Below are 55,437 nucleotides of genomic sequence, written 5' to 3'. Positions count from 1 at the left end.
GTGACATGGGCTCCCAAAGTGAAGTCATGCACTGCTACGAGCAGATTGCACCGCTGACCGAGCGCATGCTGATCCTGGCCCGCACCAAGCAGTGGGCCGAGTTGCCCGCGCTGGAGACGCAGTACAGCGGCATGGTGGATCGCCTCAGGGAAATCGAACCCTTGCATGTGTTGGACGAAGCGCAGCTGGCACGGAAGTACCAGTTGCTGAGCCGGATCACTGCCAATTCCAGCGAGATTTTCGGCATGGTCATGCCCCAACTCACCAAGCTGGTGACAGTGATGCAGAGCCTGGAGCAGCAGCAGAGCCTTCAGCGTGCCTATGGTCAGGGTAATGTATTGTCATGAGCGGTGTGACGCCTTTGGTCGATACCCTTTTGGCCACGCGGCTGGGGCAGCGCGTGGACCTGGTACCGCTGAAGGCGCAGGTTGAAATTGCCGGTCCTGGCGCTGTGACAAATGTCGAAAAAATCAGCAATGACGTCCGCTTGCCATCGCGCGAAGCCCTGCAGCGCCAGCTGGCCGGTGTGTTCCCCGACAGGGGTGACGGCCGGCATGGCAGCGCCTCGGGTCGGGCAAGCGGTGCCGTGACCCTGAGTGCCGCCGCCCGTGTGGTCAGCACCATCCTGAATCTGCCGGCGGATTCAGTGCCTGCCGTTCGCGGAGTGGTACCCCTCTCGCCGCAGGCTCCAACGCTGGCGGTTCCCGCCCTGGCCGCGACGCTGGCCCGGACGGTGGCCGGCTCAGGCCTGTTTTACGAATCTCATTTGCAGCAGTATGTCGCCGGTACGCGCACGCTGGCCCAGATGGTGCAGGAGCCGCAGGCGGGGCTGTCGTCTGCCGGCAGACGTGTCATGACCGTTCCGGCTGCGTCCCTCGCAGAGCCGGATCTGGCTCCCCGTCGTGCCGGAGGCCTTCCGGTGCCAGCCGTCCCGGCCTCTGCCGTGGCGGTCACGGGTGTTGTTTCTGTATTGCCCGGCCTCGGTACGCAAGCGCTTGTGGCAGCGCAGCAGGACGCTGCCCCTGATTCACCAGACAGCAGTGCCGAAGCCGGTGCTGCTCCGGACCGCGGGCAGCAGCCATCGGTCAGGGCTGCTCACCCGGAAACAGCCGAACTTGCCGCGGCCTACAGCCGTGTGGGGATGCCGGAAAGCGCGCTGACCACCCTGCATGGTGCTGGCGGACAGGAATTCACCGATTGGAGCTCCGGCACAGGCTCCGTACCCGTTCCAAAGCGTGGCGAACCGGTCGCAGCCATTCATCCGGAGGCTGTTGCGCTGGTGCGCCAGCAGCTCGAGATGCTGGCACTGCCGGTCTTTCGCTGGAGCGGCGAAGGCTGGCCGGGCATGCCCATGGACTGGGAAATACGCGAGCAGCGCGGCGAGCAGCAGGAACAGGAGGGGGAGAAGGGTCGCGGTGACGAGGGGGATATCCCGGCAGTGTCCACCTGGACCACCCGGATCACCATGCAATTGCCCAGGCTGGGCACCGTGGACCTCCGTTTGAGCCTTGCAGACACCGCACTGCGGCTGCATCTCGTGGCGTCGGAAAAGGCCACCGTTGCGCTGCTCGACGCGGGCCGCGATGTGTTGCCAGATCGCTTCGATGCGTTGGGACTGCAGTTGACCGAGTTGCAGATCGGCGCCGTGGCGGAAGACACCGCGGCATTGGATACGCCGGGACAAGACGATGCCGCTTAATCCCCCCCAGAGCCCCGTGGCCGAAAGCCAGATGTCCGCCAGGCCAAGCGCGGTTGCGCTCTCTGCTGCAGTCGGAAATGCTGCGCCGAAGGTCGTCGCCAAGGGCTACGGCGCGGCGGCTGAGGCCATCGTCCGGCGCGCGCAGGAAAGCGGCTTGTATGTCCACACCTCATCTGATCTGGTGAAACTGCTGATGCATGTGGACCTCGATTCCCAGATCCCGCCCAAGTTGTACCTGGCCGTCGCGCAAATGCTGGCTTGGGTGCACCAACTTGAGAGGCAGCAGAGGTAGGCACTAATGGCTGTTAAGTCGCTAGAAAGACTTTTTAAATAACCATAAGTTATGTTGTGTCTGTCCGTGTGAGCTCATTTATCTGATAATTGACGTAAAAATGATACTCAAGTGATAAATTTGGTTCTTATGTGTAAGTTTTAAAGTTGATGTGTTAAAAATTGCAAAGCAGATTTTTACTGACATAAATGATAAAAAATCTGTGATAACGCGGAAATGTGATGAAGCCAGCGTTTTTGATTTTTTGGCCTCTCCGCAAACATGACGAGATATATATGAGGAGCTCAGACGTGGTTGAAACCGGTACCCCCAACGAGATTGGTGATTTGAATTTGGCTTACCTGCTGCTTGCCCAGCGACTGGTCAGGGAAGACGTTGCCTCTGCCATGTTCCGGCTGGGCATGAGCCGGGAATTGGCCGACCTGCTCGGCAACCTGTCGCTTTCGCAGATTGTGAAGCTGGCCGGCTCCAGCTTGCTGCTGTGCCGCTTCAGGTTTGACGACCAGCCCATCCTGTCGGCCCTGACGCTGGACGGAAAAAACATGGCCCTGCAGCAGGCGCACACCGCCATTTTGCTGTCCGGCCAGCAGGTTGAGGCGGCCCGGTGATGTCGGGCCCTGTCTGCACCGCCGCTGCGCTTCCATTTTTCGGGAGCCGTCCGCATGGCCGCTAAAAGCGTCATCCTGGAGGCACGTGAAATCCACCTGGCCATTGACCTGATCAAGCTGGGTGCCCGCCTGCAGTTCCTGGAAGCCGAAACCAGCCTGAGCCGGGACCGCCTGATCAAGCTGTACAAGGAGATCAAGGGCGCTTCGCCCCCAAAAGGCTTGCTGCCTTTCTCCACCGACTGGTTCATGACCTGGATGTCGAACATCCACTCGTCGATGTTTTACAACATCTACCGCTTCATGATTACGCATGGGGGGTGCACCCGGATTCCGGCCATCATCAAGAGCTACCGGCTCTATCTCGAGCAGGTGCAGCAGCAGGGCGGCGAGCCGGTTCTTGACTTCACCAGGGCCTGGACACTGGTGCGTTTCTTTGACAGTGACATGTTGCAATTGAGCACTTGCACCCGCTGCACGGGCCTCTTTGTCGCCCATGCCCACGACTCCCAGTCCGGTTACGTCTGCGTGTTGTGCCGCCCGCCCTCGCGCGCAGGCAAGACACGCAAGATCAGCCTCCAGCACGACCATGCCGACCTGCCGGTCGCCGTTACCGGCAACCAGCGCGCGGCGTCGGCGTCCTCCTCGCAATGGCTGGCGGACGTGATGAACGGCGCGCGCGGGTCACAGACGGCTGGCCTGCCTGCCGCCTGATTTGAATGATTAGCGGGAGAACACTGTGCTGGTAATTGTTGGCTATATGGTTGTGCTGGGGTCCGTGTTCGGCGGGTATGCGCTGATGGGCGGGCATTTCGGCGTGCTGTTTCAGCCCCTGGAGGTGCTGATTATCGGCGGGGCCGCCGTGGGAGCATTCATCGCGGGCAACGACGGCAAGACCATACGCGCCACGATGAAGCAGCTTCCCAAGCTGCTGGGCAACTCCAAGAAGCACGACAAGGCGCTTTACATGGAGCTGCTGGCACTGTTGTATGTGTTGCTGTCCAAAGGCCGCAAGGAAGGAATGATGGCGCTGGAGTCGGACATTGACGACCCCCAGAACAGCCCCATTTTCGCCCCCTACCAGGTCATCCTGAAAGACGAGCGGGTGCTGGAGTTCATGACCGACTACCTGCGCCTGATCGTGAGCGGCAACACCGATGCGCACGAGATCGGGGAGTTGATGGAGCACGAGCTCGAGACCTACAAGCACGAGGCCGAGGTTCCCGCGCACAGCCTGATGCGGGTCGGCGACGCGCTTCCGGCGCTGGGCATTGTGGCTGCGGTTCTCGGCGTGGTGCATGCGCTGGCATCTGCCGACCTGCCACCTGCGGAGATGGGGCAGTTGATTGCGCATGCGATGGTCGGCACCTTCCTCGGCATCCTGATGGCCTATGGCTTCGTGTCACCGCTGGCCACACTGATCGAGCACAAGGTGGTCGAGTCCCTGAAGGTCTACCAATGCATCAAGGTCACACTGATGGCCAGCCTGAACGGCTATGCGCCGCAGCTGGCCGTGGAATTTGGCCGGAAGATTCTGTGTTCGACCGAACGCCCGTCGTTTACCGAGCTTGACGAGCACGTCCGTGACGTCAAGAGCCGCTAAGGCGGGCGGGAGGAGTCTGCCATGAGCGACGCCGGTGGCAAACGTCCCATCATCATCATCAAGCGGCCGGTGCGGGCCGCCGCCCACCACGGCGGCGCGTGGAAGATTGCGTTTGCCGACTTCATGACGGCCATGTTCGCGTTTTTCCTGGTCATGTGGCTGCTGAGCACCTCGTCGCCCAAGCAGTTGGCAGGCATTGCGGAGCAGTTCAAGATGCCCCTGAAGGTGGCCATCAACGGGGGCCAGAAAAGCAGCAACAGCACCAGTGTGATTCCGGGCGGCGGCTCCGATCCGACTTCCCGTGTGGATGGGGAAGTCAAGAAGTCCGAAGAGGAGAGCAGCAACGATCCGAATGATGCCAAGCGCCTGGAGGACCTGAAGCAGCGGCTCGACGACATGATCGAGTCCAGCCCGGTGCTCAAGCAGTTCCGGCCACAGCTGCTGATCGACATCACGCCCGAAGGCCTGCGGATCCAGATCGTCGACAGCAGCAACAGGCCGATGTTCGACCGCTCCAGCGCCGTGGTGGCGTCCTACATGCGCGCCATTTTGCGCGAACTCGGCCCGGTGCTCAACGAACAACCCAGCAAACTCACACTCTCCGGGCACACCGACGCAACGGTGTACACGCAGGGGGACAAGTCCTACAGCAATTGGGAATTGTCGGCGGACCGGGCCAACGCCTCGCGGCGGGAACTGCTTGCCGGCGGCATGCAGGATACGAAGGTGCTGCGGGTCGTCGGGGTGTCGTCGAGCGTGCACCTGAACAAGGAGGACCCGTATGCGCCGGTCAATCGCCGCATCAGCATCGTGGTGCTGAACCGACGTGCGCAAGCCGACATAGAAAACAGCAACATCGCCACTTCCGCGCTCAAGCAGATCGGCGTCAAGCCGGGGGCTGGCAAACAAGCCGCGCTCGATGCCACAACCACAAAGCCGGGAGGCCGTATCTAAATGAACATGAAAACCATACTGGTCGTTGACGATTCGGCCGTCATGCGCCATCTCAACTCCGCTGTGCTTCAGCAGGCAGGTTACACCGTGTTGCTGGCCGAAGACGGAAGTGCTGCGCTGGAACAGGTCAACAAGGTCGCGGTTGACCTGGTGCTGACCGACTGGACCATGATTCCCATGGATGGTGGCGAGCTGACGCGCCAGCTGCGACAGCGGTCCGACTGCGCGCAGGTGCCCATCCTGATTCTGAGCACGGTCAGCAATGACGCCTGCAAATCAGAGGCGAGAAAGGCCGGCGCGACCGGCTGGTTGTGCAAGCCCATCGAATCCGACACCTTGCTGGCCGTGGTGGGCAGCCTGATGGCCTGAGACCGCCCCTCCCCCGACGGGTGGCACCTGTCGCCCACCGGGGGCGACAGTACCCAAATACGAGAGACCTAGCGCGATGGATATCACACAGTTTTACCAGGCATTTTTTGAGGAGGCCGACGAGTTGCTGGCCGAGATGGAGCTGCTGCTTCTCGGGCTCGACCTCGAGGCGCCGGACAGCGAACACCTCAATGCGATCTTTCGTGCCGCGCATTCGATCAAGGGCGGCGCAGCGACATTTGGTTTTCTGGCGCTGACGGACACCACGCACCTGCTTGAAAACCTGTTCGACCGTGCGCGCCACGGCGAACTCAAACTGAACACCAGGCTGATGGATGCCTTTCTGGAGACCAAAGACGTGTTGCAAAAACAAATGAGTGCCTACCGGGACGGCGGCGAACCTGACCGCGACACGGTCGCGCGAATCTGCGAGGTGTTGCGGCAGCTGGCCCAGGAGGAAGTGGGCGGATCGGCTGCCGGACCTGCTGCAGCCCCGGCGCAGGCGGTAGTCGCCGTACCGGCACCGGCTCCGCCTCCGCCTGCAGCCGAGACGGCAGACGCCACGGACGGGCAGACCCTGAAAGTGCGTTTTCTGAAAGTCTCGGAGGACGATTGCCGGGTGCTGAGCGGTGAGCTGGCCAATCTGGGAAAAGTGATCGCGCAAACCCAGACAGAGGACAGCCTGAGCATCTGGCTCAAGACCACCTGTGACGCCGACGACATCATTGCGGTTTGCTGCTTCATCATCGAGGCTGATCAGATGGAAATCAGCACGGAGCCCCTGGCCGCTCCCGGTGCCGCAACGGTGATCCCGGACACCGGTATCCCGGAGGGCCAGGCGGTTTCCACGGAGACTTCTGCGCCTGCACCGGTCGCGGCCAAGCCCACCGCGGGTGCTGCCGTGGGCGCCGTGGCAGGGAGTGCCAAGGAGTCAAGTTCCATCCGGGTGGATGTCGAAAAGGTCGATCAGATCATCAACCTGGTCGGTGAACTTGTGATCACCCAGTCGATGCTGACGCAGACCGCTTCGACGCTGGACCCGGTGCTGCACGAACGCCTGCTCAGCGGCATGGGTCATCTGGAGCGCAACGCCCGAGATCTGCAGGAATCGGTGATGTCGATCCGGATGATGCCCATGGACTATGTCTTCAGCCGTTTTCCGCGCCTGATCCGCGACCTGTCGGCCAAGCTCGGCAAGCAGGTCCAGTTGATCACGGTCGGCAAGGAAACGGAGCTCGACAAGAGCCTGATCGAGCGGATCATCGACCCGATCACCCATCTGGTCCGCAACAGCCTGGACCACGGCATCGAAAGTCCCGAGCACCGGGTGTTCGCCGGCAAGGACCCGGTCGGGCGTTTGACCATGTCGGCGCAGCACCAGGGCGGCAGCATCGTGATCGAGGTCAAGGACGACGGCGGCGGGCTGGTCCGGGAGAGGATTCTCGCCAAGGCGATACAGCAGGGCATGGCCATCAGCGAGACGATTTCCGATGACGAAGTCTGGCAGCTGATTTTTGCTCCCGGCTTTTCCACGGCAGAGGCCGTGACGGACGTGTCCGGACGCGGGGTGGGCATGGACGTGGTGAAACGCAATATCCACGAAATGGGTGGCCACGTGGAAATCGCGTCCGCGCAAGGCAAGGGCACGACCATCAGGATCGTGCTGCCGCTGACGCTGGCCATCCTCAACGGCATGTCGGTCAAGGTTGGCCAGGAGATCTACATCCTTCCGCTGAACTACGTCATCGAATCCCTGCAGCCGCTGGAAAAAGATGTCCATTCGATCACCAGCGAAGAACATGTCATGCATGTACGCGGTGAATACCTGGCGCTGATCGAGCTGCACAAGCTGTTCGGGGTCGCCGATGCGGTGAGCCATCCGATGCAGGGCATTGCGGTCATTGTCCAGGCGGATGGCACACGTTTTGCATTGCTGGTGGATCAACTGGTCGGCCAACACCAGGTGGTGGTCAAGAATCTGGAAACCAATTACCGCAAGGTGCCGGGCATTTCCGCTGCAACGATTCTCGGCGACGGCAACGTGGCGTTGATCATCGATGTTGTTGCAGTCCAGCGGATCAACCGCGAGAAGGCCGGCCAGCGAGGCTCGAGCCGTCAGGCGACCGGGCAGGAACCGGGCTGATCCAACCCTGGTGCCCGGTCCGCAGGCGGACGTCCGGCCTGGACGGAAACGGCTCCACCCGTCCCGCCGCCTGCCTGGACGTCAGAGCGCACGACCGGCAGTTGGCCATTGCGGGTTGGTCGATAAACCACGGTACCATGACGGGTGACTTCAGCCGGCAAGTATCAAATTTGCTGGAACAGTGAAATTCATGAACCCATCCATCAAAATGCGCAATTCGCCGGATTCCAACCTTTTTGGACTTTCACGTGACGCTTGACCCTTCATCCTTGGAAAACGCCATTCCGGCGAAAGAGTTCTCCGGTGACGACTACTGCGGCACCACCTATGCCGCCAAGTTGCTGGGCTTGTCGGTGGCCACGGTGCAGTCGCTGGTTGAAAGGGGGGAGATCCCGGCCTGGAAAACGCTGGGCGGCCACCGCCGGCTGTCCCTGCGGGCGCTCGACAACTACCTGAAAAGACACAACCCGCAACTCGCCAGGGCCGCCCCGGATACCCGGCACCGCCTGAGTGTTCTGGTGGTGGAAGATGAAGAGCTGACCCGCGAGTTGTACCTCGCCCATTTCGACGAATGGGACCTGGCGATGGATTGCACCTTCATGCCGTCGGCGATGGAGGCGTTGATGGACATTGCCAGCATGCGTCCGGACTTGCTGATCACCGACCTGAACATGCCCGGCATCGATGGCATCGAGATGCTGCGCAGCATCAAGCGCAACCAGCAGCTGGCTGCCATGCAGATCCTGGTGATCAGCGGTTTGTCCCAGGAAGCCATCAAGGCCAGGGGCGGCCTTCCCCTGGATGCGCATTTTCATGGAAAACCAATCAACTTTGACTGGTTGCAGGGTTACGTTACCGCCCTTGTCGGGGCCAACAGCAAATGGCGTTGATGCGGCGCTGAGACGCTGAGACGATAGTCTGGCTGCGGCCTGGCGACCGATTTGATGGGCAGCCGGCGTTCGCAGATCCCGACACTCCCCCGGACGCATCGTTTCAGGCTGGCGCAAACCGGTAAATACCGTCGTCACCCAGCCGGCGCTGCAGCCGGCCTTCAAACCACAAGGTGTGCAGATGCGCCACCGCCTCCCCCATGGCGAAGGTGGTCTGGTGCAGATCCAGGGCGCGCTTGAACATCACCGGCAGGATATCTGCGCCGCTGCAGGGGCTGGCCTGGCAGGCGTGTATGACCTCGGCCAGACGGTCCCGGTGATGTTCATGCAGCTGTGCAATCCTGGTGTGCAGGCCCCGGAAGGGCTTGCCGTGCGAGGGCAGGGTCAGCGTATCGGCGTGCAGGGGCGCGAATTTGTCGATGGACTGCAAAAACAGGGTCAGCGGGTTGGATTCAGGCTCGGTGTCGTACACGCTGACATTGGTTGAAATGCGCGGCAACACCATGTCCCCGCTGATCAGCGTGTGGGTCTCAGCGCAGTGCAGCGCGATGTGTTCGGGTGCATGGCCATAACCGCTGATGCAGGTCCAGCGGCGCCCGCCGATGGTGATCACCTGGCCGTCAAGCATGCGGTGGAAGTGGGCGGGCACTTCGGGAACCAACCCGGGGTAGTAGTTGGCGCGTGCCCGGATCATGGCCAGGGAATCGGGATCGGTCAGCCCATGCGAGGCAAAAAAGCCGGCGGCACTTTCACCGCCGAAACCAGTGCTGCTCTGGGTGGCGATGCGGGCGGTGTGGTAATCGGTGGCGCTGATCCACAGCGGCGCGTTCCAGCGCCGGCACAACCAGTGCGCCAGCCCGATGTGGTCCGGGTGCATGTGCGTCACGATGACGCGCAGAATCGGCAAACCTTCCAGCTCAGCGGCAAAAATCTGTTCCCACTGCGCCTTGGCCTCGTCGCGACTGACGCAGCAGTCGACCACGGTCCAGCCGGGCACGGTGGCGCCTGTGGGGCCGGGCAACTCGTCACGCAGCAGCCACAGGTTGATATGGTCCAGCGCAAAGGGCAGGCGCATGCGCAGCCACCTGACGCCCGGGGCGACCTCCAGGGCGCCGCCGGACGGCGGCAGGGCATCGCCGAAAGGGTAGTGCAGCTGGGCTTCCTGTGGATTCATCTTGTAAGATCGCCGGGTTGAATTGACGTTTACGTTAACGTAAGCTTGATCTCTGCATTACACCCGAATTAGCGAGCGGCTTCACCAGCAACCTGTCCCCAGGGTTTCACCACATGGCAACCACGACCACGCACTCCATCAGCGATCTGGCCAAAGAGTTCGACCTGACCACACGCGCCATCCGTTTTTACGAAGACATGGGCCTGTTGCAGCCGCAACGCGAGGGGCCCGGCGGGCGCAACCGTGTGTACAGCGCCCGCGACCGCACCCGGCTCAAGCTCACCCTGCGCGCCAAGCGCCTGGGGTTGAGCCTGTCCGAGGCCAAGGAAATCATCGACACCTATGACAGCCCGCGCGACACCGGGCCGCAGTTGAAGAAATTCCTGGCCGTGCTGGCCCAGCACCGCAAGCAGCTGGAGGAGCAGATGGCCGACCTGCAGGCCAATCTCGAAGAGGTCCGGCTCCATGAGAAGGAAGCCCGCGCGCTGCTGGGCAAGACGGCCAAAACCGCAAAATAGGCCATAATTGACGTTTACGTAAACGTCAATCAGGAACCGGCCATGGAATTGCCCCATTTCGAGCCCAAAGACCCAGGCTATGCGGCCCGCGTGCAGGACAGTTTTGCACGCCAGGGGGCCATGGCCACCCTGGGCGCCTCGCTGGCCGGTATCACGCCCGGCCGGGTCGTCATCGAGCTCGACTGGGCGGCCGGCCTGAGCCAGCAGCACGGTTTTCTGCATGCCGGCATGGTGGCCACGGCGCTCGACTCGGCTTGCGGTTACGCCGGCTTCACGCTCATGCCGCTGGACGCTGGCGTGCTGACCATCGAATACAAGATCAACCTGCTGGCCCCCGCTAAAGGCCAGCGTTTTCGCATGGTGGGCCAGGTCATCAAGCCCGGGCGCACCGTCACCGTGACCGAGGGGCGGGCCTATGCCATCGACGACGGCCGCGAAAAACTCATTGCCACCATGGGCGCCACGCTGATGACCATCACCGGCCGTGACGACGTGAAAAACTGAATCCCACGACAAAATCAATCCAAGGAGATCCCATGAACAACCTGCCCGGACTCAACTTCCAGCTTGGCGAAGATATTGACGCACTGCGCGACGCCGTGCGCGAATTCGCCCAGGCCGAGATTGCGCCGCGCGCCGCCGCCATCGACGCCAACGACCAGTTCCCGATGGACCTGTGGCAGAAAATGGGCAGCCTCGGCGTGCTCGGCATCACCGTCAGCGAGGAGTACGGCGGCGCCAACATGGGTTATCTGGCGCACATGATCGCGATGGAAGAAATCAGCCGGGCCAGCGCTTCCGTCGGCCTGTCCTACGGCGCCCACAGCAATCTGTGTGTGAACCAGATCAAGCGCAACGGCACCGAGGATCAGCGCAAAAAATACCTGCCCAAACTGATCAGCGGCGAACATGTCGGCGCGCTGGCGATGAGCGAGCCCGGCGCCGGCAGCGACGTGATCAGCATGAAACTGAAAGCCGAGGACAAGGGCGGCTACTACCTGCTCAACGGCAGCAAGATGTGGATCACCAACGGCCCCGACGCCGACACGCTGGTGGTCTACGCCAAGACCGAACCTGAGCTCGGCGCGCGTGGCGTCACCGCCTTCCTGATTGAAAAAGACATGAAGGGCTTTTCGGTTGCGCAAAAACTTGACAAGCTGGGCATGCGCGGCAGCCACACCGGCGAGCTGGTGTTCAACAACGTCGAGGTGCCGGCGCAGAACATCCTGGGCGGTCTCAACAGCGGCGCCAAGGTGCTCATGAGCGGACTGGACTACGAGCGCGCGGTGCTCACCGGCGGGCCGCTGGGCATCATGCAGTCCGTCATGGACAGCGTGATTCCCTATATCCATGACCGCAAGCAGTTCGGCACCAGCATCGGCGAGTTCCAGCTGATCCAGGGCAAGGTCGCCGACATGTACACCGTGCTGCAGGCCGGTCGCTCCTTTGCCTACACCGTCGCCAAAAACCTCGACCTGCTGGGTACCGAGCATGTGCGCCAGGTGCGCAAGGACTGCGCGTCGGTCATTCTCTGGTGCGCCGAAAAAGCCACCTGGATGGCCGGCGAGGGCGTGCAGATTTTCGGCGGCAACGGCTACATCAACGACTACCCGCTGGGCCGGCTCTGGCGCGACGCCAAGCTGTATGAAATCGGCGCCGGCACCAGCGAGATCCGCCGCATGCTGATCGGGCGCGAGCTGTTTGCTGAAACCATGTGAGTCGTCCGTGCAGGCCGTGTCCGACCCAGCAGGTGAAAATACCCGCATGACTTCCTCCATCCAAGACCTTTTTTCCCACAACCGCGCCTGGGCCGAGCAGGTCGAGCGGGATCGCCCCGGCTTCTTCACCAAGCTGGTCAAGCAGCAAAAGCCCAAGTACATGTGGATCGGCTGCTCCGACAGCCGCGTGCCGGCCAACCAGATCACCGGCCTGGAGCCGGGCGAGGTGTTTGTGCACCGCAACGTCGCCAACATCGTGGTGCACTCCGACCTCAACGCGCTGTCAGCCATCCAGTTCGCGGTGGACATGCTCAAGGTCGAGCACATCATGGTGGTCGGCCACTACGGCTGCGGCGGCGTGCAGGCGGCGCTGGACGGCGCGCGTATCGGCCTGGCCGACAACTGGATACGCCACATCCAGGACGTGCGCCATCGCCATCGCCAGCTGCTCGACAGCCTGCCCGAGGCCGTGCGCGCCGACGCGTTGTGCGACCTCAATGTGATCGAGCAGGTGGTCAACGTCTGCGTCAGCACCGTCATGGTCGATGCCTGGGCCATGGGCCAGAAGGTCAGCATTCACGGCTGGGCCTTCGGCGTGCACGACGGCCTGCTGCAGGACCTGAAGATGACCATTTCCGACCCCGCCGATCTTGATGCGCTGTACCGCCTGGCGGTCGATCGTGTCTGGGATTCCCGGCGCCCTGCCTGACGGCCATGTTTCCCCAGCGCCTCGACTCGCCGCTTGCCTACGACATCGCCAAGGCGATGATGGACGGCTTCAACCGCCATTACCAGCTGTTCCGCACCGAGTCGGCGCGCGCCAAACACCGCTTTGAAACCGCCGACTGGCATGGCCAGCAGCGGGCGCAGCGCGAACGTATCGAGTTCTACGACCTGCGGGTGCGCGAGGCCTCCAACCGGCTGGAGCGCGAGTTCAAGGCGGGCGAGCAGTCCATGGACGTCTGGCACCAGGTCAAGCTGCATTACATCGGGCTGCTGGTCGATCACCACCAGCCGGAACTGGCCGAGACCTTTTTCAACTCGGTCACCACCAAGATCCTGCACCGCAGCTATTTCCAGAACAACTTCATTTTTGTCCGGCCGGCGATCAGCACCGAATACATCGAAAACGACGAGCCCGCCGCGCAGCCCACTTACCGGGCCTACTACCCCCAGCGCGACACCCTGCACGACCACCTGGTGCGGCTGGTCAATGATTTCGAGCTGCACATCGAGTTTGAAGACCTGGCGCGCGACGCCGGCTACGTGGTCGGGGAACTGGGCGCCCGCCTGGGCGACGTCAAACTGCGCGCCAACTTCCAGATCCAGGTGCTCTCCGGCCTGTTCTTTCGCAACAAGGGCGCCTATATCGTCGGCAAGCTGATCAACGGTTTCAACGAGTTGCCCTTTGCGCTGCCGCTGCTGCACGCCAGGTCGGGCAAGCTGGCGATTGATTCCGTGCTGATCAGCGAGGACGACCTGCTGATCCTGTTCAGTTTTGCCCGGGCCTATTTCATGGTGGACATGGGCATTCCTTCGGCCTATGTGCAGTTCCTGCGCAGCATGATGCCGCGCATGCCGCGCGCCGAAATCTACAACGCGCTGGGCCTGGCCAAGCAGGGCAAGACGCTGTTCTACCGCGACTTCCTCTATCACCTGCGCCACTCGACCGACAAGTTCCGCAGCGCCCCCGGCATCAAGGGCATGGTCATGCTGGTGTTCGACCTGCCTTCCTTCCCCTATGTGTTCAAGGTGATCAAGGACTACTACCCGCCGCAGAAGGACACCACGCGCGAACAGATCAAGGCCAAGTACCTGCTGGTCAAGCAGCACGACCGCGTCGGCCGCATGGCCGACACGCAGGAGTACAGCGAGGTGGCCTTCCCGCGCGAACGTTTCGACGACGCACTGATAGCCGAGCTTGAGAAATTTGCGCCCAGCCAGCTCGAGGTCAGCGACCGCGACGCCGACGGCAACATCGAGGTCATCATCAAGCATGTGTACATCGAGCGCCGCATGATCCCGCTCAACATCTACCTCCAGGAAGCCTTCGACACCGGTGTGGACGAGCCGGCGGCCAAGGCCCAGATCGAGCGCGCCATCATCGAATACGGCAACGCCATCAAGGACATGGTGGCCGCCAACATCTTCCCGGGCGACATGCTGTTCAAGAACTTCGGCATCACGCGCCACGGCAAGGTCGTGTTCTACGACTACGACGAGATCGAATACCTCACCGACTGCAACTTCCGCAAGGTGCCCACGCCGCGCAACGAGGAAGAAGAGATGAGTGGCGAGGTCTGGTACTCGGTTGGTCCCCGGGACGTGTTTCCCGAGACCTTCGAGCCCTTCCTGCTCGGCAACGCCGCCGTGCGCGAGGTCTTCATGAAGCACCACGCCGACCTGCTCGACGCCGCCTTCTGGCAAGGCCACAAGGAGCGCATTGCCGCCGGCCATGTGCACGATGTGTTTCCCTACGAGCGCGAGCGGCGTTTTCTGCGCCGGCACGCGGCGCAGAAAGCCTGAGCATGGCCATGTGAAGAGCGTGGCGCAGTCATCCAGCTTGCCTAATTTGTTTAACTTGTTCAACTCAGGAGAAAACCACCATGTCCAATCCCATCACTGATTCCGTCGTCATCCTCGGCGCTGCCCGCACCCCCATGGGCGGCTTCCAGGGCGACTTTTCCAGCCTTGCCGCGCACGACCTCGGCGGCGCCGCCATCAAGGCCGCCATCGAGCGCTCGGGCATTGCACCCGAAAAAGTCGACGAAGTGCTGTTCGGCAACTGCCTGATGGCCGGCCAGGGCCAGGCACCGGCGCGCCAGGCTGGTTTCAAGGGCGGCCTGCCTGCCAGCGCGGGTGCGGTCACCTTGTCCAAGATGTGCGGCTCCGGTATGGAAGCCACGATGCTCGCGCACGACCAGTTGCTGGTCGGCAGCCGCGACGTGATGGTGTCCGGCGGCATGGAAAGCATGACCAACGCACCGCACCTGCTGCTCAAGGGCCGCGGCGGCATCCGCATCGGCCATGACCGCATTTACGACCACATGATGCTCGACGGCCTGGAAGACGCCTACGAACCCGGCCGCGCCATGGGCACCTTCGGCGAGCAGTGCGCCGAGAAGTACCAGTTCACGCGTGAAGCGCAGGACGCGTTTACCACCACCAGCGTGAACCGCGCCAAGGCAGCCACCGAGTCCGGCGCATTCAAGGACGAAATCACCCCCGTCACCGTCAAGGGCCGCAGCGGCGACACGGTGATTTCCATCGACGAGGGTCCGGGCAAGGTCAAGCTCGACAAGATTCCCACGCTGCGCCCCGCCTTCAAGAAAGACGGCACCATCACCGCCGCCTCCAGCTCGTCGATCAACGACGGCGCTGCCGCCCTGGTGCTCACCCGCGAGTCGACGGCCAGGGAGCTGGGTGCCAAGCCGCTGGCCCGCATCGTCGGTCACGCCACCTTTGCCCAGGCGCCCGAGTGGTTCACCACCGCGCCGGTCGGCGCCGTGAACAAGCTGCTCAAGAAAATCGGCTGGAGCGTCAAAGACGTGGACCTGTGGGAAATCAACGAGGCTTTTGCCGTGGTGCCCATGGCCGCCATGAAAGAGCTGGGCATCAGCCACGACATCGTCAACGTCAACGGCGGCGCCTGCGCACTGGGCCACCCGATCGGTTGCAGCGGCGCGCGCATCATCGTCACGCTGATGTACGCGCTCAAGGCCCGCGGCCTGAAAAAAGGTGTTGCCACGCTGTGTATAGGCGGCGGTGAAGGCACTGCGATTGCCATTGAATTGCTATAAATTGCATAGCTGGTGGCGCTCGTCGTATAAGGGCTGGAGGCCGATTTTATGCATGAAAACCTGACATGAGCACGGTGCTCGTCATCGGCGCCTCGCGCGGCATTGGCCTGGAGTTTGTGCGCCAGTACCGTGAGGCCGGCGCACGCGTCATCGCCACCGCGCGCGACGACGCCGGCCTGGCGCGCCTGAACGCTCTGGGCGCGCAGGCGCTCCGGCTCGATGTGGCCGAGCCCGCCAGCGTGAGCGGCCTGGCCTGGCAGCTCGACGGCGAGAAGATCGAGGTGGCGCTGTATGTTGCCGGTGTTCTGGCGGGCGGCAATGTGGGCGACCCTCCGTCGGCTGAGGTTTTCGATCAGGTGATGCGCATCAATGTGCTGGCGCCCATGCGCGTGCTGCCGCAACTGGCGCAAGTGCTGGCACCTGACGCCCGGCTGGTGGTCTTGTCATCCCGCATGGGGTCCATGGGGTTGCGCACCAATGGCAACAGCTGGCTGTACCGCGCCTCCAAGGCCGCCGTCAACTCTGTCGTCAAGGACATCTCGTTTGGCTTGCAAGGCAAAGCCGTTTGCGTCGCGATGCACCCGGGTTGGGTGAAGACGGAGATGGGCGGCCCTGGCGCCGATCTGGATGTCACGCAAAGCGTTGCCGACATGCGCGCCACCGTGGCCAACCTGCGTCCGGAACACAATGGGACTTTCATCAATCACGACGGCCAGGCATTGGCCTGGTAGGACCTCTCATGCTGCTGACGCAAGACCAGGAAATGATCCGCGACGCCGTGCGCGACTTTGCCCAGACCGAACTCTGGCCCCATGCCGCGGCCTGGGACAAGGCGCACCACTTTCCAGTCGAGGCGCATAGAGGCCTGGCCGCACTCGGCGCTTACGGCATCTGCGTGCCCGAAGAGCTGGGCGGCGCCAACCTCGACTACCTGACGCTCGCGCTGGTGATCGAGGAAATCGCCGCCGGCGACGGCGGCACCAGCACGGCGATTTCCGTGACCAACTGCCCGGTCAACGCCATCCTGCTGCGCTACGGCAATGCGGCGCAGAAAAAGCAGTGGCTCACACCGCTGGCGCAGGGGCAGATGCTGGGTGTGTTCTGCCTGACCGAGCCGCATGTAGGCAGCGATGCGTCCTCATTGCGCACCACGGCGGTGAAAGAGGGCGATGAATATGTGATCAACGGCGTCAAGCAGTTCATCACCAGCGGCAAGAACGGCCACGCGGCCGTGGTGATTGCCGTCACCGACAAGGGAGCCGGCAAAAAAGGCATGAGCGCCTTCATGGTGCCGACTGATGCGCCTGGCTACGTCGTGGCGCGGCTTGAAGACAAGCTGGGCCAGAACTCCAGCGACACGGCGCAGATCAACTTCGACAACTGCCGCATCCCGGCCGAGAACCTGATCGGTGCCGAGGGCGAGGGCTACAAGATCGCGCTGGGTGCGCTCGAAGGCGGGCGCATCGGCATTGCCGCGCAAAGCGTGGGCATGGCGCGCAGTGCGTTTGAGTTTGCCGTGCAGTACGCCAAGGAGCGCCAGAGTTTCGGCACCGCCATCGTCAACCACCAGGCGGTCGGTTTCCGCCTGGCCGACTGCGCCACCCAGGTCGAAGCCGCACGCCAGCTGATCTGGCACGCGGCGAGTTTGCGCGACGCAGGGCTCCCTTGCCTGAAGGAAGCGGCCATGGCCAAACTCTTCGCCAGTGAAATGGCCGAAAAAGTCTGCAGCGCCGCCATCCAGACCCTGGGCGGCTACGGTTATGTCAGCGACTTCCCGGTGGAGCGCATCTACCGCGACGTGCGTGTCTGCCAGATCTACGAAGGCACGTCTGACGTGCAGAAAATCATCATTCAACGCAATTTGTAGGCACACCCCCGTTGAGGCTCACTGCGTGTAGCCTCCTCCCCCCTTGCAGGGGGCGGCGCCTGCGGTCCGGCAAAGCCGGTCCCGCGGCCCCCGCTTGAATCGAGCCCCGGGCGCCGTAAACTTGACCGCCCGTCCGCCATCCACAACCAGAGACAAATCCCATGCCCATCACCAAAGGATTCCGCGCCCTCGTCGATGAGGCCATGGCGCAGGTCACCACTTATTCGGTGGCCGAGGCCCAGGCCAGACTTGCCGACCCGCAGGTGCAGATCGTCGACATCCGCGACGTGCGCGAGCTCGAACGCGAAGGCACGGTACCCGGTGCCCTGCTGGCGCCGCGCGGCATGCTGGAGTTCTGGGTGGACCCGGCCTCGCCGTATTTCAAGCCGGTGTTCGGCGACGAGGGCAAGCAGTTCATCCTGTTCTGCGGCGCCGGCTGGCGCAGCGCGCTGGCCACCAAAACCCTGCAGGACATGGGCATGCGCAATGTGGCTCACATCGACGGCGGTTTTGCCGAGTGGAAAAAGCAGGGTGCCCCGGTGGAAACCCTGGAAGCGCACAAGCAGGCCCACGCGGCGCGAGCCAAAGGCTGACGGTGGCCGCCTGCCCCTGCGGCCGGGCCGATGCGCGCGGCCGGCCGCTGGCTTACGCCGCCTGCTGCGCCCGCTACCTGGCGCACGACACGCCGGCGCCCGACGCCGAGGCGCTGATGCGCTCGCGCTACTCCGCCTTTGTGCTCGAACGCGCCGACCACCTGCTCGCCACCTGGCACAGCAGCCGCCGCCCGCCGGCCATCGAGTTCGACCCCGGCGTGAAATGGCTGGGGCTGGACGTGCGCCAGCACCGGCCGCTGGACGACAGCCACGCCGAAGTCGAATTTGTCGCCCGCCAGAAAAGCCCGGGCAGCCCCGCCGTGCGCCTGCACGAGCGCAGCCGCTTTGTGCGCGAAGCCGGCCGTTGGTACTATGTGGACGGCGACCAGCTTTGACGCCTGAAGTTGGTGAATGAAAAGGCCTCTAGCCCTTATCCCACCTGAGCCAGCAGCTCCTGAATCAATAGCGTTTTGAAGAGAGGCCCCCGTGTTGAAATTTGAAGCCGTGTTGTTTGACTGTGACGGCGTGCTGGTCGACAGCGAGCCCATCACCAACGGCGTGCTGCGCGACATGCTGGAAGAAGCCGGCTGGAAGCTCAGCTCCACCGAGTGCATGCGCCTGTTCATCGGCAAGGCCGTCAAGGACGAGATCGCCGTCATCGAGGCCAACACCGGCCAGCCGCTGACCGAGCAGTGGCTGCACGAGTTTCGCGGCCGGCGCAACGAGGCGCTCGCCGAAGGCCTGCTGCCGATCCGCGGCGCCGTCGAAGCCGTGGCGCAGATCCACACCCTGTACCAGGGCCGCATTGCCTGCGCTTCCGGCGCCGACCGCTTCAAGGTTGAGCTGCAGCTGGAAAAGTGCGGCCTCATGCCGTCCTTCCAGGGCCGCATCTTCAGCGGGCACGAAATGCCGCGCTCCAAACCCGCACCCGACGTCTACCTGGCCGCCGCCGCCGCGCTGGGCATCGCCCCGCACCGCTGCGTGGTGGTGGAAGACACCGTGGCCGGCGTCACCTCCGGCGTGGCCGCCGGCGCCACTGTGTTTGGCTACAGCCCGCCCGAAGCCGGGCATGACGCGCCGGACGCCCTGATCAGGGCCGGCGCCCGCCACGTTTTTGCCGACATGGGGGTGCTGCCCGCGCTGCTGGGGTGAACGGCCGGTTGCGGCCCAACGCGATAAAATGCCCCCACTTCACCCTGCCCGATGCGCGCGCCCTCCCTTCCCCCCAACGAAGCTGATCGGCTCGCCGACCTTCACGACTTTGGCGTGCTGGACACCCCCTCAGAGAAGGTGTTCAACGAATTCGCCGAGCTGGCGGCAGCCATCTGCGGTACCCAGTACGCGGCCGTCACGCTGATCGACCGCGACCGGCAATGGTTCAAGGCCGAGTACGGCCTGGCCTTCGGTCAGACCACCCGCGATGAAAGTGTCTGCGGCCACGCCATCCTTGAGAACGAGGTGTTCGAGGTGCCCGACACCGAGCGCGACGAGCGCTTTGCGAACAACCCTGTGCTCACCAACGCCGGCATCCGCTTTTACTGCGGCAGCCAGCTGCGCAGCGACCGGGGCCACGCCATCGGCATGTTGTGTGTGCTCGATTCCGAACCCCGGCAACTCAGTCTGGCCCAGCGGCATTCCCTGGACCAGCTGGCCGATGTGATGATGGCCGTGCTCGAAGCCGGGCGGCAAAGCCGCATGCTCAACTGGTTTGGCGCGCTCGTGGACACGGTGGCCGACGAGATCCTGGTCACCGACCCGCAGTCCCTGCGCTACCTCTATGCCAACCCCAGCGCGGTACGCAGCCTGGGCTATTCGCTGGAGCAGTTGCGCGGCATGACGCCGATGGACGTGATGAAGGGCCAGAACCATGCAACCTTCAACGCCTATGTGCGGCAGCTGCAGGAAGGCGCGCCGCAAGTCGTGTTTGAAGGGGTGCGGCAGCGCAGCGACGGCGGCAGTTACCCGGTGGAGGCGCGTTGGCAACTGGTGTCCAGCTTCGGCCGGCCGGTCATTCTTTCCATCGTCACCGACATCACGCAGCGCAAGGAAATGGAGCGCATGAAAAGCGAGTTCATTTCGGTGGTGAGCCATGAACTGCGCACCCCGCTGACCTCCATCCACGGTGCCGTCAAGCTCCTGGACGGCGGCATGGCCGGTGTGCTGCCGGAAGGCGCCGCGCGGCTGGTGACCCTGGCCGCGCGCAATTCAGAACGCCTGCGCACCATCGTGGACGACATCCTGGACATGGAGAAGATGGCTTCCGGCCAGATGACGTTCCAGATCGACGCCCTGGATGTCGCGCCCCTGCTGGAGCGCGCGGCGCAGGCGTTCGAAGCCGTGGCAAACACGGCCGGTGTGCGACTGGCAGTGTCGGGCGGCGCCGGCCTGCACCTGCGCGCCGACGCCCAGCGCCTGCACCAGGTGCTGGCCAACCTGATTTCCAACGCACTGAAGTTTGCCCCCAAGGGCAGCCAGGTGCGGGTGGAGGCTTCGCAGGCAGGCCCTGGCAGCGCTGTCCGCCTGCAGGTCACAGACCAGGGACCCGGTATTCCCGACGAGTTTCGCGGGCGCATCTTCCAGCGTTTTGCCCAGGCCCAGATGACGGCCAGCCGGCCAAAAGGCGGCTCCGGCCTCGGCCTGTCGATCGCCAAGGAAATGGTCGAGCACATGGGGGGCCGCATTGGTTACGACTCCGTGCCCGGCTGCACGGTTTTCCACGTGACCTTGCCCCCCGCTGTGGCGTAGGCGCGCACGGCGCGGCCTGTCGGCGATGTCGGGTCTTGCTGCGGGGCGAAGGGGCTTGCAGGCGAAACCTGTGCATCAGATCGGCCGTCAGCCCTTGTACGGCGGTCGCAAGCAGCTATCAAAAGCGTAGTAATGCGGTGCCGCCTTCACCGGCAGGCGAGGCTCAACCGGTGAGGATGGGGCGCAGCGGTCTATCTCGCTGACCATGAATTCAAAGAAGGCCGACACCCGCGGCGTGCGCACATTTTTTGCGGACATGGCTGCCTTGCCGGGATTGCCGGGCTGAGCCGCTGCACCTCAGGCCAGCGTCATGTGTTTGGCCAGGTGGCCGAACACTGTGGACACCCGTCTCAGGTGCCTTGACTCGGTGTGTGTCAACAGCCAGAGCTCCGTCTGGCATTCATCCAGTGCATCCGTCAGGGCGCGTAAATCGGTTCGATCTCTGGCGAGAAAAATTGGCAACAGGCCGATGCCCATGCCTTGCCCCACGATCTCTGCCACGGTGAGGATGCTGTCGACCCGGTAGCGCGGCGTCACTTTGGGAAAGTGTTTTTTACGCCAGATCACCGAGGGGTGCTCCGGCAGGGCGTCGTCCGGGGCGACCCAGTTCGCTTTGCCGGCGATGTCCGCGTCGAAGTGTTTGGGGCCGCCCTTTCTGGCGGCAAACAAGGCCATGCGGATCGGACCGACATGTTTGCCCACCAGGTGCTGGGGCGGGCGCCGGGTGGCCCGCACGGCAATGTCGGCGTCGCGCCGGGTCAGGCTGGCCAACTCATTGCCGGCATGAAGCTCGTAGCTCAGCAAAGGGTGGCTTGCCTGCAGCAAACCCAGCGCTGGCGCCACCAGCCCATGCAGGAGGGTGTCGGTGGTGGTGATGCGCACGCTGCCCGAGACCTGCTCGGTCTCGGCCTGCGCGGCCGAACGTGCCGACTCGAGCTGCACCTCCAGCTGCTCCCCATGGCTGGCCAGCACCTGCGCCAGTTCCAGCGGCTGGTAGCCCGTGCGCGAGCGTTCAAACAGGCGTTGGCCCAAACCCTTTTCAATGCGCTGCAGGGAGCGGAACACCGTCGATGCATCCACCGCGAGCCGCTCGCCCGCTTCTGCCAGGGTGCCGGCCCGCACCAGCGCCAGCACCACTTCCACATCCTGGGCGCTGAGCTTGTATTGCGTTGTTGCATTCATGGTTTGCGTGCGTGCCTATTTTCAATGCGTTATTGCAATCCTACATTACATCCACCAATCAATTCAATGGAGAAATGCAATGCCCAGACCTGACATCAACCCCACCGCCCCTTACGGCATCGCCCTGCTTCGCGCCAGCTTGGGTGTCATGTGGATTGCCCATGCGCTGTTGAAGCTGTTTGTCTTCACCTTGCCCGGAACAGCGCAATTTTTCGAGAGCGTGGGTTATCCCGGTGCGCTGGCCTACCCGGTGTTTGCGGCCGAACTGCTGGGTGGCCTCGCCATTCTGGTCGGGCTGTATGCGCGCCAGGTTTCGCTGGCGCTGGTGCCCGTCATGCTGGCTGCCGCGCTGGTGCACCTTGGCAATGGCTGGGTCTTCACCAGCCAGGGCGGTGGCTGGGAGTACCCGGCGTTCCTGGCCGTGGCTTCGGTGGCCTTGTGGCTGGGCGGCGATGGTGCTTGGGCCCTGCGCCGCAGCCAGCGCTTTGTGCCTGCCTTGTGACCAGGGAGCAGATAGTGATAACGACGCACCCACTCACCCTGATCAGCCACAGCCTGTGCCCTTACGTGCAGCGCGCGGCGATCGTTCTGGCCGAAAAAGGCATCGCCTTCGAGCGCAAGGACATTGACCTGGCCCACAAGCCCGCCTGGTTTCTGGAAGTCTCGCCGCTGGGAAAAACCCCTGTGTTGCTGGTGGGCGACCAGGCCGTGTTTGAGTCGGCAGTCATCTGCGAATACCTTGATGACACCGCCGCACCGCGCCTGCACCCGCAGGCCGCGTTGCAGCGCGCGCAGCACCGCAGCTGGATGGAGTTTGCCTCGGCTGTTCTGAGCAACATCGGCGCTTTCTACAACGCCCCCAGTGAAGAAGCGCTCGTGGCCAGTGCCACCGCGCTGCGCCTGAAGTTTCAGCACCTTGAAGCCGTCCTGGGCCAGGGCCCTTACTTCGCCGGCGAACGCTTCAGCATGGTGGATGCGGCCTTTGGCCCGGTCTTCAGGTACTTCGATGTGTTCGACGGCATCGGTGATTTCGGCATCTTCAGTGACACGCCCCGGGTGAACGCCTGGCGGTGCGCGCTGGCGCAGCGTGCATCGGTGCGCAAGGCGGTTTCGCCCGACTACCCGCAACTGTTGCGGGCCTTTCTGCAGCAACGCGGGTCCGCCTTGTCCAGGCGCATGGCGGCGCGGCCGGCGCTCAGCGCCGAGGTGTCATGTTCTTGAGCTTCTTGTCCACGTCGCCTTGCCATGCAGCTGGGCTCTGCGCGGGGTGCATGCATCAAATTGGCCTCCAGCCCTTATGTGGCTTGCGCAAGCAGCTATCAAAAGTGTAGTAATACAGTGCCGCCTTCACCGGCAGGCGACGCTCAACCGGTGAGGATGGGGCGCAGCGTGTCCATCTCGCTGGCCATGAACGCAAAGAAGGCCTGCACCCGCGGCGTGCGCCGCAACTGGCGCGTGGTCAGCATGCGCCAGCTGCGCGTCAGCTCGGGGATGGGGCCGAGCACGCGCACCAGGTCCGGCTCGGCGTCGCCCAGCGCCTTGGGCAGTGCGCCCAGGCCGACATTGGCCTTGACGGAATGCACCGCGCCGAGCACGCTGCCACTGGTGGCCACCACCCTTGCGTGGGGCGCGACATCGTGCAACCACTGCGTCGCCCGGTGCTTGGCCATGCTGGCGTCAAAGCCAATCCAGGCGTGCTGCGCCAGGTCTTCCAGCCGCTGCGGGCTGCCGTGGCGCGCCAGGTACTCCCGGCCGCCGTACACCGCCCACAGGGAGTCGGCAATTTTTCGGCCGATCAGGGCGTTGTCCACGGTGTCGCCCGAGCGAAACGCCACATCGGCCTCGCCCTTGCCCAGGTCCACATAGTGGTCGCTCATCACGAATTCGACACGCAGCCCGGGGTGCCGGGCTGACAGGCGCTCCAGCAGCCCCGACCCGGTGATGCGCGAAACAATCGGTTCCGGGCAGGTCAGGCGGATGACGCCGTTCAGCTCGCGCGCGGAAGACTGCACCACGTTCTGCAGGGCCAGCATGTGTTGTTCGACCAACTGCGCATGGGGCAACAGCTGCTGGCCGTAAGCGGTCAGCCGGTAGCCGCTGGGGTGCCGCTCGACCAGGGGCTGGCCAATGCGTTGTTCAAGCCGGGTGATGCGCCGCTGCACGGTGGACTGGTCTGTGTTCAGCGCGCGCCCGGCGGCGGTGGTGCTGCCGTGGCGCGCCACAGCCAGGAAATGCTTGAGGTCATCCCAATCGAACATGTGAGCTCCGCGTCGGTGCGGCCCCATTATGCAGTTCTGCGGGTTGTGGGCGGCCACTTCGCTGCCTAGACTGGGCTTTCCGGTGTTCAGGCAAAAAGCCTTCGCACCTCCCCCGTCAAGGAACACACCATGAATGTTCATTTCCACCCCCGCCGCACCTTTTTAAGTCAAGCCTCGGGCCTTGCTGCAGGGCTTGTGGCCTCGGGCCTGCCCTGGCCCGCTTCGGCCCAGCCAGCGCCTGATCAGCTCAGCATCCTGTGCACCGGCCCGGCCGGCAGCATTCCTGACATTGTTGCGCGCCGCGTGGCCGAGCAACTGACAGGCCGCCATACGCGCAATGTGCTGGTGGACAACCGGCCCGGGGCTGCCGGCCAGATCGCCGTGAATGCGCTGAAGGCGGCCCCGGCCGACGGCAGCGTGGTGTTGCTGGCCCAGGGCGCCATCGCTACCGTGTACCCCTATCTGTACGCCAGGCTGGCCTACGACCCGGCACTCGATCTCCGGCCGGTGTCGCTGGCGGGCGAGATGACGCTGGGCCTGGCCGTCGGCCCGGCGGTGCCGCAGACAGTCACCAACGTGCAGGAGCTGGTCACCTGGATGCGGCGCAACCCCAGGCTGGCCAATGTCGGCTCACCCGGCACGGGCACCGTGCCGCATCTGCTCGAGGCCATGCTTTTCCATGCAGAAGGCCTGCCATGGCAACACGTGATGTATGCCGGCGGGCCCCCCGCGCTGGTGGACCTGATGGGTGGGCAGATTGCCGCTCTGGTGTTGCCCGAAGGCCTGTTGCGGCAGCACCGGGCGGCGGGCCGGCTGCGCGTGTTGGCCACCTCGGGGGCGCGCCGCAGCGCCTATCTGCCCGATGTGCCCTCGCTGGCCGAGCAGGGCTACCGCGACCTGATCGTGCGCGAGTGGTTTGCGTTTTTCATGCCCGGGCGCACCCCACCCGCAGTGGTGGAAAACACCTCGCAGGTGCTGCGTGCCGCGCTCGCGCAGCCGCAGCTCGTGGCTGCCTATGCAGAGTTCGGCATGCAGGCGGCATCCAGCACCCCGGCTGAACTTGCCGCGCGCATCAGCGCCGAGCAGCGCGACTGGGAGCCCGTCATACGCGGCAACAGCATCCGGGCCGACTGATGGCACCCACCGCAGCAGCTGGGGTGCAACACCACCCCTGGGACAAGGCCGCCGAAGGCTGGAGCCGGCATTCGTCACTGGTCAACAGCTGGTTGCACGATGTCACTGTGCGCATGCTGTCTTCAGCCAGCATTGCTGAAGGCGGGCGTGTGCTGGACGTGGCCGCCGGTGCCGGTGGCCAGACCATAGACATTGCCAGGCGCGTCGGCCCCGGCGGCGCGGTGCTGGCGGTTGACATTTCTGCGCGCATTCTCCAGCTGGCCAGCGAGAACGCCCATGCGGCCGGCGTGAGCAATGTGACCACGCAGCTCGCCGACGCCCAGCAGCTCGGGCTGGCTGGCGCGAGCTTTGATGCAGCTGTCTCCCGGCTGGGCCTGATGTTCTGCCCGCAGCCGGTGCTGGCGTTGCGGGAAATGGCCGCCGCCCTCCGGCCCGGCGGGCGGTTGGCTGCGGTGGTGTTTTCACAGCCGCAGGCCAACCCCTGTGTGGCCATCCTCATGACAACTGCCCTGCGGCATGCCGGCCGCACGGCGGCCTCACCCTTCGAGCCCGGCACACTGTTCAGCCTGGGCAAGCCGGGTGTGTTGGCCGAGCTGCTGGAGCTGGCCGGCTTTTCGGACATCAAGGTGGAGCCTGTCACTGCGCCCATGCATTTGCCATCCAGCCGCCACTACCTGGACTTCATACGTTCTTCGGGTTCGCCCATCATGGAAATACTGGCGCCGCTCCCGGTGCCGGCGCAAAACGACGCATGGGCCGACATGGAGGAACAGCTCAATCGCTTCACCAGCGCCGACGGCTGGTGTGGCCCCAACGAGCTGTTAGTGGGCAGCGGGCGGCTGGGCGCCGCAGACGCCACGGCCTGATGAGCGGGGGGGCACCAGCTGCTGAAGATGGTCGTTTACCGCCGCGCCCTGCCACTCACCCGGGCGGGCAGGCAGGCATGGCTGGCGGGGTTGACGGGTTTCGACGAGGGGTAGCGGCCTGCGGGCGAAACCTGTGCATAAAATCGGCCGACAGCCCTTATCCATCGGGCGCGAGCAGCTATGAAAAAAATAGCAAAAATGGCGGACTGAACCAATCACCCACGCGGTGGCTGGCCGAAGCACAGGTTGGCCCTGCCTCAGAAAAGGCATTCCTGCGGGCGTTTCTTTGAGGGCCTGGGGCAAGATGTCGAAAGTCGGGCCAGCCGTTCGTCGTGCAGGTGTGACCCTCAACCACCGACCCAAGGACATCGCCATGCAATACCTCTGCCTTGCTTATTACGACCCCGAAAAAATGGCCGCCATGGCGCCCGCCGACATGCAGGCGCTGGCCGCGCAATTGCCGGCCAAAGACGCAGCCCTCGCGCAAACCGGTGGCCTGCTCTGGAGCGCCTCGCTCGAAGGGCCCCAGGCCACCTTCGCGCTCCGCCCACGCGGCGGCAAGCCGGCCGTGACCGACGGGCCGTATGCCGAAGCCAAGGAGCTGGTGGGCGGCGTCATCCTCATCGAAGCGCCCAACAAGGAGGAAGCCATACGCATCGCGTCGCTGCATCCCGCCGCCACGCTGGGCGAAAGCATAGGCTGGGGCATCGAGGTGCACCCGATCGGCACTTGTTCGGTCAAGACACAAAAATAGCTGAGGCTTTGGCTTTTAGTTGTGGAACCCCTTAGCTCGCAGCATGTCATCCCGGACCTGACTCGGGTTCCATGCCCGCGTCAGGCAGCGGGCCTTAAAATATCCTGCGATTACAGGATTTTTAGCATCAAAAGCACGCAAATCTGCAAAAAACCTGCGATCAAAGGACTTTAAAACCAGTGATTGCCGGTTCCATCTAATCCTGCAATCACAGGATTTTCTTGACTGAAGCATCTTTATGACGTAAAAATCCTGCAATCACAGGATTTTTATGCAAATACCTATTCATTCCGTTCAAGACCTTGGCCTGGCCCTTCGTGCTGTACGACGCAGTCAAAAAGTGCGCCTCGAAGACATGGCCACTCTGACGGGGGTCAGCAAGCAGTTCGCTTCTGATGTTGAGCTGGGCAAAGACACCGTGCGTCTGGGGCTGGTGCTCAAGGTGCTGGCTGAAATGGGCTTGCGCGTTTCGGTCGACATTCCGGAGCAATCCGCGCCGGAGCTGGCCTTGCTGCAAGCGAAACTCATTGGCCGCCCCCACAAAAAAACCAGGGCCACCCAAAAAACCTCAGCCGCAGGGCAGGGCTGAAGCATGCGGACGCTTGATGCCTGGCTCAATGACCAGCAGGTGGGCACCCTCCGTGAGGGCGATGATCTCTGGCAGTTCGAATACACCGCCGAATGGATGCAGGCACCGCAGGGTTTTGACCTTTCGCCGGCGCTCAGCCGCGCCAAAGGCTTGCACCAGGACGGCGGCACCTTGCGTCCGGTGCAGTGGTACTTTGACAACCTCCTGCCCGAAGAAACCTTGCGCGAGGCACTCATCAAGGAGTCGGGCATCAAGGGCGACGATGCCTTCGCCCTGCTCGAATACCTGGGCGCCGAGTCCGCCGGCTCACTCGTCTTGCTGGCGCCCGGCGTGCCACCTCCGGCCGGAGGCGGTCTCAAGCCACTGCCCGACGCGGAACTGAGCCAGCGCATACGCGACTTGCCGCGTCAGTCCCTCAGTACCGGCGCACCCAAGCGCATGTCCGTCGCTGGCGCCCAGCACAAGCTGTTGGTGGTCTACCGCGACGAACAGCTGTATGAACCTGTGGGCAATGAACCTTCCACCCATCTCCTGAAGCCTGATCACCTCAGTGATGACTACCCTTCCTCGGTGATCAACGAATACGCCATGCAGCGTCTGGGTGCAATGCTGGCTCTCGGCTCACCGCCTGTTTATCGCCGCTATGTGCCCCAGCCCGTCTACCTGATCGAGCGCTTTGACCGCATCATCGACGCGCAGGGCCAAACCCGGCGCCTGCATGTCATCGACGCGTGCCAGCTGCTCAACAAGTCACGCAACTTCAAAAATACAGCCGCCAGCTTGCAGACCCTGGCCGAGTGCATAGAGCAATGCCGCGGCCGCGCCGCCGCACGCCTGCGCCTGTACCGCTGGCTGGTGTTCAACCTGCTGATCGGCAACGACGACAACCACCTCAAGAATGTGTCCTTCAAGGTGAGTGCCGAGGGCGTCGACCTGGCGCCGCCCTACGACATGCTGGCCACCTCCGTTTACCGCACCAAGGCCTTTGCAGACCAACGAGCCACCTGGCCCGAGGTCGATCTGATGATTCCCCTGCCCGGCGCCACCAAGTTCGGTCAGGTGACACGCCAGGCAGTGCTTGAGGCAGCAGACATCCTTGGTTTGAACCGCCGCATCAGTGAACGCGAACTGAACACGATTGCCACAGCCCTGCCGGCGGCGCTGGCAGCGGTGCGCGCAGGCATAGAGGCGGAAAACCAGCACTACCCAGCGCCGGCCAAGGCTTTCCTGGCAGGGGAGCAGCGGCTGTTGCTGGCCATCGAAAAGATGGTGGTGCCCTTCATGCTTGAGCGTGTGAAAGCATAAAAGAGCTTTGCGGCCGCAGATGACCGACGGGCCTTATGCCGAAGCCAGGGAGCTGGTCGGCGGGTTCTTCATCATTGAAGCGGCGGACAAAGACGAGGCGGTGCGGGTGGCTTCGCTGTATCCGTCGGCGACGCTGGGGGAGAGTGTGGGGTGGGGGATTGAGGTGCACCCGATTGGGTTTTTGAGCATGCACACTCACAGTAGTGGACGCACTCTGCGACATATGGCGCAGCACCATAAAAGTTGCTTTGTTCTGATTGGACTATGGGATGCTGTGACTAGGTACTCACCGCTTCTTCCCAGACATTTGTTGTAGCCTGAGCAAGTAATAAACCGGAGAGCGAGCAGTGGTCGCTTCCGGACTCTCGTGCTGCCGATTTGTCAGGATTCCTCCTGCCGCAGCTAAGGCTTGTGCTATTGCCATCGACCAGTCCATTGCCGCGAAACTGGCAGCAAGAGTGGGTAAATGTTGGACAACCTCGAAGGTTCTCGTGACCATGGACTTGGTCGATCTATTAAGGCCTTCACTGAGGTCAAGTAGGGCCGGCTGAATCTCCGTTGCAACCAAAAATCGAGCCTGCTCAGTAATATCCTCGATTGTTGCGTTCTGGGTTATGCAGTCGTTAAGTCGACCCGCGAGCCGCAACAAGCCCGTGCGAAAGGGTTGAAGCGATCCCTTAAGCTCGGATCTGATCTCAACGATCTGTTTTGGCCCAAGCGACGGGACAGTGGGCAGGGCAAGTGCCACGCACTCCCGCGCCAAGACGGTCGATAGTAGCCGCTCATTATTTTTCGCAGACTGACCGCCCAATGCAGGGACCGGCAAATCACTGTCATTTATCAATGGAAGACCATGCTTCGCAGCATAGATCATGGCGTTCGCAGGATAAAACAACGCACCTGCATACGTTAGGGATTTTTCGCTATCAATGCCGGGAAGCCCCTTATGAAAAGCAGGCATGCGTGTTGGGATAAACCCGGCTGGAGGGGGGCCAAATATCTTTTCTTCCAATGCGGACACAAGTGCCTCAACGTCCGAGTTCGCGTCCTTCGCCCATATGGATTCGAAATCCCCGGTAAAGACGCAAAACTCCTGCAAGTCTTTCACGTGCGGAAGCGCTCGGAGAAGCCCCAGCAAAAGTACGGTGTCATAGTCCTTGCGACCGTATGTCTCTATGCGGCGCGCCTCTTGCTCCACGCCCTTGAAGTCGACCCCTTCCGCTGGAAGACTAACGTTCGGAAAATGTACTTTATCGAAGATAAGCCCGAGCGTTGTCAGTTGAGCTCTACCTCTAGGAATAGGAGAGCCGTAGTACACAGCCTCCAGCGGCGGGGTGGTGGATGTCATGAATATCTCCGCGAACCGCGTGCCGTTGGAAATATTGTCGCCATGCGTCGGTTACACCCGAAAATGATCTCGGTCTTCAAGGCTTGAAATACTCCTGCACCGTCTCCCAAGCCACCGTCTGCAAATGTTTCGCAATCGCCGGGTCCAGGCCGGCCGTGTATTTCAGGTCCACCGGTGAAGTCTTGAACAACGTCGCATACGTGGTGCACGCGGCCAGGTAGCTGCCGGCCACGCTGGGGTGGCGCAGGTCGGCCACGTACAGGTTCAGCTCCGGCATTTTGGCGATCGACTTGCCGAAGGCCAGGCCCGCGGGAATGACGAGGGCGTTGTTGTCGTTGCCGGCCTGGGTGTAGGCCTCGGCGAGTTCGGCGGTCATGGACGGTACGTCCTTGTAAGCCCAGGACATGAAGAACACCGGTTTGGCGCCATGTTTGCGCACGGTGTCGGCGTGTTTCTTCGCAAATTCATGGAACAGGGGCTTGAGCTGCGGGTGCAGCGGGCACTGGCTGCAGTCCATCATGATGGCAACGTCGAACAGCCGGTCCAGCTTGTTGAAGCTGACGGTGTTGTTGGCGCCAAACGAATACGAACCGACGGCGTTGGGGCGGAAATAACTTTCCACGTCGTGCCAGTTCATGCCCGAGCCGCTGATGGTGGCCGAGCTGGCGCGGTGCCGGAAGCCCGGCTGGCCTTCGCGGATCAGTTGCCCCACATGGTTGTGCAGGCTGTTGTTGTAATAAAAGAAGCTGTTGCCGATGTAGATGGCCGAGGCGGGTTTGTCGCCGGCGTCCGTCACCCTGGGTTTGGTCTGGGCCAGCGCGCCGGTGGCTGCGCCGAAGAGAAGGGCCAGGCCGAGGGCGGCGGACAGCAGGGGTTTGAAATTCGAGAGGTGGCGCATGGTTGTCTCCTTTGTTCTTGACCTGCGAAGTCTAGTGGATAAGCCGTTCGCCCTGACCCTGTCGAAGGGGGCAGGGCTTCGACCCCTTCGACGGAACTCAGGACAGGCGGCTCAGCCCGAACGCTGGAAAGTCAACCCGGACGGTGTCAGGAGAGTCCGAACGGTGTAAGGTCGCTGGCTGAGAACATCGACAACCCGGAGAAACAGCCATGATCACACCCCCCACCTCTACCGGCCTTCAACTCCAGTCCCTGGTCACGCCAGAGGGCGAGCTGAAAATTTCGCTGGTCAGCCTGCCCACGCCCACCCCTGCGGACGATGAAGTGGTGGTGCGCATCGAAGCCACCCCCATCAACCCGTCGGACATTGGCTTGCTGTTCGGCGCGGGCGATATCCGAAGCGCCACGCTGTCGGGCACGGCCACGCACCCGGTGGTCACGATGCAGATTCCCCCGGCGGCCATGAAAGCCATGGCCGGCCGCCTGGGCCAGGCGCTGCCTGTGGGCAACGAAGGCGCGGGCGTGGTGGTGGCGGCCGGCAGCGCACCTGCCGCGCAGGCGCTACTAGGCAAGACGGTGGCCACGCTGGGCGGCGCCATGTATGCGCAATACCGCTGCGTCAAGGCCGAGCAATGCCTGCTGTTGCCCGAAGGCACCACGCCGGCCGAGGGCGCTTCCTGCTTTGTGAACCCGCTGACGGCGCTGGGCATGGTGGAGACCATGCGCCGCGAGGGCCACACGGCCCTGGTGCACACCGCCGCGGCATCCAATCTGGGGCAGATGCTCAACCGCATCTGCCTCAAGGACGGTATCGGCCTGGTGAACATCGTGCGCAAGCCGGAGCAGGCGGCGCTGCTGAAGTCGCAGGGCGCCGTACATGTGTGCGACGCCTCGGCGCCCACCTTCCTCGAAGACCTGACGCAGGCGCTGGTGGCTACCGGCGCCACCCTGGCTTTTGACGCCACCGGCGGCGGCAAGCTGGCGGGGCAGATTCTCGGCTGCATGGAGGCTGCGCTGAACCGCACGGCCAAGGAGTACAGCCGTTACGGCTCCACCACCCACAAGCAGGTTTACGTCTACGGCGGCCTGGAAACCGGCCCCACCGAGTTCAACCGCAACTTCGGCATGGCCTGGGGCATGGGCGGCTGGCTCCTGTTTCCCTTTCTGCAGCGCATCGGCCCGGTGGCTGCGCAAGCCCTGCGCCAGCGTGTGGCCGACGAGCTGAAAACCACCTTTGCCAGCAGTTATTCGAAAGAAATCTCGCTGACCGAGGCGCTGCAACCCGCAGAAATTGCGGTGTACGGCCAGCGCGCCACCGGCACCAAGTACCTGCTCAACCCGAACAAAGGCTTGGCGGGCTAACCCCGCGGATCCCGCGGCGCCGGCCTGACCGAAAAGCGCAACACGCCGTCGCGCAGCGGCGAGAACTTCAGCGCCAGCAGGTCCAGCAGGTAGTTCTGGTACATGCGCCACGGCCGGCGCAGGCCCTGGCGTGCCAGCAGGTGGGACGAGCGCTGCACATACCCTGAACTCAGGTCGAGGAAGGCTTGTGTCGGCAGCCGGGCGTCGTTATTGACCGGCACACACTTGTCGAGCTGGCGCCGCTCCATCTCATTGAGCAGCCGGCAGACATACCGCGCCACCAGCTCGCACTTGAGCGTCCACGACGCATTGGTGTAGCCGAAGGCCACCGCCAGATTGGGCACGCCGCTGAACATCGCGCCCCGGTAGGCGACGCACTGGGCGAGGTCCACCGCGGCGCCGTCCACGGTGAGCGTCGCGCCGCCCAGTACCTTGAGTTCCAGGCCGGTGGCGGTGACGATCACGTCCGCCTCAATTTCCTCGCCCGTGGTCAGGCGCAGGCCCGCCGGCGTGAAGCATTCGATCTGCCCTGTCACGATGTCGGCCTTGCCCTCGCGGACGGCGCGAAAGATGTCCGCGTCGGGCGCGATGCACAGGCGCTGGTCCCACGGGTTGTAGCGGGGTGACAGGTGGCGCTGCACGTCGAAGCCGGGGCCCAGCAGGCGCGCGGCCTGCCGCAGGATCAGGCGCCTGACGGTGGCCGGCTGGCGCCGCGAGAACTGGTAGAACGCGCTGGCCAGCGCAATGTTTTTCCACCGGATCAGGGGGTGCGAGAGCCGGCTCGGCAGCCAGCGCCGCAGCAGCGCACCAATGCCGTCGCGCGACGGCAGGGCGACGATGTAGCTGGGCGAACGCTGCAGCATGGTCACGTGGGCTGCCGTGGCTGCCATGTCGGGCACCAGCGTCACCGCGGTGGCGCCGCTGCCGATCACCACCACCTTGCGGTGGCGGTAGTCCAGGTCCGCCGGCCAGTGCTGCGGATGCACGATGCGGCCGCGGAAGGCCTCGCGGCCGGGCCAGGCTGGCGTGTGGCCCTGTTCGTAGTTGTAGTAGCCGCTGCAAAAGAACAGGAAGCGGCAGACAAAGCGCAGCTCACGCGCCGGCTCGCCGGGGCTGGTGAGGGTGGCGGTGACATGCCAGCGCGCCTGCTGCGAATCCCAGGCGGCACCGGTGACGCGGTGGCCGAAGCGGATGTGCCGGTCCATGCCTTCCTCGCGCGCGGTGGCGGCCACGTAGTCGCGGATGGCCGGCCCCATCGCAAAGCTGGCGTCGCTTTCCCAGGGCCGGAAGCTGTAGCCCAGGGTGAACATGTCGGAGTCGGAGCGCACGCCGGGGTAACGGAACAGGTCCCAGGTGCCGCCCAGGGCCTGCCGGTTTTCCAGGATCACGTAGCTGCGTGTCGGGCACAAGGTCTGGAGATAGTGTGCTGCGGCAATGCCGGAGATTCCGGCGCCCACGACCACCACGTCGAAGAAAGCGGGATCGATGGGCTCGGCTGTCATGGGGGCAGTTTAAGGGAGGTAGGCGGGCGCGGGGACGGTCGCGTTGACAACAAAACCTTCGCTTCCTGACCGTCAGCGCCGCAGCCAGGCGAAAAAAAACCGGCCCAAAGGACCGGTTTTTTCAATCGGGAAGCAGGGCTTAGTAGCCGCCGCGACCGCCGCCGCCGCCGTAGCCGCCGCCGCCGCCACCACCACCGTAGCCGCCACCACCGCCGCCGCCGCCTTCGCGACGACCACCACCGCCGCCGCCGAAGCCGCCGGTACGGGGCTCCATCGGACGGGCCTCATTGACCACCATGTCACGGCCATCAACGGACTTGCCGTTCATGCCGCTGATGGCTGCCTGGGCTTCTGCGTCGCTGGACATTTCCACAAAGCCGAAGCCTTTGGAACGGCCGCTGTCGCGGTCCATCATGACTTTGGCGGAAGTGATCGCGCCAAATTCAGAGAAGTGTTGTTGCAGGGAGTCGTCGTTCACCGAGTAGGAGAGGTTGCCGACGTAAAGTTTCTTGCCCATTTTGGGACCTTTCAAAAAAGCTTGCACGTTTGAATCAAATGAGCGAAGCGGGTATGACGGTTCTGGTTAGAAAACCGGTCAACGAAATAATCGCATGCCCGAGGGCAGCGTTCTGTAGGACTGAGCGCCAATAACCGAAGATCAATCCGGTAACTGACTCAGGTCAAAAATTCGGTCAGGGGGAGGAAAAGAGACCGGGGTGAAGCTCGCCGCTGGGGGAGTTTGACGACCGGGAGGGCCGGTACTACCGGCCAAAATGGTGCGGGGCGGCATGTGAGGTGCCGTGGACCGTGTCAGACTGGCGCTGCTGCAAAGGAAAGCTAAATTACAGCAACACCGGTATTTTACCCCGCTTTTCGCAAACCAGGTCCGTCCATCCCTTTTGGCCTCTGTGACCGGGCATCGCGGTGCCGGCGCTGCAGCCCCTGCGAGGCCGGCGTGAGGCGGTTGTTTTCCAGGAAGCGCTTGGCCTTTTTGAGGGGGTGACAGCTCCCCACACCTTAGCCCCCCGCACGTTGGCCACGCGCTCGCTTCGTTATCCCACCCAACCTTTGCGAAACTCCCCGGGGCTTGCGCCCGACCAGGCGCGAAATGCCCGGGTAAAACTTTTTTCGTTCACAAACCCCACCGCTGCCGCCACCTGCTTGACTGGCTTGTCGCTGCGGTTCAGCAGGTCTTTCGCGCGTTCGAAGCGCACCTCGTCTTTCAGTTGCTGCAGGTTCGCACCTTCTTCCTTGAGCTGGCGGTGCAGTGTGCGCGCCGAGATGTTCAGCAGCGCCGCCACGCCCTCAGCGTTGTGCGCCTGGTCGGGGTGGGCGGCCAGGGCCTGCCGCACCTGCTGCACCAGCAGCCGGTCGCGCCGGTACTGCAGCACCGTCAGCGGCAGGGCCCGCTGCAGCATGTGCTGCAGGGCTTTCTCATCGCGGCGCAGGGGCAGGGCGAGGTAACGCGCGTCGAAGCGGATCTCGGCCTGCGCGGCACCAAAATGCACCGGGCCGGGAAACATCAGCGCATAGGCATCGGCATGCGGCGGTGCGGCAAAGGGGAAGCGCGCTCCCTGCAGCGCAATGCGGGAGTCTATGTACCAGCAGGCCAGGCCGTGGATGTTGCGCAGCACGTGCACCAGGCAGAACTCGCGCGCGCCTTGGCCATGCCGGGCCAGGTCGGCGCGCTCCTCGATCACGATGGCGGCGCTGTCGCCGGTGACGACCAGCTTGAGAGCAAGGTCGTCGGCCAGCAGGGCGTGGTGGCGGCACCAGCGTTTGAGGGCCACGCCCAGGTCGGGCGCACTCAGGGAAGCCCGGGCCAGCATGCCGTAGCTGCCCCAGGGCAGTTTTCGTGAGAAGGCGCCCAGGGCTTCATCGTCAAGCTCCTGCATCGCCGTGCCGGACAACACCTCCATCTGGCGCGCGGTGATGCGGGCCGCTGGCTGTTGCAGTCGGGATGGCGGGATCTGTGCCAATTTCAAGGCGTTGGCCGGGCTGCGGCCATAAAGCGCGTACGCGGCCACCATCACCCGTGCAAAGGCCATGGGGGTGGCTGCAGCGGGCTGGACCGGGAGGGTGGGCGGCGGGCGGGCAGGCATGGGCCAAGTTTGGTGCAATCTGGCACGATTTGCAACTTAAGCGATGACCGTCTGGCGACTTTTTCGCATTGGCCGCCAGTGCCGGACGATCATGATGAGCACTCACCCGCCATCGCCCGTGCGCATGGCGCGATTTCCGCTCACGATAGCAGGGCCTGTTGCAGCGCCTCGCGGTTGGGCGCAATAGCCAGGCGCTCATAGATGACCTGGACATACTCCGAGACGGTGTGCCGGCTGATGCCGAGCTGATCGGAGATTTCGTTGGCCGTCAGCCCGCCGCTGAAAAGCAGCGCCACCTCCTGCTGCCGGGGTGCGAGGTCCAGCCGGTGCAGCCCGGTCCAGGCTTTGAGCTCGCGCGGAATGAAATGAAGTACCCGTATTCCGACAGCCCGTTGCGCGGCGCCATCGAGCCAAGACCCCCTGAAAACAAAGCGTCCCCAGCTGTTCTGGCACTCGAAGAACGGCGGCCCTTCGTCGCGCCCTTCGAACACCGATACGAGCCTGTGATGCAGACGTCTGAGTTGTGGCGTGATGTTGTGGGAGTCGAGGTGGATCAGGGCGCCGCCATCGATTCGGTCATGGCTCGCCATCCACAGCAGCTTGCGCGCGGTGCTGTCCTGGTAGCGCAGCGCACCATTGCGTTCCAGCACCACCAGGCCCTCGTGGTCAGCGCTGTCCAGCGTGCTTGCGTCTTCGTTGTCGAGCGACAGCGCGTGTCGCAAGTAGGGCTCGATTTGCGCGAGCTTGTTGTGGTCGGCTTTCGAGAATGGCTTGTCGGACGACGAACGCAGCAGCGCAAGCAATCCCTTGGGTGATCCCTGGATGTTGCGCGCAACCATGTACAGCATGTAGCGGCCGTCGCAGGGGCGCATGACATCCTGGTAGAGATCCGAATCCAGATAAGCCCGCGCGCCAGACTCGCCGCCACCCAGCGTTCCTGAGGCCGAACTGCGCATCAGATCCGTAAAAGCCGGCATCACGCCCGGGTAAGTGACTTTGGAGTTATGCGAAAAAAAGCGCTGCACGGCGCTGATGTCGGTGAAGCCGTCTCCGCTGTAGTTGACCGGCTCCAGGCTCTGATGGTCGCACCAGATGAAGTGACCGGTATCCGCACCCAGCCAGCTTCTGATTCCTTCAAGGAACTTTGCCATGAACAGCGCTTCGGGCAGACCCATGCTGCAGAGCTGGCGAAGGCTCGCGACCGTGCGTGCGCTGGAACGGACGGGAGATGTCATCAGCCAATTATAGGGATCGACATACGCGTGCAACCCCCTGGATCTAGGGGGTGTTTCTCCGAATCCCGCACATAGACTTTTCTTTCCTCGCACCTGCGCGAGCGGCGGCGCCGACCAATCGGCTTGTTCGCGGTGCTAAGTCTTTCCGATGTCCGCAAGCGGTGCGGGCTCCACTCTCCTGATTTTCCGGAGCAATACCTCCATGCCAGATCACGCATCGCCCGTTTCCGCTTTCCTCGTCAGAAAACTCGCCCGAATCTCCGGAAAACCGCATCACAGCGAAGCCTTGAGCGACGCTTTGTGTGAGCTCGAATTCGCTACGCGGCAAGAGCCTGGGTGTCGTGAGTTTGCATTCTTCCGGGCCTTGAGTGATCCGGATTCCTTCGTGCTCCTTGAGGCGTTCGACAACCAGGCGGCTTTCGACCTCCATATGACGCTGCCGCACACGCAGCGTTTTTTTGCAGCACAGCTGGTGGCGAACGTCGCGGTCACCCCGATGGACGCCTAGGTCTCGCGCGCCGACCGTTGGCCAGTGAATGGTCCATCGGGAAACATTTTTTACGTTTTTCCGATGCCTAACCCCCTGCTGTTCGGGGGTGTTGAGGCAAGGACGGCTTCCTAGACTTTTAGGACTCCCTTCTCCTTCTTCCACTTCTTCCTCTTCTTCCTCAGCGCTGGATACAGCGTCTGATTTTTCTTCAAAGGATTCATTTTGAAAACCTTCAAGCTTCGCCCCGTGATGTGGGCGCTTGCGACGCTTTTTGCATCTGCGGCCAGTGCGCAGTCCGTGCTGGATCTCGGCAACCTTGGCGGGGAGACGTCTGCCGGTGCGATCTCGGCCGATGGTTCCACAGTTGTTGGCTCGGCTTTCACGTCCAATGGCTCGCCGCGAGACAACCACGCCTTTCGCTGGACCTATGCCGGGGGGCTGCAGGACCTGAATCTGCCGGCGGTCATCAGTAGTGCCGCCGGTGTATCGCGCGACGGCAGCGTGATCGCGGGAGGCTTTTACGACGTGGCGATCGGCGGTGCACGCGCATTTCGGTGGACGGCTGCTGGCGGCATGGAAAATCTCGGCACACTCGGTGGCGGCAGGAGCTCTGGCGCCGGCATTTCCCAGGACGGCGCCACGGTGGTCGGCTACTCCAGCCTGTCCAACAATCAGATACGCGCGTTTCGCTGGACCGCTGCAGGCGGCATGGTGGATCTCGGTGTCCTCGGAACCGGTCTCTCCAGCGAGGCGACCGGCGTCTCGGCCAATGGCTCGGTCGTGGTCGGCATAAGCCAGTTCGCTTACGGCTCTGCCCAACATGCGTTCCGGTGGACCGCGGGCGGCATGCAGGACCTGGGAACTTTGGGCGGAGCGCAGAGCCTCGCTAAAGCCGTGTCGGCTGACGGCATGGTGGTCGTGGGGAGCTCTCAGGTGGTCAGCCCGGGACCCGTGATCGCATTTCGCTGGACCCAGGCCAACGGCATGCAGAACCTCGGGCTGCTCGGGGGGACAAATGGGCAAAGCGTGGCTAACGGCATATCAGGTGATGGCAAGGTCATCGTCGGCTTGTCCAACTATGACGACAACTTCGGGTACAGGGCATTCCGCTGGACCGAGGGGACGGGCATGCAGAGCGTTGTCGACTGGCTTGGTAGCAATGGGGCATCGACGGCTGGATGGGAACTCACGTCTGCCAATTCCGCCAACGAGGACGGCAGCGTGCTCGTGGGGTACGGAAAATCGCCCGGCTCAAACCTTTACCGGGCCTGGATTGCGCGCGTGGCGCCATACGGGTCCGGCGCCAAGCAACCCGACGGCACGCAACCCGACGTCGTGAAGCCCGCCATCATGCAGCCCGACAACTATGTCGAAAGCACGATGGTGGCACGCCAGGCGCTGGCGCAGTCCAACCAGTATCTGAGCCGGATGGTGATGTGGGGCGCGCACCACCGCCCACTGGCCTCCTACGGCAAGCTCGACGGGCAGAGCTGCTTTTGGGCGACCGGCGATATCGGACGCAGCGGCGGCGAGCGCCAGGTCACAGACACCGCCGGCGAAGTTGGCGTGTGCCGCGACTTCGCTGGCGGCGCGGTGCGTGCGGGTCTCGGTCTCGGCTTTGGCAGACAGTCGCTGCATCTGGGCGACTTCGGCTCCACGCGCACGGGCGGAAACCACCTGGTCGGGGAGATCAACTACCAGACCACCATGGGTCTGCTGCTCTCGGCCACGGGGGTGTACGGCAAATGGAGTGCAGATGTCAATCGCGGCTACATCGGTGCCGCGGGGGCTGACTATTCGAGAGGTAGCACGGGCGTGACATCGACTGCGCTGCGCTTGCGCGCCGACTGGAACGATGTCTGGAGTGTGGCGGGGACCGCGCTGTCGCCCTATGCAGCATTGACTGCCACCCGCACAAGGACCGACGGCTACACCGAGAGCGGCGGCGGATTTCCGGCGCGCTTCGACGCCCAGACCCAGTCCGGACTCGAAACCAGGCTTGGTCTCGCGGCGAGTTACAGCCTGGCACCGGCAACCCGGCTGCGCGGGACACTCGAAGCGATCCAGCGCCTGGACGGCGAAGTGCCGCGCGTCACGGGGCAGGTGCTGGGTCTGTTCAGCTTCAACCAGCCAGGCATCAGCGATTCGAAGAGCTGGGTCCGCGCGGGACTCGATGTCGATCACCAGATTGCCAGGAACAAGTTGCTGAGCTTTTCGCTGCATGCAGCCAGCCGCGGCGAGGACCCGCGCCTGAGTGCCGCCGTGACCTTGCGCATCGGCTTCTGATCGCTCCGCCTGACTGCATTCTCGACCCGCGGCGGGGAAGAGGGCCTTTTTTACTTGCGCCAGCTTGACGGCGCCTAGCCAGGAATTGACAGTGAAGACCTATCTCTTGACACCGCTCGCGCTCGCAACTTTGACGCTGGTTCACCCGGCCGCCCATGCCCATAGCGAGTTGCGAAGCTTCGGTCGCGGCAGCAATATCTATGCAATTTCTGCCGATGGCAGCACAGTGGGCGGCCGCACCGATTCGCCAGACGACCTTTCGCTCGCATCGACCGGCATGGCCGGCGCCAGTATGGCGCCCCTGAGCGGGCTTGACACAGAGCGTGGTTCGGTACTTGGCCTTTCGGCCGACGGGCGTGTGGCGGTGGGCGCCGCCCTGATCAGTAACCAGTGGCGCGCCTTCCGGTGGACCTCCGCCGGGCTGGTCAACCTCGGCACGCTGGGCGTGGGCGGCACCAGCGAGGCGCGCGCGGTGTCCGGGGATGGCAACGTGGTGGTCGGGGAAGCCGTGCTGAGTAGCGGCGCCAAACGCGCGGTGTTATGGGCCCAGGACAACACCATCCGGAATCTCGCCGCCGGTCTGCCCGCAGGCGACAGCTCGGCTGCCGGCGTCTCGCACGACGGCTCGGTGGTGGTGGGGGTCAAGACGCGCGGGACGGTGACTCACGCGTTTCGATGGACTGCTGCCGGCGGTATGGTGGACCTCGGTTCCCTGTTGGGTGGCCCCAACGCTGACCCGTACAGCGAGGCCTCCGGTGTGTCCGCTGACGGCGGGGTGGTGGTGGGGGTGAGCCAGGCCAGCAGCTCTTTGCCCGGTACGGCCAGGCACGCGTTTCACTGGACTCCCTCCGAGGGAATGAAAGATATTGGTACCTTGGGTGGCCGAGACAGCGAGGCCCGAGCCGTCTCAGCCAACGGGCTGGTGGTGGTTGGCCGCGCAGAGAATGCCGCGCGCATCAGTCAAGCCTTTCGGTGGACCGAGGCCACCGGCATGCAGTCGGTGGCCGGCTGGCTCGCGGACGCGGGGGTGGACAGCAGCCGATGGAATCTGGAGGAAGCCACCGCGACCAATGCGGACGGCAGTATCGTTGTTGGCAATGGCAGCAGAAACTCGATTGAAACGGGCTGGCTGGCGCGCGTTTCGCCGTTGGGGTCGGGCGTCATGCAGCCCGCCAACTATTCTCAGAGTCTTCAGGCGGTCAATCCGTCGCTCCAGCACGCCCAGTCGCTCACCCGGATGGGGATGATTCTTTGGGGCAGTCACCATCGTCCGCTGCTTTCCTATGGCGCGTTGGAGGGGCAAAACTGTTTCTGGGCGACCGGCGATCTCGGACGGTACAGCGCTGGCAGGGATAGCGATGAAAGCCTCGCCGAAGTCGGGCTGTGCCGCGATTTTGCGCACGGTGCGCTGCGCGCCGGGGTTGGCATTGGCTACGGCCGCCAGAACCAGAGCCTCGGAGAGTTCGGCGGCAACCGCATTGGCGGCGAGCATGTGATGGCGGAACTCGACTATCAGGTTCCTACCGGCCCGCAGCTGTCTGCAACCGCGGTCCGGGGCAACTGGCGCGCCGACGTCAATCGTGGCTATGCAGGCGGAAGTGGTACGGACTTCTCGCGCGGAAGTACCGCAGTCAGGTCAACCGCGCTGCGGCTGCGAGCCGACTGGAACGACCTGTGGAAGGCTGGCGCTGTGGCGTTGTCTCCCTACGTTGCGCTGACTCGGACCCACACCGAAATCGCGGGCTACACCGAGGTGGGCGGCGGCTTCCCTGCGCGCTTTGAAGGGCAAAGCCATACCGCATTGGAGTCGCGCCTGGGGCTGGGGTCGACCTTCGCGATTGATTCTGTCACGAGCCTGCGCGGAACGCTGGAATTGGCCCACCGTTTCGATGGTCAGGGGCCGGCGATCAAAGGGCAGGTGCTTGGGCTCTTCTCGTTCGAAGGGGCAGGCTCGCAGATCCGCCGTTCCTGGGCGCGCGCCGGCATCGACGTCGACCGGCAACTGACTCAAAAAGTCCGGCTGATTTTTTCACTGCATGCGGCTTCGCGCGGCGAAGACCCCAGCGTCTCTGCGGCGATCAGCCTGCGTGCCGCTTTTTGACCACTTTTAAAGGAAATACGAACATGTTGTACCGCCACCAGGTTTTGGTCCTCCGCAGCGCTGCCGCGCTGAGCCTGTGCACCAGCGCTTTCCAGGCCAACGCCAACGATTTGCTAAATAACGTATTGCAGCAGGCCATAGGCCATGTCATCACCCAGGGACTGCAAAATGCAGCGAATCCGGGGGCGCCGGCCAGCCCCATGCTTGGTTCGCCGGCTACCCCGGCCACCCCATCAGCCGTCCAAAACGGCCCGGAAGTGGTACTCGACAATGCGGCGGATTTCCCCCCGCATGGCATCATCCAGGCTTGGCGGCAGCCTGGCACCATAGGCATGGCACCTGGGCCGGCGGGCGCCGTCATGGGTCATGTCGAAATGCAGACAACTTATGGCGGGAACCTCTCGCTTCCAGGCGTGGCGACCATGCGCGCTAAGCTCGATGCGCTATACAGCCTGTTATTGAGCCAGCCTCCGCTCTTGAATCCGCAGGGTGTCAGCATTGGGCCGGGCGGCGGCTTGGGACATCGGCGTGGCGGCGCGGTGGGGCCGACCGTGACGGGGAGCCTGGTGATCCGGGCCTATCCACTCAAACCCGACAGCAAGACCACCAAACGTTACCCTGATGGAACGCAGCATACGCCCGGCGAGGGGGATGCTTTGAACGTGTTGGTCAACGATACCGACGCGTTGCGTGATCCCCTCCCGATCGGAAGCTACAACGGCATGACAGTGCTCCGTCGTGGCGGCGGCTACCAGTTGGTGGTGCTCAACACCACTCGCCCGCTGCTGGTCAATGGCGTTCTGAACCGTGATTTGATCGACCCTGCCCGCCCCGCGTCGGACATCCAGTTCCTGGTGATTTACCTGGGCGCGGCGTCCCCGACCTGGTCGGCATTGCGCAAAGGGCAGTTGCATCCGGCTAGCGGCACCGGACGCCTGCTGGGCCTCATGTTCAACACCGACTGGCGCAGCCTGCTCAAACAGATCGAAACCTCTAAAGGCCAGCCATCATGATGAGCGCCCCCCGGCTAGGGCGCCTGGTCGTTCGCACGCTCTGGGTGTCGGGGATGGCGGGCGCAGTGTCTGTGGGGGCGCAAGCGTTGCCCGAGGCCAGTCCGGACCCTGCAGCCCTCTATCGCAATCCAGCGGCTGGTGCCCGGAAAATCACCGATGTGAATTTGACCTGCGCGCAGATCCACCAGGAGGTCACGACTCTTGAGAGTTCGATGTCCGAGCAGCAAGCGGCGGCCACGACGGCACTTGAGAGCGCGGAACATGCCCGTAAAAAAATGATCGAGCAGTCAAGCGGCGGGCTTGGAGGCCTGCAGGGAGGCTCCTCAATGGCGACTGGCCTGCTCAGCATGATTCCCGGCGTCGGCATGGTGGCCGGTTTCGTCGGCGGCATCAGCGCGCAGTCCTCGATGAACTCACGCATGGCAGAAATGCAGGAAACCACCCAGAAGATGGTGCAGGTCCAGCAACAGGCCTTGGGTCTTCAGCAGGCGCTGGCGGCTTCACTGGCCAGGCATGATCACCTGGTGGATCTGTCACTGAAGAAAAATTGCGAGGTTCCCGGTTAGACCTGGTTTTCGGCCTGCAAGGCTTGAATAACTTGAGGCCGGGCGGCCACCCGTCCCATGAAGTCCTGCAGGTGGGTGAGGCCGGCGAGGTCCAGACCCACGTACCCGGCCCAACGAGTGACGGCGAACAGATACGCATCGGCCAGCGTGAAGCTGCTGCCCGTCAAATACATCTCGCGCGCGAGCACGCCGTCTATCCATTGGTATCTCGTGCGCAGGATTTTTGCAAACAGCGCCTTGTCGTCTGCGGCGATCGTTGGGTGAAACAGCGGCGTATAGGCCTTGTGGATCTCCGAAGCGACATAGGCCTGCCATTCCATGACGCGGTAGCGTCTCATCGTTCCCGCTTTGGGCAGAAGAGGTGTGTCGATGAGCCGGTCCGCAAGATATTGTGCGATCACCGGGCCCTCGCTCAAACCCATGCCGTCATCTGCGAGCAGATACGGTACCTGTCCTTTCGGATTGATGCGCAGAAAGTCTTCACCCTGCGCAGTTTGCTTTGTTTGCATGTCCACCTTCACGAGCGTGAAGTCCATGCCGAGCTCGCGCATCACGATGTGAATGGCCAGCGAACAAAACCCAGGGACGTAGTAAAGTTTTAGAGGGGGCATGCGGGTTGCTCCGAGGCTGCTGTAGGTTCTTTCGCCATCTGCTCAAGCTGCTGTTTCAGCCGGCGCAGGTCCGCGGGGACCTGACGTGCAAGAAGAATCCCCAACAGGGGCTCGATCAGGCGCATCGCGCCGCGTCCGTCCAGCGTGAGTGTGTAAGTGACGCGCGTGCCGGTAGGGCATGCGATGAAGTGCCGGCTGCCGGAACAAGGCAGCGGACCCGACAGGCTGCGAAAGGCCGTGCGGCTTTCGGAATATTCAATGACCTCGGCCACGGTGATGGCGGCGAAACCGAGGCTGCGCATTCGCTCACGGGTTCGGGCGCCGACAGAGGGCGCGCCGCTGTTCTCGTAGTCCATGCTGAGCACGCCCTGACGCCATAACGGGTCATTCGCATAGTCCCCAGCGAACGCGAAGGCCTGCTCAGGGGAGCACCGCATTTCCTCGGTATGAGAGATGGTAATCATGCGAATAAATTCTAGGGAGCCTCCCTGGTGCCCGGGTCCCTCTGGTCAAGGGGGATGTTGCCATCCGAATAGACCTCGTTCCAGCGCGCAAGACCGGATTCAGGCGAGCGAGCGGGGGGCTTGGGTCGGCGCTGATGCGGGCTGCTGACTGCTGCGCCCTGCCTGGCGTGATCTGTGTCACCTTGGGGCCGCCGGCGGGCCGCCGGCCCTTAAAGCGGCTGTGGTCCGTCGTGGCAGCCCGACGGGAAGACATCTGACGAAAACTGGCACGATTTGCAACTTGCGTGGCGGTCATCTCGAGGTTTTTGCGCCTAAGCTGCAGTATTGGCGTTAAGGAGTGGCCCATGCGCGGCCGCTCGCGCCGCTGTGAGGAATTTATGCCAGTTCTTGAGACAAAACTCAACGCCCGCTCGGCCGACTTCCAGGCCAATGCCGCCGCCATGCGCGCGCTGGTGGACGACCTGAAACTGCAGGTGGCCAAGGCCGCTGCCGGCGGTGGTGAAGCGGCCCGGGCCAAACACGTGGCGCGTGGCAAGCTGCCGCCGCGCGAGCGGGTGCAGATGCTGCTGGACCCGGGCACGCCTTTCCTGGAGCTGGCGCCGCTGGCGGCGCTGGCCATGTACCCGGACCGCGACGGTAGCGACAGCGCACCCTGCGCCGGTGTGATCACCGGCATTGGACGCGTCAACGGCGTGGATTGCATGATCGTCTGCAACGACGCGACGGTCAAAGGCGGCACCTACTACCCGATGACGGTCAAGAAACATCTGCGTGCGCAGGAAGTGGCGCAGCAAAACCGCCTGCCTTGCATTTACCTGGTCGATTCGGGCGGCGCGAACCTGCCCAACCAGGACGAGGTGTTTCCCGACCGCGACCATTTCGGCCGCATCTTCTACAACCAGGCCAACATGAGTGCACAGGGCATTGCGCAGATCGCCGTGGTCATGGGCAGCTGCACCGCAGGCGGCGCCTATGTGCCGGCCATGAGCGACGAGACGATCATTGTCAAGAACCAGGGCACCATCTTTCTGGGCGGCCCGCCGCTGGTGAAGGCCGCCACTGGCGAGATCGTCACCGCGGAAGACCTGGGCGGCGGCGACGTGCACACCCGGCTGTCGGGCGTGGCCGACTACCTGGCGCAGAACGACGCCCACGCGCTGGCGCTGGCCCGTGCCGCGGTGGCCAATCTGAACGCAAAATTCAATAGAAAAGTGCCTGAAGTCCTCGCCAGCCGTGCGCCACGTGCTCCTGAATATGCAGCAGACGAGGTTTATGGCGTAGTGCCCACCGACACCCGCAAGCCTTACGACGTGCACGAGATCATCGCCCGTATCGTCGACGGCAGCGAGTTCGACGAGTTCAAGGCGCGTTTCGGCGCCACCTTGGTCACCGGGTTCGCGCACATCGAAGGCATGCCGGTTGGCATCATTGCCAACAACGGCATTTTGTTCAGCGAGTCGGCGCAGAAGGGCGCGCACTTCATCGAGCTTTGTTGCCAGCGCAAGATTCCGCTGGTGTTTTTGCAGAACATCACCGGCTTCATGGTCGGCCGCAAGTACGAAGCCGAAGGCATAGCGCGCCACGGCGCCAAGATGGTGATGGCGGTGGCCACCGCCCAGGTGCCCAAGTTCACCATCATCATCGGCGGCAGTTTTGGTGCCGGCAACTACGGCATGTGCGGCCGCGCCTACAGCCCGCGCTTTTTGTGGATGTGGCCGAACGCGCGTATCTGCGTCATGGGCGGCGAACAGGCTTCTTCCGTGCTGGCCAGTGTGCGGCGCGACGCGATCGAGGCCAAGGGCGGCAGCTGGAGCGCCGAGGAAGAAAAAGCCTTCAAGCAGCCGATGCTGGACCAGTTTGAGCACCAGTCGCACCCGTATTACTCCAGCGCGCGACTGTGGGACGACGGTGTGATCGACCCGGCGGACACGCGCCGCGTGCTGGCGCTGGGCCTGCGCGTCAGCCTGAACGCACCGATTCCCGAGCCGAAGTTCGGCGTCTTCCGCATGTGAGGCCCATGTGATTCTCCGTACCCTTCCCGTTCGGCCTGAGCCTGTCGAAGGCGTTTCGACAAGCTCAACGCGAACGGTGGGGAAATAACAAACTCAGAACAAGGCTTCCATGTCCAACGTTTCCATCTACGACACGCCCGAGTACGAGTCCCTGCGCGACCAGATCGGCCGTTTCATCGCCAAAGAGGTGGAGCCACACGCCGCCGCCTGGGAAGAAACCGGCTTTGTGCCGCGCGATGTGCTCAAACGCATGGGTGCCGCCGGCCTGTTCGGCCTGATGTACGAAGAGCAATACGGCGGTGCCGACAGCGACGCGATGACCAACCTGGTGTTTGCCGAGGCGCTGTCGCAGTCCACCTTTGCCGGCTTCATCATCACCGTGCTGGTCCACACCGACATGGCCAGCCCGCATTTGCACCACGCGGGCAATGCGGCGCAAAAAGACAAGTACATGAAGAAGGTGATCGCCGGTGAGTTGATCACCGCCGTCGGCATCACCGAGCCGGGCGCCGGCTCCGACGTGGCCGGTATTCGCAGCACCGCCAAACGCGATGGCGACGACTGGGTGATCAATGGCACCAAGATGTTCATCACCAACGGCGTCCATGCCGACCTGTACTTCGTCGCCGCCAAGACCGGGCCGGGCAAGCGCGACATCTCGATGTTCATCGTCGAAAAAGGCACGCCGGGCTTCACCGTCGGCCGGGCGCTCAAGAAAACCGGCTGGCTGTCCTCGGACACCGCCGAGCTGATCTTCGACAACGTGCGCATCCCCGCCTGGAACCTGCTGGGCGAGGAGGGCAAGGGTTTTTATTCGGTGATGAAAAACTTCCAGACTGAGCGTATTGCGCTGGGCGCGATGGCGGTCGGCCATTGCCAGCAGGCGCTCAAGCTCACACTCGACTACGTGCGCCAGCGCCAGGCCTTCGGCGGGCCGCTGTGGGACCAGCAGGTGATTCGCCAGCGCCTGGCCATGCTGGACGCCAAGACGCGTGCCGCGCGCGCCTTCATGTACCACTGCGCCTGGCGCGTCACGCAAGGCCACGACATCGTGCAGGACGTGTCCATGCTCAAGGCGCTGACCGGCGAGCTGGTCAACGAGGTGGTGCAGACGTGTCAGCAGTTCCACGGCGGCATGGGCTTCATCCGCGAAACCGCGATCGAGCGCCTGTGGCGCGATGCGCGCGTGCTGGCGATCGGTGGCGGTGCCACCGAAGTGATGCTGGAAGAAGTGGCAAAAAGGTACTGAGGAAGAAACCATGAATCACCTGCAACTGGCCTGTGACGGCGGCGTGGCCACCGTCACCCTCAATCGCCCCGACGTTCGCAACGCGTTCAACGATGAAGTCATCGCCGAGCTGACCGCGTGTTTTCAGGACCTCGGTGGGCGTGACGACGTGCGCTGCATCGTGCTGGCGGCCAACGGCACGGCCTTCTGCGCCGGCGCCGACCTGAACTGGATGAAACGCATGGCCACCTACTCGCGCGAGGAAAACCTCGCCGATGCCGGCGCCCTGGCCGAGATGCTGCGCGTGATTTATGCCTGCCCCAAACCGACGATTGCCAAGGTGCAGGGCGATGTGTATGCGGGCGGCACCGGCCTGGTGGCGGCCTGCGACATCGCGGTCTCGGTGGACACCGCCGGTTATTGCCTCAGCGAGGTGAAGCTGGGCCTGATTCCCGCGACCATCAGCCCGTATGTGATTCGCGCCATGGGCGCGCGGGCGTCGCACCGCTACTTCCTGACCGCCGAACGTTTCAGTGCCGCGGAAGCCCTGCGCATCGGGTTTGTGCATGAGGTGGTGAGTGCCGCCGAGCTCGACGGCAAGGTGGCCGAGCTGGTGAAAACGCTGGTCAATGCCGGCCCGCAGGCGGTGCGCCTGTGCAAAAAGCTGGTGCAGGACGTGGCAGAACAGGAAATCACCCCGGCGCTGGTGCAGATGACGGTGGAGGGCATTGCCGACATCCGCGTCAGCCCGGAAGGCCGTGAAGGCGTGCATTCCTTTCTGCAAAAACGCAAGCCCGGCTGGCTCATCTGATGCAGGCCATGGACACCGCCCAACTGATTGCTCTTGCCGGCGCGCTCGGCTGGGCCAGCGGTGTGCGGCTGTACCTGGTGGTGCTGCTCACTGGCCTGGCCGGGTTCATGGGCTGGATGCAATTGCCCCAGGGCCTGCACCTGCTGGCGCACCCGGTGGTGCTGGGTGCCAGCGGCTTCATGGTGTTTGTCGAATTTTTTGCCGACAAGATTCCGGGGCTGGATTCGCTGTGGGACGTGGTGCACACCCTGATCCGCATCCCCGCCGGCGCCGCCCTGGCGGCCGGTGTGTTCGGTGCCGACAGTGGTCTGATGGCGCTGGTCGCAGCGTTGATGGGTGGCACGCTGGCGGCCACCAGCCATGCCGCCAAGGCGACCACCCGCGCAGCCATCAACACTTCGCCCGAACCCTTTAGCAACGTGGGGGCGTCCCTGCTCGAAGACGGTCTGGTGCCGGCCGGCCTGTGGCTGGCGATTGCGCATCCGCTGGTGTTTGTGCTTGTGCTGTTGCTTGTGCTGGTGCTCAGCGTGTGGCTGATCCGACTCTGCTGGCGCTTTTTGGCGCAGCTTTTTGCCCGTGTGGCCCGCATCTTCAGCGGCAAGCCCGATACCGGTTTGCCGCCGGCTTTCACCCTGAAATCTCCTTTTTCAAAGAACGACTGACATGTTTAAAAAAATATTGATCGCGAACCGTGGTGACCAGCCGCAAGGCGGCGCAGCAGCGAAGCTACATTGCCTGGCACGCGAAGCGTGCGCAGGCGATTTCACCGCGGGAACCCACCATGTTTAAGAAAATACTGATCGCCAACCGCGGTGAAATCGCCTGCCGTGTTGCGGCAACAGCACGTCGTATGGCCATCCAGACCGTGGCCGTGTATTCGGACGCCGACGCTGGCGCCAAACATGTCAGCGCGTGCGACGAAGCCGTCCACATCGGTGGCAGCGCACCCAAGGACAGCTACCTGCGCTGGGAAAAGATCATCGCTGCGGCGAAAGCCACCGGTGCCGAGGCGATTCACCCCGGTTATGGCTTCCTGAGTGAGAACGAGGAATTCGCCCAGGCCTGCGGTGATGCGGGGCTGGTCTTCATCGGCCCGCCGGCTTCGGCCATCAAGGCCATGGGCCTGAAAGCCGAGTCCAAACAGCTGATGGAAAAGGCCGGTGTGCCGTTGGTGCCCGGCTACCACGGCAGCGACCAGGATCCGGCGCTGCTCCAGCGCGAAGCCGACAGCATCGGTTACCCGGTGCTGATCAAGGCCAGCGCAGGGGGCGGCGGCAAGGGCATGCGCGCTGTCGAAAAGTCGGAAGACTTCCAGGCCGCGCTGGCCTCCTGCAAGCGCGAAGCCATCAGCAGTTTTGGTGACGACGCGGTGCTGGTGGAAAAATACGCGCAGCGCCCGCGCCATATCGAGATCCAGGTGTTTGGCGACACCCACGGCAACTACGTCTACCTGTTCGAGCGTGACTGCTCGGTGCAGCGTCGTCACCAGAAGGTGCTGGAAGAAGCACCGGCGCCCGGCATGACAGTGGCGATGCGAAAACAGATGGGCGAGGCTGCAGTGGCTGCGGCGAGGGCGGTCAGCTACGTCGGCGCCGGGACGGTGGAGTTCATCGTGGAGCAGCGCCAGGACGGCACGATGAACTTCTTCTTCATGGAAATGAACACCCGCCTGCAGGTGGAACATCCGGTGACAGAAGCCATCACCGGGCTGGACCTGGTGGAGTGGCAACTGCGCGTGGCTTCGGGTGAGAAGCTGCCGCTGGCGCAGGACCAGCTGCGCATCCACGGCCATGCGATCGAGGCGCGTATCTGCGCCGAAAGCCCGGACAACAACTTTTTGCCGGCCACCGGCACACTGCATGTGTACGGCCTGCCGCCCTCGGTCTCCTTCGAGCGTGGCCTGGTGCGGGTGGATGCCGGCGTGCGCGAAGGGGATGCGATCTCGCCGTATTACGACTCGATGATCGCCAAGCTCATCGTGCACGGGGACAACCGCGAGCAGGCGTTGGCGCGTCTGGACGAGGCGCTGGCGCAATTGCACATCGTGGGCTTGAGCACCAATGTGCAGTTTTTGCGCCATGTGGTGCAAAGCCGCTCGTTTGCCCGGGCCGATCTGGACACGGCGCTGATCCCGCGCGAAGAGGCAGTGCTGTTCAAGCAGGAAAAACTCGGCCTGCCCCTGACGGCCGCCGCTGCCGTGGCCCTGAGCCTGCTGGAAGAGAAAGCGCAGGAAACGGCCGACCCATTCAGCAAGCGTGACGGCTGGCGCTCGCACGGGGTGGCGCTGCGGCGTTTCGAGTTCGAATTTCATGGCGAGCCGGCGCATGCCGCGCTGACCTATCTGCACGACGGTGCGCTGCGCCTGGCCGTCGGCAATGTGGACGAGGTGCTGGTGTTTGCCGGCAACGGCGGCGCGGTGGACATTCGTTTTGGCGAGCAACGCCTCAGCGCCCACATCTACCGACGCGGGGAAACGGTGCACGTGTTCGCCCGGCAGGGCGCCACGCAGATCATGGTGATCGACCAGCTCGCGCACGCCGGCGAGGCCCATGGCGAAGCCGGGCGCCTGACCGCACCCATGCCGGGCAAGGTGGTGTCGTTTGCGGTGAAGGCGGGCGACAAGGTGAGCAAGGGCCAGGCGCTGGCGGTGATGGAAGCCATGAAGATGGAGCACACCATTGCCGCACCGGCCGATGGGGTGGTGCAGGAGGTGTTGTACGCCCCCGGCGACCAGGTCACCGAGGGTGCGGAACTGCTCAAGATGGTGGCCTAGAGTGATGGCCCCCACGCTTGTCACTGCGTGTACTTCGCTGCCGCCCGAGGGGGCTGAACTTCGCTTGGGGCGGCCCGGCGCTTCGTTCATGGCCCCCGCGCCTGCTGCCGACACAGCGTTCCGCCACGGCACAATCAGGGCATGAGAATTTCCTTTTGTTGTACCGACACCAAGTCCGAGCCCTGGCTGGCCGGTTTGCGCGCCGCCTTTCCGGCCGATCACGTTGAACAGTGGGCGCCGGGCGCCCCGCCGGCGGACTATGCGGTGGTCTGGACGCCGCCCCAGCAGTTTCTGGATGAGCAGCCCCGGCTCAAGGCCCTGTTCAACATCGGGGCCGGCGTGGATGCGCTGATGAAGCTGCGCCTGCCGTTCCAGACGGCCGTGGTGCGGCTGGACGATGCCGGCATGTCGGTGCAGATGGCCGAGTACGTATGCCATGCGGTGATCCGGCATTTCCGCGAGTTCGACGGCTACGAGGCCGATGTGAAACAGGGCACCTGGTCCTACCGCAAGCCACGGCTGCGCAAGGACTTTCCGGTTGGCGTCATGGGCCTGGGCGTGCTCGGCGAACGCGTGGCCCGGGCGCTGGCGCAGTTTGACTACCCGGTGCTCGGCTGGAGCCGGTCTGCAAAAACGATTACGGGCGTGCAGTGTTTTTCAGGGCAGGCCGGGCTGGATGATTTCCTGTCGGGCACGCGTGTGCTGGTGTGCCTGCTGCCGCTGACTCCCGACACGCAGGACATCATGAACCGGCAGACCCTGTCCAGGCTGCGACCCGGCGGGTATGTGGTTAATGTGGCGCGCGGCACGCACCTGGTGGACGAGGACCTGATCGCGCTGCTCGACAGCGGTCATCTGGCCGGCGCGACGCTGGACGTCTTTCGCACCGAACCGCTCCCCGCCGCCCATCCCTTCTGGAAACACCCCCTCATCACCGTCACACCGCACACTTCGGCGCGTACCCTGCGCGAGGAAAGCATTGCGCAGATTGCAGGCAAGATCGCGGCGCTTCAGGCGGGGCAGCCGATTTCCAGCCTTGCCGGTGTGGTTGACCCAAAAAAAGGATACTGACCCCATGAACCTTCCATCCAAAGTCAAAATTGTCGATGTCGGTCCGCGCGACGGCCTGCAGAACGAAAAAGCGCATGTGCCTGCCGCCGTCAAGATCGAGCTGGTGCACCGCCTGCAGGACGCCGGCCTCACTGAAATTGAAGTTACCAGTTTTGTGTCGCCCAAGTGGGTGCCGCAAATGGCCGACGCTGCCGAGGTCATGGCCGGCATCACGCGCAAGCCCGGCGTGCGTTATTCGGTGCTGACGCCCAACATGAAGGGTTTCGAGGCCGCCGTGTTATCCAAACCCGATGAGATCGTCGTGTTTGCCGCAGCCAGCGAGGCTTTCAGCCAGCGCAACATCAACTGCTCGATTGAGGAAAGTATTGAACGCTTCCGCCCGGTCACAGAAGCCGCCCTGTCGCAGGGCATTCGCGTGCGTGGCGCCATCTCCTGCGCGGTAGGCTGCCCTTACGAGGGCGAAGTGGCGCCAGAGCGCGTTGAGATGGTCGCGCGTTTGCTCAAAGGCATCGGTGTGCAGCATATGGGTGTGGCCGACACGATTGGCGTGGGCACGCCGCTCAAGGTTCAGCGTGCCATGGAAGCGACGCTGCGGCACTACGACATCAACGACGTGTCGGGCCATTTCCACGACACCTACGGCCAGGCGCTGGGCAACACGCTGATCTGCCTGGAAATGGGCATCTGGAACTACGACACCTCGTCGGCCGGCCTGGGCGGCTGCCCGTATGCCAAGGGAGCAACCGGCAATGTGGCGACCGAAGACGTGGTGTACATGCTGCAGGGCATGGGCATAGACACCGGCATCGACCTCGACAAGCTGATTGATGCCGGCAAGTTCATCAGCGACTATCTGGAGCGCAAACCCAATTCGCGTGCGGCCACCGCGCTGCTGAACAAGAGGACCGGCTGATGCGCTCCCGTGTTGAGCGAGCGGGGGGCTCTTGACATGTGTGGTTCCGAATTGAAGGTGCTGCCTGAAGGTGTACAGCGCGTTGCCGCTGAACTCCAGGCAAAGGGGCACCCGCATTCGCCGGTGATGCTGGACGGCGCGGCGCGCACCGCGCAGCAGGCGGCCGATGCCCTGGGCATTGCGCTGGGCCAGATTGCCAAAAGCATCATCTTTCGCCGCAAGTCCGATGACGCGGCGGTGCTGGTCATCACCGCTGGCGACCAGCGGGTCGACGAGCGCAAGATTGAAGCCCTGGTCTGCCCCGACGGCAAACGGCTGGGCCGCGCGGATGCCGAGTTTGTCAAGACCCGTACCGGCTTTTCCATAGGCGGCGTGTCGCCGCTGGCGCATGTGACGCCGCCGGTCACGCTGATCGACCAGAGCCTGTTTCGTTTTGAAGAGGTCTGGGCGGCGGCCGGCCACCCGCATGGCGTGTTCAAACTCAGTCCGCAAGAGCTCGTCGCCCTCACCGGCGCGCCTGTAGCCGACGTGGCGGTGGATCCGGTGCAGGAACATGTGGCGCAGCAACGCGCTATCTTTTTGGTAGCTGCCCGCGCCCGTGAAATAAGGGCGGAGACCGAAAACCTTCCCTCGCCGTGCATTTCGGTGTGCCGCATGGATGCGGTCAGCGGCTGGTGTGAGGGTTGCTTTCGCACCCGCGACGAAATTGCCGGCTGGAGCGGGGCGACGGATGCTGGCAAGCGCGCGGTCTGGACCCTGATCGAGCAGCGCATGGCCGCGCTGCAGGCCTGACGGATCCCGTCCTCCACACCTCCACACCTCCATCCCGGCGAGCGTGCCATGAAACACATCACCTTCTACCTCGACTTCATCTCGCCCTATGCCTGGCTGGCTTTCGAGAAGCTGCCGGAGGCCCTGAAGGGGCTCAGCTACAGCGTGACCTACAAGCCGCTGCTGTTTGCCGGCCTGCTTAAACACCACGGCCAGCTCGGCCCCGCAGAAATCCCCGGCAAGCGCGAGTGGACTTACCGCCAGGTGTTGTGGCTGGCCCACCAGCACGGCATCAAGCTGCAACTGCCTGCCAGTCACCCGTTCAATCCGCTGGGCTTGCTGCGTCTGGCCGTGGCCTGCGATGCACACGGCACGCCCAACCGGTATGTCTGCGAAACCCTGTTCCGCCATGTGTGGCAGACCGGCCTGGAGGCGGCCGATCCGCAGCGGCTCGCTGCACTGGCGGCCTCACTGGCGCCGCAACGTGCCCTCGATGGCGCAGACGTGAAGGCCCAGTTGCAGGCGCACAGCGACGAGGCCATCGCGCAGGGCGTTTTCGGCGTGCCCACGCTGGCGGTCGATGGCAAGCTGTTCTGGGGGCTCGATGCGCTGCCCATGCTGCGTGCCTGGCTGCTCGGTGATGCCTGGTTTGACGGCCCGGACTGGGACTCGGCCAGTCAGCTTGCGACGGGTGTCCTGCGCCCGAAATAGCCGGCTACCCGGCATTCTCCGCATACCGAAAATTCGCCCGGGGGTTTTCCCTTGACTTGTCAGTCGTCGATAAGTTTGGCGCAAGCTCCTGTTGGTTTCGCGTCAGAGCAGG

58 protein-coding genes (1 of these 58 running past the window's edge) are annotated in these 55,437 nt (G+C 63.6%); 46 read left to right on the top strand and 12 right to left on the bottom strand.

The window, feature by feature from the left end; all coding sequences use genetic code 11:
• The 11 genes from fliS to PSV26_RS11430 form a co-directional block, all read left to right on the top strand.
• Positions 1-4, top strand: the final stretch of a protein-coding gene (gene fliS, locus PSV26_RS11480) for a flagellar export chaperone FliS (RefSeq protein ID WP_300570755.1). It extends 473 nt beyond the left edge of the window; only the last 4 of its 477 coding nucleotides appear in the window; its start codon lies beyond the left edge, outside the window; its stop codon occupies positions 2-4.
• Position 5: 1 nt separating this feature from the next.
• Positions 6-347 (top strand): flagellar protein FliT, encoded by a 342-nt coding sequence (locus PSV26_RS11475; RefSeq protein ID WP_300512338.1) that lies wholly within the window; start codon positions 6-8, stop codon positions 345-347.
• A complete protein-coding gene (locus PSV26_RS11470; protein WP_300570752.1) occupies positions 344-1,699 on the top strand; it encodes a flagellar hook-length control protein FliK in 1,356 nt (451 codons plus the stop codon). Before PSV26_RS11475 ends, PSV26_RS11470 begins: the two co-directional genes overlap by 4 nt.
• A gap of 31 nt (positions 1,700-1,730) precedes the next feature.
• Positions 1,731-1,991 (top strand): EscU/YscU/HrcU family type III secretion system export apparatus switch protein, encoded by a 261-nt coding sequence (locus PSV26_RS11465; RefSeq protein ID WP_300512444.1) that lies wholly within the window; start codon positions 1,731-1,733, stop codon positions 1,989-1,991.
• 275 nt (positions 1,992-2,266) lie between these two features.
• The gene (flhD, locus tag PSV26_RS11460) at positions 2,267-2,599 is read left to right on the top strand and encodes a flagellar transcriptional regulator FlhD (RefSeq protein ID WP_300570749.1); all 333 of its coding nucleotides are present in this window, start codon (positions 2,267-2,269) and stop codon (positions 2,597-2,599) included.
• Between the two features lie 54 nt (positions 2,600-2,653).
• Positions 2,654-3,310 (top strand): flagellar transcriptional regulator FlhC, encoded by a 657-nt coding sequence (flhC, locus tag PSV26_RS11455; protein ID WP_300570746.1) that lies wholly within the window; start codon positions 2,654-2,656, stop codon positions 3,308-3,310.
• A 25-nt stretch (positions 3,311-3,335) separates the two neighbouring features.
• A complete protein-coding gene (motA, locus tag PSV26_RS11450; RefSeq protein WP_096698983.1) occupies positions 3,336-4,199 on the top strand; it encodes a flagellar motor stator protein MotA in 864 nt (287 codons plus the stop codon).
• A gap of 21 nt (positions 4,200-4,220) precedes the next feature.
• The gene (motB, locus tag PSV26_RS11445; RefSeq protein WP_300570742.1) at positions 4,221-5,153 is read left to right on the top strand and encodes a flagellar motor protein MotB; all 933 of its coding nucleotides are present in this window, start codon (positions 4,221-4,223) and stop codon (positions 5,151-5,153) included.
• A gap of 6 nt (positions 5,154-5,159) precedes the next feature.
• Positions 5,160-5,522, top strand: a complete 363-nt coding sequence (locus PSV26_RS11440) for a response regulator (RefSeq protein WP_300570739.1) — start codon at positions 5,160-5,162, stop codon at positions 5,520-5,522.
• A 76-nt stretch (positions 5,523-5,598) separates the two neighbouring features.
• On the top strand, positions 5,599-7,665 hold the full coding sequence (gene cheA / locus PSV26_RS11435) for a chemotaxis protein CheA (protein WP_300570736.1): 2,067 nt from the start codon (positions 5,599-5,601) through the stop codon (positions 7,663-7,665).
• Positions 7,666-7,913: 248 nt separating this feature from the next.
• Entirely contained in the window at positions 7,914-8,555 is a 642-nt protein-coding gene (locus PSV26_RS11430; RefSeq protein ID WP_300570733.1) for a response regulator, read from the top strand.
• Positions 8,556-8,658: 103 nt separating this feature from the next.
• Here PSV26_RS11430 and PSV26_RS11425 read toward each other — a convergent pair whose 3' ends face one another.
• Complete coding sequence (locus PSV26_RS11425; RefSeq protein ID WP_300570730.1) at positions 8,659-9,729, bottom strand: MBL fold metallo-hydrolase; 1,071 nt, start codon at positions 9,727-9,729, stop codon at positions 8,659-8,661.
• 113 nt (positions 9,730-9,842) lie between these two features.
• Between PSV26_RS11425 and PSV26_RS11420 the strand changes: the two genes are divergently transcribed.
• From PSV26_RS11420 to PSV26_RS11365, 12 genes are all read left to right on the top strand, one after another.
• Positions 9,843-10,247 (top strand): MerR family DNA-binding transcriptional regulator, encoded by a 405-nt coding sequence (locus PSV26_RS11420; RefSeq protein ID WP_293594422.1) that lies wholly within the window; start codon positions 9,843-9,845, stop codon positions 10,245-10,247.
• 42 nt (positions 10,248-10,289) lie between these two features.
• A complete protein-coding gene (locus PSV26_RS11415; protein WP_300512327.1) occupies positions 10,290-10,751 on the top strand; it encodes a PaaI family thioesterase in 462 nt (153 codons plus the stop codon).
• 32 nt (positions 10,752-10,783) lie between these two features.
• Positions 10,784-11,965 (top strand): isovaleryl-CoA dehydrogenase, encoded by a 1,182-nt coding sequence (locus tag PSV26_RS11410; protein WP_300512326.1) that lies wholly within the window; start codon positions 10,784-10,786, stop codon positions 11,963-11,965.
• Between the two features lie 46 nt (positions 11,966-12,011).
• On the top strand, positions 12,012-12,674 hold the full coding sequence (gene can, locus PSV26_RS11405) for a carbonate dehydratase (RefSeq protein ID WP_300512325.1): 663 nt from the start codon (positions 12,012-12,014) through the stop codon (positions 12,672-12,674).
• A gap of 5 nt (positions 12,675-12,679) precedes the next feature.
• The gene (gene aceK / locus PSV26_RS11400) at positions 12,680-14,491 is read left to right on the top strand and encodes a bifunctional isocitrate dehydrogenase kinase/phosphatase (protein ID WP_300570728.1); all 1,812 of its coding nucleotides are present in this window, start codon (positions 12,680-12,682) and stop codon (positions 14,489-14,491) included.
• A 92-nt stretch (positions 14,492-14,583) separates the two neighbouring features.
• Positions 14,584-15,765, top strand: coding sequence for an acetyl-CoA C-acyltransferase (locus PSV26_RS11395; RefSeq protein ID WP_300570812.1), 1,182 nt, complete (start codon positions 14,584-14,586; stop codon positions 15,763-15,765).
• A gap of 65 nt (positions 15,766-15,830) precedes the next feature.
• On the top strand, positions 15,831-16,496 hold the full coding sequence (locus tag PSV26_RS11390; RefSeq protein WP_300570725.1) for an SDR family oxidoreductase: 666 nt from the start codon (positions 15,831-15,833) through the stop codon (positions 16,494-16,496).
• 8 nt (positions 16,497-16,504) lie between these two features.
• Positions 16,505-17,632 (top strand): acyl-CoA dehydrogenase family protein, encoded by a 1,128-nt coding sequence (locus PSV26_RS11385; protein ID WP_300570722.1) that lies wholly within the window; start codon positions 16,505-16,507, stop codon positions 17,630-17,632.
• A gap of 161 nt (positions 17,633-17,793) precedes the next feature.
• Positions 17,794-18,225 carry a rhodanese-like domain-containing protein gene (locus PSV26_RS11380; RefSeq protein ID WP_300512319.1) on the top strand — a complete coding sequence of 144 codons (432 nt, stop codon included), beginning with the start codon at positions 17,794-17,796 and terminating at the stop codon, positions 18,223-18,225.
• A 2-nt stretch (positions 18,226-18,227) separates the two neighbouring features.
• Positions 18,228-18,620 carry a YchJ family metal-binding protein gene (locus PSV26_RS11375; protein WP_300570720.1) on the top strand — a complete coding sequence of 131 codons (393 nt, stop codon included), beginning with the start codon at positions 18,228-18,230 and terminating at the stop codon, positions 18,618-18,620.
• Between the two features lie 94 nt (positions 18,621-18,714).
• A complete protein-coding gene (locus PSV26_RS11370) occupies positions 18,715-19,377 on the top strand; it encodes an HAD family phosphatase (protein ID WP_300570809.1) in 663 nt (220 codons plus the stop codon).
• 51 nt (positions 19,378-19,428) lie between these two features.
• On the top strand, positions 19,429-20,970 hold the full coding sequence (locus PSV26_RS11365; RefSeq protein ID WP_300570717.1) for an ATP-binding protein: 1,542 nt from the start codon (positions 19,429-19,431) through the stop codon (positions 20,968-20,970).
• Positions 20,971-21,057: 87 nt separating this feature from the next.
• Here the strand turns inward: PSV26_RS11365 and PSV26_RS11360 are convergent, their stop codons facing one another.
• Together PSV26_RS11360 and PSV26_RS11355 are read right to left on the bottom strand one after the other, a co-directional pair.
• Entirely contained in the window at positions 21,058-21,228 is a 171-nt protein-coding gene (locus PSV26_RS11360) for a hypothetical protein (protein ID WP_300570714.1), read from the bottom strand.
• A gap of 39 nt (positions 21,229-21,267) precedes the next feature.
• Positions 21,268-22,152, bottom strand: a complete 885-nt coding sequence (locus PSV26_RS11355; protein WP_300570711.1) for a LysR family transcriptional regulator — start codon at positions 22,150-22,152, stop codon at positions 21,268-21,270.
• 79 nt (positions 22,153-22,231) lie between these two features.
• Here PSV26_RS11355 and PSV26_RS11350 point away from each other — a divergent pair, with 79 nt between their 5' ends.
• Entirely contained in the window at positions 22,232-22,654 is a 423-nt protein-coding gene (locus PSV26_RS11350; RefSeq protein WP_300570708.1) for a DoxX family protein, read from the top strand.
• A gap of 11 nt (positions 22,655-22,665) precedes the next feature.
• Positions 22,666-23,373 (top strand): glutathione S-transferase family protein, encoded by a 708-nt coding sequence (locus PSV26_RS11345; RefSeq protein WP_300570806.1) that lies wholly within the window; start codon positions 22,666-22,668, stop codon positions 23,371-23,373.
• 143 nt (positions 23,374-23,516) lie between these two features.
• On the opposite strand, the gene PSV26_RS11340 is transcribed toward PSV26_RS11345, so the two are convergent.
• Complete coding sequence (locus PSV26_RS11340) at positions 23,517-24,410, bottom strand: LysR family transcriptional regulator (RefSeq protein WP_300570706.1); 894 nt, start codon at positions 24,408-24,410, stop codon at positions 23,517-23,519.
• Between the two features lie 129 nt (positions 24,411-24,539).
• Between PSV26_RS11340 and PSV26_RS11335 the strand changes: the two genes are divergently transcribed.
• The 6 genes from PSV26_RS11335 to PSV26_RS11310 all read left to right on the top strand — a co-directional run bounded on the left by PSV26_RS11335 (position 24,540) and on the right by PSV26_RS11310 (position 29,374).
• Positions 24,540-25,544, top strand: coding sequence for a tripartite tricarboxylate transporter substrate-binding protein (locus PSV26_RS11335; protein ID WP_300570703.1), 1,005 nt, complete (start codon positions 24,540-24,542; stop codon positions 25,542-25,544).
• On the top strand, positions 25,544-26,410 hold the full coding sequence (locus PSV26_RS11330) for a methyltransferase domain-containing protein (protein WP_300570700.1): 867 nt from the start codon (positions 25,544-25,546) through the stop codon (positions 26,408-26,410). The genes PSV26_RS11335 and PSV26_RS11330 overlap by 1 nt, the downstream gene beginning before the upstream one ends.
• A 373-nt stretch (positions 26,411-26,783) precedes the next feature.
• Complete coding sequence (locus PSV26_RS11325) at positions 26,784-27,164, top strand: YciI family protein (protein ID WP_300512309.1); 381 nt, start codon at positions 26,784-26,786, stop codon at positions 27,162-27,164.
• Between the two features lie 355 nt (positions 27,165-27,519).
• Complete coding sequence (locus PSV26_RS11320; protein WP_300512308.1) at positions 27,520-27,753, top strand: hypothetical protein; 234 nt, start codon at positions 27,520-27,522, stop codon at positions 27,751-27,753.
• 3 nt (positions 27,754-27,756) lie between these two features.
• Entirely contained in the window at positions 27,757-29,058 is a 1,302-nt protein-coding gene (locus PSV26_RS11315) for a HipA domain-containing protein (RefSeq protein WP_300512307.1), read from the top strand.
• Between the two features lie 19 nt (positions 29,059-29,077).
• A complete protein-coding gene (locus PSV26_RS11310) occupies positions 29,078-29,374 on the top strand; it encodes a YciI family protein (RefSeq protein WP_300512306.1) in 297 nt (98 codons plus the stop codon).
• On the opposite strand, the gene PSV26_RS11305 is transcribed toward PSV26_RS11310, so the two are convergent.
• Positions 29,345-30,406: a hypothetical protein gene (locus tag PSV26_RS11305; RefSeq protein ID WP_300570697.1), complete on the bottom strand. Its 1,062-nt coding sequence runs from the start codon at positions 30,404-30,406 to the stop codon at positions 29,345-29,347. The genes PSV26_RS11310 and PSV26_RS11305 overlap by 30 nt on opposite strands.
• Positions 30,407-30,482: 76 nt before the next feature.
• Complete coding sequence (locus PSV26_RS11300; RefSeq protein ID WP_300570694.1) at positions 30,483-31,304, bottom strand: hypothetical protein; 822 nt, start codon at positions 31,302-31,304, stop codon at positions 30,483-30,485.
• A gap of 209 nt (positions 31,305-31,513) precedes the next feature.
• Here PSV26_RS11300 and PSV26_RS11295 point away from each other — a divergent pair, with 209 nt between their 5' ends.
• Positions 31,514-32,665, top strand: coding sequence for a zinc-binding dehydrogenase (locus tag PSV26_RS11295; protein WP_300570692.1), 1,152 nt, complete (start codon positions 31,514-31,516; stop codon positions 32,663-32,665).
• Here PSV26_RS11295 and PSV26_RS11290 read toward each other — a convergent pair.
• The 4 genes from PSV26_RS11290 to PSV26_RS11275 all read right to left on the bottom strand — a co-directional run bounded on the left by PSV26_RS11290 (position 32,662) and on the right by PSV26_RS11275 (position 37,504).
• Complete coding sequence (locus PSV26_RS11290; RefSeq protein WP_300570690.1) at positions 32,662-34,167, bottom strand: NAD(P)/FAD-dependent oxidoreductase; 1,506 nt, start codon at positions 34,165-34,167, stop codon at positions 32,662-32,664. The genes PSV26_RS11295 and PSV26_RS11290 overlap by 4 nt on opposite strands.
• 139 nt (positions 34,168-34,306) lie before the next feature.
• A complete protein-coding gene (locus PSV26_RS11285) occupies positions 34,307-34,684 on the bottom strand; it encodes an RNA-binding protein (protein WP_300570687.1) in 378 nt (125 codons plus the stop codon).
• Between the two features lie 535 nt (positions 34,685-35,219).
• The gene (locus PSV26_RS11280; RefSeq protein ID WP_300570685.1) at positions 35,220-36,269 is read right to left on the bottom strand and encodes an AraC family transcriptional regulator; all 1,050 of its coding nucleotides are present in this window, start codon (positions 36,267-36,269) and stop codon (positions 35,220-35,222) included.
• A 140-nt stretch (positions 36,270-36,409) separates the two neighbouring features.
• Positions 36,410-37,504 carry a helix-turn-helix transcriptional regulator gene (locus tag PSV26_RS11275; protein ID WP_300570682.1) on the bottom strand — a complete coding sequence of 365 codons (1,095 nt, stop codon included), beginning with the start codon at positions 37,502-37,504 and terminating at the stop codon, positions 36,410-36,412.
• A gap of 202 nt (positions 37,505-37,706) precedes the next feature.
• Between PSV26_RS11275 and PSV26_RS11270 the strand changes: the two genes are divergently transcribed.
• The 5 genes from PSV26_RS11270 (at position 37,707) to PSV26_RS11250 (ending at position 43,960) form a co-directional block, all read left to right on the top strand.
• Positions 37,707-38,012: a putative quinol monooxygenase gene (locus PSV26_RS11270; RefSeq protein WP_300570679.1), complete on the top strand. Its 306-nt coding sequence runs from the start codon at positions 37,707-37,709 to the stop codon at positions 38,010-38,012.
• 204 nt (positions 38,013-38,216) lie between these two features.
• Positions 38,217-40,280 (top strand): autotransporter domain-containing protein, encoded by a 2,064-nt coding sequence (locus PSV26_RS11265; protein WP_300570676.1) that lies wholly within the window; start codon positions 38,217-38,219, stop codon positions 40,278-40,280.
• A 91-nt stretch (positions 40,281-40,371) separates the two neighbouring features.
• On the top strand, positions 40,372-42,381 hold the full coding sequence (locus PSV26_RS11260; RefSeq protein ID WP_300570673.1) for an autotransporter domain-containing protein: 2,010 nt from the start codon (positions 40,372-40,374) through the stop codon (positions 42,379-42,381).
• 23 nt (positions 42,382-42,404) lie between these two features.
• Positions 42,405-43,394 (top strand): hypothetical protein, encoded by a 990-nt coding sequence (locus PSV26_RS11255; RefSeq protein ID WP_300570670.1) that lies wholly within the window; start codon positions 42,405-42,407, stop codon positions 43,392-43,394.
• Positions 43,391-43,960 (top strand): hypothetical protein, encoded by a 570-nt coding sequence (locus tag PSV26_RS11250; RefSeq protein WP_300570667.1) that lies wholly within the window; start codon positions 43,391-43,393, stop codon positions 43,958-43,960. The genes PSV26_RS11255 and PSV26_RS11250 overlap by 4 nt, the downstream gene beginning before the upstream one ends.
• On the opposite strand, the gene gstA is transcribed toward PSV26_RS11250, so the two are convergent.
• Positions 43,957-44,571 carry a glutathione transferase GstA gene (gstA, locus tag PSV26_RS11245; protein WP_300570665.1) on the bottom strand — a complete coding sequence of 205 codons (615 nt, stop codon included), beginning with the start codon at positions 44,569-44,571 and terminating at the stop codon, positions 43,957-43,959. The two genes, PSV26_RS11250 and gstA, sit on opposite strands and share 4 nt — an antisense overlap.
• Positions 44,559-45,035, bottom strand: coding sequence for an SRPBCC family protein (locus tag PSV26_RS11240; protein WP_300570662.1), 477 nt, complete (start codon positions 45,033-45,035; stop codon positions 44,559-44,561). The genes gstA and PSV26_RS11240 overlap by 13 nt, the downstream gene beginning before the upstream one ends.
• A 377-nt stretch (positions 45,036-45,412) precedes the next feature.
• Between PSV26_RS11240 and PSV26_RS11235 the strand changes: the two genes are divergently transcribed.
• The 9 genes from PSV26_RS11235 to PSV26_RS11195 all read left to right on the top strand — a co-directional run bounded on the left by PSV26_RS11235 (position 45,413) and on the right by PSV26_RS11195 (position 55,325).
• On the top strand, positions 45,413-47,047 hold the full coding sequence (locus PSV26_RS11235; protein ID WP_300570660.1) for a carboxyl transferase domain-containing protein: 1,635 nt from the start codon (positions 45,413-45,415) through the stop codon (positions 47,045-47,047).
• A 109-nt stretch (positions 47,048-47,156) separates the two neighbouring features.
• Positions 47,157-48,296: an acyl-CoA dehydrogenase family protein gene (locus PSV26_RS11230; protein ID WP_300570657.1), complete on the top strand. Its 1,140-nt coding sequence runs from the start codon at positions 47,157-47,159 to the stop codon at positions 48,294-48,296.
• 10 nt (positions 48,297-48,306) lie between these two features.
• A complete protein-coding gene (locus PSV26_RS11225) occupies positions 48,307-49,086 on the top strand; it encodes an enoyl-CoA hydratase/isomerase family protein (protein WP_300570654.1) in 780 nt (259 codons plus the stop codon).
• Positions 49,086-49,748 carry a DUF4126 domain-containing protein gene (locus PSV26_RS11220; protein ID WP_300512293.1) on the top strand — a complete coding sequence of 221 codons (663 nt, stop codon included), beginning with the start codon at positions 49,086-49,088 and terminating at the stop codon, positions 49,746-49,748. The genes PSV26_RS11225 and PSV26_RS11220 overlap by 1 nt, the downstream gene beginning before the upstream one ends.
• 119 nt (positions 49,749-49,867) lie before the next feature.
• Positions 49,868-51,859: an acetyl/propionyl/methylcrotonyl-CoA carboxylase subunit alpha gene (locus tag PSV26_RS11215; protein ID WP_300570651.1), complete on the top strand. Its 1,992-nt coding sequence runs from the start codon at positions 49,868-49,870 to the stop codon at positions 51,857-51,859.
• Between the two features lie 141 nt (positions 51,860-52,000).
• Positions 52,001-52,930: a glyoxylate/hydroxypyruvate reductase A gene (locus tag PSV26_RS11210; protein WP_300570648.1), complete on the top strand. Its 930-nt coding sequence runs from the start codon at positions 52,001-52,003 to the stop codon at positions 52,928-52,930.
• Positions 52,931-52,934: 4 nt separating this feature from the next.
• A complete protein-coding gene (locus tag PSV26_RS11205) occupies positions 52,935-53,843 on the top strand; it encodes a hydroxymethylglutaryl-CoA lyase (protein ID WP_300570645.1) in 909 nt (302 codons plus the stop codon).
• Positions 53,844-53,879: 36 nt separating this feature from the next.
• Complete coding sequence (locus PSV26_RS11200) at positions 53,880-54,635, top strand: YbaK/EbsC family protein (RefSeq protein ID WP_300570642.1); 756 nt, start codon at positions 53,880-53,882, stop codon at positions 54,633-54,635.
• A 48-nt stretch (positions 54,636-54,683) separates the two neighbouring features.
• Positions 54,684-55,325 (top strand): 2-hydroxychromene-2-carboxylate isomerase, encoded by a 642-nt coding sequence (locus tag PSV26_RS11195; RefSeq protein ID WP_300570639.1) that lies wholly within the window; start codon positions 54,684-54,686, stop codon positions 55,323-55,325.
• Positions 55,326-55,437 lie beyond the last annotated feature (112 nt).

The sequence above is a fragment of the Polaromonas sp. genome, from assembly GCF_029945685.1.
In the GTDB taxonomy this organism is placed as follows: domain Bacteria; phylum Pseudomonadota; class Gammaproteobacteria; order Burkholderiales; family Burkholderiaceae_C; genus Polaromonas.
This window is presented reverse-complemented; position numbering and strand designations above follow the sequence as displayed.

What these genes read in the sequence shown, in the direction of transcription:
- PSV26_RS11240 (WP_300570662.1), bottom strand. Translation starts at nt 45,035, where the DNA reads ATGATTACCATCTCTCATACCGAGGAAATGCGGTGCTCCCCTGAGCAG.
- gstA (WP_300570665.1), bottom strand. Translation starts at nt 44,571, where the DNA reads ATGCCCCCTCTAAAACTTTACTACGTCCCTGGGTTTTGTTCGCTGGCC.
- PSV26_RS11385 (WP_300570722.1), top strand. Translation starts at nt 16,505, where the DNA reads ATGCTGCTGACGCAAGACCAGGAAATGATCCGCGACGCCGTGCGCGAC.
- PSV26_RS11475 (WP_300512338.1), top strand. Translation starts at nt 6, where the DNA reads ATGGGCTCCCAAAGTGAAGTCATGCACTGCTACGAGCAGATTGCACCG.
- flhC (WP_300570746.1), top strand. Translation starts at nt 2,654, where the DNA reads ATGGCCGCTAAAAGCGTCATCCTGGAGGCACGTGAAATCCACCTGGCC.
- PSV26_RS11310 (WP_300512306.1), top strand. Translation starts at nt 29,078, where the DNA reads ATGACCGACGGGCCTTATGCCGAAGCCAGGGAGCTGGTCGGCGGGTTC.
- aceK (WP_300570728.1), top strand. Translation starts at nt 12,680, where the DNA reads ATGTTTCCCCAGCGCCTCGACTCGCCGCTTGCCTACGACATCGCCAAG.
- PSV26_RS11390 (WP_300570725.1), top strand. Translation starts at nt 15,831, where the DNA reads ATGAGCACGGTGCTCGTCATCGGCGCCTCGCGCGGCATTGGCCTGGAG.
- PSV26_RS11360 (WP_300570714.1), bottom strand. Translation starts at nt 21,228, where the DNA reads ATGTCCGCAAAAAATGTGCGCACGCCGCGGGTGTCGGCCTTCTTTGAA.
- PSV26_RS11415 (WP_300512327.1), top strand. Translation starts at nt 10,290, where the DNA reads ATGGAATTGCCCCATTTCGAGCCCAAAGACCCAGGCTATGCGGCCCGC.
- PSV26_RS11295 (WP_300570692.1), top strand. Translation starts at nt 31,514, where the DNA reads ATGATCACACCCCCCACCTCTACCGGCCTTCAACTCCAGTCCCTGGTC.
- PSV26_RS11275 (WP_300570682.1), bottom strand. Translation starts at nt 37,504, where the DNA reads ATGACATCTCCCGTCCGTTCCAGCGCACGCACGGTCGCGAGCCTTCGC.
- PSV26_RS11195 (WP_300570639.1), top strand. Translation starts at nt 54,684, where the DNA reads ATGAAACACATCACCTTCTACCTCGACTTCATCTCGCCCTATGCCTGG.
- PSV26_RS11380 (WP_300512319.1), top strand. Translation starts at nt 17,794, where the DNA reads ATGCCCATCACCAAAGGATTCCGCGCCCTCGTCGATGAGGCCATGGCG.
- PSV26_RS11420 (WP_293594422.1), top strand. Translation starts at nt 9,843, where the DNA reads ATGGCAACCACGACCACGCACTCCATCAGCGATCTGGCCAAAGAGTTC.
- PSV26_RS11315 (WP_300512307.1), top strand. Translation starts at nt 27,757, where the DNA reads ATGCGGACGCTTGATGCCTGGCTCAATGACCAGCAGGTGGGCACCCTC.
- PSV26_RS11335 (WP_300570703.1), top strand. Translation starts at nt 24,540, where the DNA reads ATGAATGTTCATTTCCACCCCCGCCGCACCTTTTTAAGTCAAGCCTCG.
- PSV26_RS11280 (WP_300570685.1), bottom strand. Translation starts at nt 36,269, where the DNA reads ATGCCTGCCCGCCCGCCGCCCACCCTCCCGGTCCAGCCCGCTGCAGCC.
- PSV26_RS11365 (WP_300570717.1), top strand. Translation starts at nt 19,429, where the DNA reads ATGCGCGCGCCCTCCCTTCCCCCCAACGAAGCTGATCGGCTCGCCGAC.
- PSV26_RS11465 (WP_300512444.1), top strand. Translation starts at nt 1,731, where the DNA reads ATGTCCGCCAGGCCAAGCGCGGTTGCGCTCTCTGCTGCAGTCGGAAAT.
- PSV26_RS11225 (WP_300570654.1), top strand. Translation starts at nt 48,307, where the DNA reads ATGAATCACCTGCAACTGGCCTGTGACGGCGGCGTGGCCACCGTCACC.
- PSV26_RS11300 (WP_300570694.1), bottom strand. Translation starts at nt 31,304, where the DNA reads ATGCGCCACCTCTCGAATTTCAAACCCCTGCTGTCCGCCGCCCTCGGC.
- PSV26_RS11255 (WP_300570670.1), top strand. Translation starts at nt 42,405, where the DNA reads ATGTTGTACCGCCACCAGGTTTTGGTCCTCCGCAGCGCTGCCGCGCTG.
- PSV26_RS11205 (WP_300570645.1), top strand. Translation starts at nt 52,935, where the DNA reads ATGAACCTTCCATCCAAAGTCAAAATTGTCGATGTCGGTCCGCGCGAC.
- cheA (WP_300570736.1), top strand. Translation starts at nt 5,599, where the DNA reads ATGGATATCACACAGTTTTACCAGGCATTTTTTGAGGAGGCCGACGAG.
- PSV26_RS11215 (WP_300570651.1), top strand. Translation starts at nt 49,868, where the DNA reads ATGTTTAAGAAAATACTGATCGCCAACCGCGGTGAAATCGCCTGCCGT.
- PSV26_RS11325 (WP_300512309.1), top strand. Translation starts at nt 26,784, where the DNA reads ATGCAATACCTCTGCCTTGCTTATTACGACCCCGAAAAAATGGCCGCC.
- PSV26_RS11270 (WP_300570679.1), top strand. Translation starts at nt 37,707, where the DNA reads ATGCCAGATCACGCATCGCCCGTTTCCGCTTTCCTCGTCAGAAAACTC.
- PSV26_RS11285 (WP_300570687.1), bottom strand. Translation starts at nt 34,684, where the DNA reads ATGGGCAAGAAACTTTACGTCGGCAACCTCTCCTACTCGGTGAACGAC.
- PSV26_RS11340 (WP_300570706.1), bottom strand. Translation starts at nt 24,410, where the DNA reads ATGTTCGATTGGGATGACCTCAAGCATTTCCTGGCTGTGGCGCGCCAC.
- PSV26_RS11350 (WP_300570708.1), top strand. Translation starts at nt 22,232, where the DNA reads ATGCCCAGACCTGACATCAACCCCACCGCCCCTTACGGCATCGCCCTG.
- PSV26_RS11210 (WP_300570648.1), top strand. Translation starts at nt 52,001, where the DNA reads ATGAGAATTTCCTTTTGTTGTACCGACACCAAGTCCGAGCCCTGGCTG.
- PSV26_RS11470 (WP_300570752.1), top strand. Translation starts at nt 344, where the DNA reads ATGAGCGGTGTGACGCCTTTGGTCGATACCCTTTTGGCCACGCGGCTG.
- PSV26_RS11235 (WP_300570660.1), top strand. Translation starts at nt 45,413, where the DNA reads ATGCCAGTTCTTGAGACAAAACTCAACGCCCGCTCGGCCGACTTCCAG.
- PSV26_RS11230 (WP_300570657.1), top strand. Translation starts at nt 47,157, where the DNA reads ATGTCCAACGTTTCCATCTACGACACGCCCGAGTACGAGTCCCTGCGC.
- PSV26_RS11305 (WP_300570697.1), bottom strand. Translation starts at nt 30,406, where the DNA reads ATGACATCCACCACCCCGCCGCTGGAGGCTGTGTACTACGGCTCTCCT.
- PSV26_RS11355 (WP_300570711.1), bottom strand. Translation starts at nt 22,152, where the DNA reads ATGAATGCAACAACGCAATACAAGCTCAGCGCCCAGGATGTGGAAGTG.
- PSV26_RS11200 (WP_300570642.1), top strand. Translation starts at nt 53,880, where the DNA reads ATGTGTGGTTCCGAATTGAAGGTGCTGCCTGAAGGTGTACAGCGCGTT.
- PSV26_RS11220 (WP_300512293.1), top strand. Translation starts at nt 49,086, where the DNA reads ATGCAGGCCATGGACACCGCCCAACTGATTGCTCTTGCCGGCGCGCTC.
- PSV26_RS11425 (WP_300570730.1), bottom strand. Translation starts at nt 9,729, where the DNA reads ATGAATCCACAGGAAGCCCAGCTGCACTACCCTTTCGGCGATGCCCTG.
- can (WP_300512325.1), top strand. Translation starts at nt 12,012, where the DNA reads ATGACTTCCTCCATCCAAGACCTTTTTTCCCACAACCGCGCCTGGGCC.
- flhD (WP_300570749.1), top strand. Translation starts at nt 2,267, where the DNA reads ATGAGGAGCTCAGACGTGGTTGAAACCGGTACCCCCAACGAGATTGGT.
- PSV26_RS11290 (WP_300570690.1), bottom strand. Translation starts at nt 34,167, where the DNA reads ATGACAGCCGAGCCCATCGATCCCGCTTTCTTCGACGTGGTGGTCGTG.
- PSV26_RS11330 (WP_300570700.1), top strand. Translation starts at nt 25,544, where the DNA reads ATGGCACCCACCGCAGCAGCTGGGGTGCAACACCACCCCTGGGACAAG.
- PSV26_RS11410 (WP_300512326.1), top strand. Translation starts at nt 10,784, where the DNA reads ATGAACAACCTGCCCGGACTCAACTTCCAGCTTGGCGAAGATATTGAC.
- motB (WP_300570742.1), top strand. Translation starts at nt 4,221, where the DNA reads ATGAGCGACGCCGGTGGCAAACGTCCCATCATCATCATCAAGCGGCCG.
- PSV26_RS11250 (WP_300570667.1), top strand. Translation starts at nt 43,391, where the DNA reads ATGATGAGCGCCCCCCGGCTAGGGCGCCTGGTCGTTCGCACGCTCTGG.
- PSV26_RS11320 (WP_300512308.1), top strand. Translation starts at nt 27,520, where the DNA reads ATGGCCACTCTGACGGGGGTCAGCAAGCAGTTCGCTTCTGATGTTGAG.
- PSV26_RS11440 (WP_300570739.1), top strand. Translation starts at nt 5,160, where the DNA reads ATGAAAACCATACTGGTCGTTGACGATTCGGCCGTCATGCGCCATCTC.